The 42457-nt window shown below is 72.3% G+C and carries 41 protein-coding genes and 2 pseudogenes; 33 read left to right on the top strand and 10 right to left on the bottom strand.

What is annotated here, in order from left to right:
• The 14 genes and pseudogenes from BZY54_RS52170 to BZY54_RS11095 form a co-directional block, all read left to right on the top strand.
• Window positions 1-198, top strand: a pseudogene (locus tag BZY54_RS52170) (hypothetical protein); the annotation flags it as partial.
• A gap of 140 nt (window positions 199-338) precedes the next feature.
• Complete coding sequence (locus BZY54_RS11155) at window positions 339-782, top strand: SRPBCC family protein (protein ID WP_086725005.1); 444 nt, start codon at window positions 339-341, stop codon at window positions 780-782.
• Between the two features lie 160 nt (window positions 783-942).
• Window positions 943-3369, top strand: coding sequence for an MFS transporter (locus BZY54_RS11150; RefSeq protein ID WP_086725004.1), 2427 nt, complete (start codon window positions 943-945; stop codon window positions 3367-3369).
• 52 nt (window positions 3370-3421) lie between these two features.
• Window positions 3422-3803 (top strand): annotated as a pseudogene (locus BZY54_RS11145) (SAM-dependent methyltransferase); the annotation flags it as partial.
• A gap of 154 nt (window positions 3804-3957) precedes the next feature.
• Entirely contained in the window at window positions 3958-6834 is a 2877-nt protein-coding gene (locus BZY54_RS11140; protein WP_086725008.1) for a bifunctional glycosyltransferase/CDP-glycerol:glycerophosphate glycerophosphotransferase, read from the top strand.
• Window positions 6831-7961: a glycosyltransferase gene (locus BZY54_RS11135; protein WP_086725003.1), complete on the top strand. Its 1131-nt coding sequence runs from the start codon at window positions 6831-6833 to the stop codon at window positions 7959-7961. The genes BZY54_RS11140 and BZY54_RS11135 overlap by 4 nt, the downstream gene beginning before the upstream one ends.
• A gap of 111 nt (window positions 7962-8072) precedes the next feature.
• Window positions 8073-9503 carry a glutamate decarboxylase gene (gene gad / locus BZY54_RS11130; protein WP_086725002.1) on the top strand — a complete coding sequence of 477 codons (1431 nt, stop codon included), beginning with the start codon at window positions 8073-8075 and terminating at the stop codon, window positions 9501-9503.
• Between the two features lie 15 nt (window positions 9504-9518).
• Window positions 9519-10388, top strand: coding sequence for a class II glutamine amidotransferase (locus BZY54_RS11125; RefSeq protein WP_086725001.1), 870 nt, complete (start codon window positions 9519-9521; stop codon window positions 10386-10388).
• A 90-nt stretch (window positions 10389-10478) separates the two neighbouring features.
• On the top strand, window positions 10479-11312 hold the full coding sequence (locus BZY54_RS11120) for a M55 family metallopeptidase (RefSeq protein WP_086725000.1): 834 nt from the start codon (window positions 10479-10481) through the stop codon (window positions 11310-11312).
• Window positions 11305-12609, top strand: a complete 1305-nt coding sequence (locus BZY54_RS11115) for a M20/M25/M40 family metallo-hydrolase (RefSeq protein ID WP_086724999.1) — start codon at window positions 11305-11307, stop codon at window positions 12607-12609. Before BZY54_RS11120 ends, BZY54_RS11115 begins: the two co-directional genes overlap by 8 nt.
• Before the next feature lie 5 nt (window positions 12610-12614).
• On the top strand, window positions 12615-14597 hold the full coding sequence (locus BZY54_RS11110; RefSeq protein WP_086724998.1) for a S9 family peptidase: 1983 nt from the start codon (window positions 12615-12617) through the stop codon (window positions 14595-14597).
• On the top strand, window positions 14594-15517 hold the full coding sequence (locus BZY54_RS11105; RefSeq protein ID WP_086724997.1) for a S66 peptidase family protein: 924 nt from the start codon (window positions 14594-14596) through the stop codon (window positions 15515-15517). Before BZY54_RS11110 ends, BZY54_RS11105 begins: the two co-directional genes overlap by 4 nt.
• A gap of 189 nt (window positions 15518-15706) precedes the next feature.
• Window positions 15707-17488, top strand: coding sequence for a CocE/NonD family hydrolase (locus BZY54_RS11100; RefSeq protein WP_086724996.1), 1782 nt, complete (start codon window positions 15707-15709; stop codon window positions 17486-17488).
• Between the two features lie 34 nt (window positions 17489-17522).
• Window positions 17523-18074, top strand: coding sequence for a GNAT family N-acetyltransferase (locus tag BZY54_RS11095; protein ID WP_086724995.1), 552 nt, complete (start codon window positions 17523-17525; stop codon window positions 18072-18074).
• On the opposite strand, the gene BZY54_RS11090 is transcribed toward BZY54_RS11095, so the two are convergent.
• Window positions 18046-18393, bottom strand: coding sequence for a DUF6204 family protein (locus BZY54_RS11090; RefSeq protein WP_086724994.1), 348 nt, complete (start codon window positions 18391-18393; stop codon window positions 18046-18048). The genes BZY54_RS11095 and BZY54_RS11090 overlap by 29 nt on opposite strands.
• Before the next feature lie 153 nt (window positions 18394-18546).
• Here BZY54_RS11090 and BZY54_RS11085 point away from each other — a divergent pair, with 153 nt between their 5' ends.
• The gene (locus BZY54_RS11085; protein WP_086724993.1) at window positions 18547-20511 is read left to right on the top strand and encodes a DUF5107 domain-containing protein; all 1965 of its coding nucleotides are present in this window, start codon (window positions 18547-18549) and stop codon (window positions 20509-20511) included.
• Window positions 20512-20529: 18 nt separating this feature from the next.
• Here BZY54_RS11085 and BZY54_RS11080 read toward each other — a convergent pair whose 3' ends face one another.
• A complete protein-coding gene (locus tag BZY54_RS11080; RefSeq protein ID WP_086724992.1) occupies window positions 20530-20877 on the bottom strand; it encodes a VOC family protein in 348 nt (115 codons plus the stop codon).
• Window positions 20878-20989: 112 nt separating this feature from the next.
• On the opposite strand from BZY54_RS11080, the gene BZY54_RS11075 reads away from it, so the two are divergent.
• Window positions 20990-21508 (top strand): phage holin family protein, encoded by a 519-nt coding sequence (locus tag BZY54_RS11075; protein ID WP_244217094.1) that lies wholly within the window; start codon window positions 20990-20992, stop codon window positions 21506-21508.
• Here BZY54_RS11075 and BZY54_RS11070 read toward each other — a convergent pair.
• Window positions 21472-22428, bottom strand: coding sequence for an LLM class F420-dependent oxidoreductase (locus BZY54_RS11070; RefSeq protein ID WP_086724991.1), 957 nt, complete (start codon window positions 22426-22428; stop codon window positions 21472-21474). The two genes, BZY54_RS11075 and BZY54_RS11070, sit on opposite strands and share 37 nt — an antisense overlap.
• A 383-nt stretch (window positions 22429-22811) precedes the next feature.
• Between BZY54_RS11070 and BZY54_RS11065 the strand changes: the two genes are divergently transcribed.
• From BZY54_RS11065 to BZY54_RS11005, 13 genes are all read left to right on the top strand, one after another.
• Window positions 22812-24419, top strand: a complete 1608-nt coding sequence (locus BZY54_RS11065) for an NAD(P)/FAD-dependent oxidoreductase (protein ID WP_086724990.1) — start codon at window positions 22812-22814, stop codon at window positions 24417-24419.
• Window positions 24416-26263: a transketolase gene (locus BZY54_RS11060; RefSeq protein WP_086724989.1), complete on the top strand. Its 1848-nt coding sequence runs from the start codon at window positions 24416-24418 to the stop codon at window positions 26261-26263. The genes BZY54_RS11065 and BZY54_RS11060 overlap by 4 nt, the downstream gene beginning before the upstream one ends.
• Window positions 26260-27219, top strand: a complete 960-nt coding sequence (ligD, locus tag BZY54_RS11055; protein ID WP_244217093.1) for a non-homologous end-joining DNA ligase — start codon at window positions 26260-26262, stop codon at window positions 27217-27219. Before BZY54_RS11060 ends, ligD begins: the two co-directional genes overlap by 4 nt.
• A 110-nt stretch (window positions 27220-27329) precedes the next feature.
• Window positions 27330-27704, top strand: coding sequence for a gas vesicle protein GvpO (locus BZY54_RS11050; RefSeq protein ID WP_086724988.1), 375 nt, complete (start codon window positions 27330-27332; stop codon window positions 27702-27704).
• A 102-nt stretch (window positions 27705-27806) separates the two neighbouring features.
• Window positions 27807-28235 carry a gas vesicle structural protein GvpA gene (locus BZY54_RS11045; protein ID WP_086724987.1) on the top strand — a complete coding sequence of 143 codons (429 nt, stop codon included), beginning with the start codon at window positions 27807-27809 and terminating at the stop codon, window positions 28233-28235.
• Window positions 28232-29002 carry a GvpL/GvpF family gas vesicle protein gene (locus BZY54_RS11040; RefSeq protein WP_086724986.1) on the top strand — a complete coding sequence of 257 codons (771 nt, stop codon included), beginning with the start codon at window positions 28232-28234 and terminating at the stop codon, window positions 29000-29002. Before BZY54_RS11045 ends, BZY54_RS11040 begins: the two co-directional genes overlap by 4 nt.
• A 3-nt stretch (window positions 29003-29005) precedes the next feature.
• Window positions 29006-29269, top strand: a complete 264-nt coding sequence (locus BZY54_RS11035) for a gas vesicle protein GvpG (protein WP_086724985.1) — start codon at window positions 29006-29008, stop codon at window positions 29267-29269.
• On the top strand, window positions 29266-30033 hold the full coding sequence (locus BZY54_RS11030; protein WP_086724984.1) for a PE-PGRS family protein: 768 nt from the start codon (window positions 29266-29268) through the stop codon (window positions 30031-30033). The genes BZY54_RS11035 and BZY54_RS11030 overlap by 4 nt, the downstream gene beginning before the upstream one ends.
• Complete coding sequence (locus BZY54_RS11025; protein ID WP_086724983.1) at window positions 30030-31187, top strand: SRPBCC family protein; 1158 nt, start codon at window positions 30030-30032, stop codon at window positions 31185-31187. Before BZY54_RS11030 ends, BZY54_RS11025 begins: the two co-directional genes overlap by 4 nt.
• Window positions 31184-31534 (top strand): gas vesicle protein, encoded by a 351-nt coding sequence (locus tag BZY54_RS11020; RefSeq protein ID WP_086724982.1) that lies wholly within the window; start codon window positions 31184-31186, stop codon window positions 31532-31534. Before BZY54_RS11025 ends, BZY54_RS11020 begins: the two co-directional genes overlap by 4 nt.
• Window positions 31531-32316: a GvpL/GvpF family gas vesicle protein gene (locus tag BZY54_RS11015; RefSeq protein WP_086724981.1), complete on the top strand. Its 786-nt coding sequence runs from the start codon at window positions 31531-31533 to the stop codon at window positions 32314-32316. The genes BZY54_RS11020 and BZY54_RS11015 overlap by 4 nt, the downstream gene beginning before the upstream one ends.
• Complete coding sequence (locus BZY54_RS11010; RefSeq protein WP_086724980.1) at window positions 32313-32510, top strand: gas vesicle protein; 198 nt, start codon at window positions 32313-32315, stop codon at window positions 32508-32510. The genes BZY54_RS11015 and BZY54_RS11010 overlap by 4 nt, the downstream gene beginning before the upstream one ends.
• Window positions 32507-32788 carry a gas vesicle protein K gene (locus BZY54_RS11005; RefSeq protein WP_086724979.1) on the top strand — a complete coding sequence of 94 codons (282 nt, stop codon included), beginning with the start codon at window positions 32507-32509 and terminating at the stop codon, window positions 32786-32788. Before BZY54_RS11010 ends, BZY54_RS11005 begins: the two co-directional genes overlap by 4 nt.
• A gap of 179 nt (window positions 32789-32967) precedes the next feature.
• Here the strand turns inward: BZY54_RS11005 and BZY54_RS11000 are convergent, their stop codons facing one another.
• The 3 genes from BZY54_RS11000 to BZY54_RS10990 form a co-directional block, all read right to left on the bottom strand.
• Window positions 32968-33138: a hydrophobic protein gene (locus tag BZY54_RS11000; RefSeq protein ID WP_086724978.1), complete on the bottom strand. Its 171-nt coding sequence runs from the start codon at window positions 33136-33138 to the stop codon at window positions 32968-32970.
• A gap of 59 nt (window positions 33139-33197) precedes the next feature.
• Window positions 33198-34025: a class I SAM-dependent methyltransferase gene (locus BZY54_RS10995; protein WP_086724977.1), complete on the bottom strand. Its 828-nt coding sequence runs from the start codon at window positions 34023-34025 to the stop codon at window positions 33198-33200.
• Window positions 34026-34156: 131 nt separating this feature from the next.
• On the bottom strand, window positions 34157-35650 hold the full coding sequence (locus tag BZY54_RS10990) for a bifunctional phosphatase PAP2/diacylglycerol kinase family protein (RefSeq protein WP_086724976.1): 1494 nt from the start codon (window positions 35648-35650) through the stop codon (window positions 34157-34159).
• Between the two features lie 83 nt (window positions 35651-35733).
• Between BZY54_RS10990 and BZY54_RS10985 the strand changes: the two genes are divergently transcribed.
• Together BZY54_RS10985 and BZY54_RS10980 are read left to right on the top strand one after the other, a co-directional pair.
• Window positions 35734-36480 carry a histidine phosphatase family protein gene (locus BZY54_RS10985; protein WP_086724975.1) on the top strand — a complete coding sequence of 249 codons (747 nt, stop codon included), beginning with the start codon at window positions 35734-35736 and terminating at the stop codon, window positions 36478-36480.
• Window positions 36481-36547: 67 nt separating this feature from the next.
• A complete protein-coding gene (locus BZY54_RS10980; RefSeq protein WP_086724974.1) occupies window positions 36548-38167 on the top strand; it encodes an ABC-F family ATP-binding cassette domain-containing protein in 1620 nt (539 codons plus the stop codon).
• A gap of 87 nt (window positions 38168-38254) precedes the next feature.
• Here BZY54_RS10980 and BZY54_RS10975 read toward each other — a convergent pair whose 3' ends face one another.
• On the bottom strand, window positions 38255-39373 hold the full coding sequence (locus BZY54_RS10975) for a baeRF2 domain-containing protein (RefSeq protein WP_086724973.1): 1119 nt from the start codon (window positions 39371-39373) through the stop codon (window positions 38255-38257).
• Window positions 39374-39430: 57 nt separating this feature from the next.
• Between BZY54_RS10975 and BZY54_RS10970 the strand changes: the two genes are divergently transcribed.
• On the top strand, window positions 39431-39709 hold the full coding sequence (locus BZY54_RS10970) for a DUF6158 family protein (protein WP_086724972.1): 279 nt from the start codon (window positions 39431-39433) through the stop codon (window positions 39707-39709).
• 97 nt (window positions 39710-39806) lie between these two features.
• On the opposite strand, the gene BZY54_RS10965 is transcribed toward BZY54_RS10970, so the two are convergent.
• From BZY54_RS10965 to BZY54_RS10955, 3 genes are read right to left on the bottom strand one after another with little or no spacing between them, the layout of a single operon-like run.
• Window positions 39807-40349 carry a type 1 glutamine amidotransferase domain-containing protein gene (locus BZY54_RS10965; RefSeq protein WP_086724971.1) on the bottom strand — a complete coding sequence of 181 codons (543 nt, stop codon included), beginning with the start codon at window positions 40347-40349 and terminating at the stop codon, window positions 39807-39809.
• 38 nt (window positions 40350-40387) lie between these two features.
• Complete coding sequence (locus BZY54_RS10960; RefSeq protein WP_244217092.1) at window positions 40388-40861, bottom strand: CBS domain-containing protein; 474 nt, start codon at window positions 40859-40861, stop codon at window positions 40388-40390.
• Window positions 40862-40896: 35 nt separating this feature from the next.
• Window positions 40897-41298 carry a DUF2795 domain-containing protein gene (locus BZY54_RS10955; RefSeq protein ID WP_086724969.1) on the bottom strand — a complete coding sequence of 134 codons (402 nt, stop codon included), beginning with the start codon at window positions 41296-41298 and terminating at the stop codon, window positions 40897-40899.
• 287 nt (window positions 41299-41585) lie between these two features.
• On the opposite strand from BZY54_RS10955, the gene BZY54_RS10950 reads away from it, so the two are divergent.
• A complete protein-coding gene (locus BZY54_RS10950; protein WP_208640618.1) occupies window positions 41586-42383 on the top strand; it encodes an RNA polymerase sigma factor SigF in 798 nt (265 codons plus the stop codon).
• Window positions 42384-42457: the final 74 nt, after the last annotated feature.

Below are 42457 nucleotides of genomic sequence, written 5' to 3'. Positions count from 1 at the left end.
CGCGAGCCGCGCCGTCATCCCCGCCGCCGGATGTCGTCCGACGCGCCGCCGCGAGGCACGCCGTCATCCCCCTCGTCCGATGCCGTCGGCAGCACCGCCGTCAGCCGCGACTCGTCCGCCCGGCCCGGCGGCTCGGGCGCGCCCGGCGCCACGGCAGGCGCCGGCCGTGATCGACGGCAGGTGCTCCACGTGCCGTGATTACGCGGGCGACCGCTCGGCCGCCGTTCCTGATCGCCGGATGGGCCGGATCCGATCACTTGCCGCACCCCGATTTGGGGGGCCGGGGAGCGGGGTGGTTGGCTTGCCCCAACCCCGAGTACGGATGTCCTGGAGGAACCATGGCGCAGGTCGAGGCCACTACGGAGCGGGTCGTCGAGGCGGACGCGGAGAAGGTGTTCGATGCCCTCGCCGACTACAGCGGCACCCGCGAGAGGCTGCTGCCCGAGCACTTCAGCGAGTACGAGGTGCGCGAGGGCGGGGACGGCGAGGGCACCCTCGTCCACTGGAAGCTCCAGGCCACCAGCAAGCGCATCCGCGACTGCCTCATGGAGGTCAGCGAGCCCACCGACGGCGAGCTCGTCGAGAAGGACCGCAACTCCTCCATGGTCACCACCTGGCGGGTCACCCCGGCCGGTGAGGGCCGCTCCCGGGTCGTCGTCACCACCACCTGGAAGGGCGCCGGCGGCATCGGCGGCTTCTTCGAGAAGACGTTCGCCCCCAAGGGCCTCGCCCGGATCTACGACGCCATGCTCGCCAAGCTCGCCACCGAGGTCGAGAAGTAGATCGGGGGCCGCAACTCACCCCCTTACGCCCCTGGTTGCCCCCTCACCGGTTCGAGTGATCTCCCCACGGCCTTGCCCAACGCCGTAACTCCTCGCGCTCGCGCGTAGTTGTCGCGTTACGCGTGGACGACGCGCGGCGGCAGCGACGAGGGAGAGGCGCGTGGGCGGGATCACTCTGGTGCAGGACGAACCGGTCGGGGCGCCGCCGGACACCCCTGCCGCCACGGCCGCCGCGGAGAACCGGGCCGCGCCCCCGGATCCCGTCCCGCAGCTCAGCCCGCGCCGGGTGCGGCTGGTGTTCCTCGGGCTGATGCTCGCGCTGCTCCTCGCCGCGCTCGACCAGATGATCGTGGCCACCGCGCTGCCGAAGATCGTCGGCGAGCTGCACGGCCTGGACAAGATGTCCTGGGCGATCACCGCCTACCTGCTCACGTCCACCGTCGGGCTGCCCGTCTACGGCAAACTCGGCGACCTCATCGGCCGCAAGGGCGTGTTCCAGTTCGCCATCGGCGTCTTCATCGTCGGCTCGGCGCTGGCCGGCCGGGCCCAGACCATGGACCAGATGATCGCCTTCCGCGCCGTCCAGGGCGTCGGCGCGGGCGGGCTGATGATCGGCGTGCAGGCCATCATCGCGGACATCGTGCCGCCCAGGCAGCGCGGCCGGTTCATGGGACTCATCGGCGCCGCCTTCGGCCTCGCCTCCGTCGCCGGACCGCTGCTCGGCGGGTACTTCACCGACCACCTCTCCTGGCGCTGGTGCTTCTACATCAACATCCCCTTCGGCCTGGTCACCCTGGCCGTCGTCACCGTCGTGCTCAAACTGCCCAGGACCCGGGTCAAGGCCCGCTTCGACGTGCCGGGCACGCTGCTGCTCGCCACCGCCTCCACCTGCGTGGTGCTGCTGACCAGCTGGGGCGGCACCGAGTACGCCTGGGGCTCGCGTGTCATCCTCGGCCTCGGCGCGGGGGCCGTCGCGGCGGCCGCCCTCTTCCTCGTCGCCGAGCGCCACGCCGCCGAACCCCTCATCCCGCTGCGGCTGTTCCGCGACTGCGTCTTCAACATCAGCGCTCTGGTCGGACTGGTCGTCGGCGTGGCGCTGTTCGGCGCGGCCAGCTATCTGCCGACCTTCCTGCAGATGGTCGACGGTGCCTCGGCCACCGAGTCCGGACTCCTGATGCTGCCCATGATGGGCGGCGTGGTGGGCGCGTCGATCATCTCCGGGCAGCTCATCAGCCACACCGGCCGCTACCGGGTCTACCCGGTCCTCGGCTGCGCCCTGTCCGCCGTCGGCATGTGGCTGCTGTCCCGTCTGGAGATCGACACCTCCCGGCTGGAGTACAGCGTCTGGATGGCGGTGCTCGGCGCCGGCATCGGCCTGGTCATGCCGGTCCTGGTGCTCGCCGTGCAGAACTCCGTGCGCCCCGCCGACCTCGGCACCGCGACCAGCGCCAACAACTACTTCCGGCAGATCGGCGGCAGCGTCGGCGCCGCCGTCTTCGGCACCCTGTTCGCCGACCGGCTCGCCGACGCACTGCACGACCGCATCCCCGCGCGCGCGGGAGCCGGCCTGCCCGACCCCGAGTCGATCACCCCGCAGGTGGTGCGCGCACTGCCGCCGGCCCTGCGGGACGCCTACATCCAGGCGTACGCCGACGCCATGCCGCGGATCTTCCTCTACCTGGTCCCGGTCCTGGTGCTCGGCCTGATCATCGCCTTCTTCCTCAAGGAGAAACCTCTGGTGTCCCACAACACCCCCGCCGCACCCGCCTACGAGACGGAGTCCGCTGCGCCGGCCCCCGGCGTGCCGCAGGCGCGTTCGCCGTATCCGGCCGGAGTCCCCGTCTGCGGCACCGTGCAGCACGCGGACGGCACCGTCGTGCCCCGCGCGGCGCTCACCCTCATCGACGTCGGCGGACAGCAGATCGGGCGGGGTGCGAGCGGCGAGGACGGCCGCTATGCGCTGTCGACGCCGGGCACCGGGTCGTACGTCCTGATCGCCGCCGCGGGCGGGCACCAGCCGCAGGCGGTCTCCGTGACCGTCGGCGAGCGGCCCGTCGAACTCGACGTCGTCCTCGGCGGCGCCGGACGCCTCGCGGGCACCGTGTGCACCGCGGACGGCAGCCCCGTCCGGGACGCCACCGTCACCCTGACCAACGTGCACGGCGAGGTCGTCGCCAGCACCCGCAGCGGACGCGAGGGCGGCTACGTCATCACCGAGCTGGTCGCCGGGGAGTACACCCTGGCCGCCAGCGCGCCCGCCTTCCGACCGGCCGCGCTCCCCATCAGCGTGCAGGCCTCCCGGGAGACCCGCCAGGACGTGGAGCTGGCGGGCGGCGCCGTGCTGCGCGGCACCGTGCGGGCCGGTGGCGGGCGGCCCGTGGAGGACGCCCGCGTCACCCTGCTCGACGCGGCCGGCAACGTCGTCGACACGCTCACCACCGGACCCGACGGAACGTTCCGTTTCGTGGACCTCTCCTCCGGCGAGTACACCGTGATCGCGGCCGGCTACCCGCCGGTCGCCACCGTTCTGCAGGTGGCGGGCGGGGGACGTACGGAACGGGATCTCCAGCTCGGCCACGAGGACTGATCCGGCCACCGGCGGGGCGCGTACCGGAGACGGTGCGTGCCCCGCCGTGGTCGTGGGCGACGCCAACGTCTACATGCGCGGCGTCCTGCACCAGTGCGAACCGGACGACCGGCAGTCGCTCGTGGACTCCCTCGCCGCCCTCGTGGGCGAGCGCGGCCGGGGTCTTCCTCGTCGAGCTGTCCGAGGCGGCCCGGCCGATCCTGGGCGGGCTGGCACAGGCCCCCGCCGGGCCCCCGCCCAAGCTCGCCCCGGTCCTGCGGCATGGCATCGCCCCCGGCGAGGTGTCCGACGACGCGGTGCCCGAACATCTGCGCACGGCCGGCCTCACCGTGCTGGACTGCGGTGAACTCCCCTTGGCCACGGCCGAGTTCGCGCCGGACGACCACCGGATCGAGCTGCCGTCGACGTGGTTCGTGGCGGGCCGCACCCGGTGACGGGAGCCCGGCGCCGGCGGTCTGCGTGTCAGTGGAGCGGCGTATTGTCGCATTGACGTAGTTTGGAGGGGGCGGGGACCGGCGCGCCCCCTACAGCCTGTAGGGTTACGTCCACTCCCACCGCAGCTGAACGGAACAGAGACGAGAGGTGGCCGTGTCGACCGTCGCGCCCGAGCCGGACGTCAGTGTTGTCGTCATCGTCTACAACGACGAAGAGAGACTTCCGACGGCCGTTGGTTCCGTCCTTGAGCAAACACTGTGCAATGTCGAGGTGATCATCGCCGACGACTGCTCGACGGACGGCTCCCACGAGGTCGCGCAGGCGCTCGCCGCGGCCCACCCCGACAGGGTCCGCGCCATCCGGCTGCCCGAGAACAGCGGCGGCTGCGGAGAGCCCCGCAACCAGGGCGTGAAGGTGGCCCGCGGCCGGTACGTGATGTTCCTGGACAGCGACGACACGCTGGAACGCAACGCGTGCCGCAACATGGTCGAGGCCGGCGACCGCACCGACGCCGACCTCGTCTCCGCCCTGTGTGTCCGAGTTCACACGGACAGCCGGCACGACAAGCGGGTCCAGTGGTACCCCTGGCTGTACCGCACCACCCGCACCCTCGACTCCGTCGCCGAGCTGCCGGACCTGTTCGTCTTCGACACCCTGTCGACGAACAAGTGCTACCGGCGCGACTTCCTCCTCGACAACGACCTCGTCTTCCCCCGCGGCATCCACTACGAGGACCTGCTCTTCTCGGCCCAGGCCTACCTGGCCGCGCGGCGGATCACGCTCATTCCCAACACGGTCTACTTCTGGAACGTGGTCCAGAAGACGACCGTCAAGTCGATCAGCAACCGGCGCAACGAGATCAGCAACTTCGCCGACCGGGTCGAGATCCACCGCCGTATCGACGCCATCCTGGACCGCCAGGGCCAGGACGAGCTGAAGCTGCGCAAGGACATCAAGTTCCTCAAGCACGACCTGGTGCTCTACCTGCGGGAACTGCCGTTCCTCGACGACGACTACCGGCACCGCTTCGCCGAGCTGGCCCGCGGCTACGTCCAGGACTTCCCCGAGGCCGCCTACGCCGAGCTCGACCGCGTCCACGCCATCTGCGCCCAGCTGCTGCTGCGCGAGGACTGGACCGACCTGATGCCGGCCATCGACACGCTGCTCAACCGGAACAAGATCTCCGCACCGCTGACCGAGCGGGACGGCCGGATCTACTGGACCGACCGCTACCTCGACGACGCCGACATGCGCTCCGTCCTGGACGTCACCACGCTCGGCTACCACGCCAAGCAGCTGAACCAGATGTACCTGCGCAACCGGCTCACCGAGTACACCGCGCACGGCGGCGACGTGGTGCTCGCCGGGGAGGTCGTCAACCCGCTGCACACCATCGCCCGGGACGCGAGGCTCACCGCCGAGCTGGAGTTCCGCGCCCGCCGCCGCAGCCTGCAGACGTTCACCTTCCCGGTGCCCGCCCCGCGCCACCAGGGCGACACGATCGCCTGGCGGGCCGAGGTGCCGCTGGCCCGGCGGCTGCGCCCGCTCGGCATCGTCGACGACGTCTGGGACGTCCGGCTGCACCTCACCGCGGACGGCAAGCGGACCACCAGCCGGCTCACCGTCGGCGCCGTCGACCTGGAACACGCCGAGCACGTCCCCGTCCGGCCGCGCCTCACGCGCCTCATGGCGGACCGGCTCGAGGCCCAGGTGTCGGCCAAGGGCCACCTGGCCTTCCGGCTCACCCAGCAGGGCCGGCTCGCCCGCTCCGGGCGCGCCGCCGTGGAGCGCAACCTGCACGGCCGTCCCGCCCGCGCCGCCAAGGGCACCTACCGCAGGCTGCGGGCCCTGCGCCGGGAGCTGAACTCCGGCGCCCGCAAGCTCCAGGTCTACGAGCGCATGCTGACCAGGCTGCCCGTCCGCAAGGGCACGGTCGTCTTCGAGAGCCACCTCGGCAAGCAGTACAGCGACAGCCCGCGCGCGATCTACGAGGAGCTGCGGCGCCGCGGCGCGCCGATCACCCCGATCTGGTCGTACGCCGGTGAGCGCCCCGAGGGTTTCCCGAAGGACGCGGAGCTGGTGCGCCGCTGGTCGTGGGGCTACCTCAGGGCGCTCGCCCAGGCCGAGTACTGGATCGACAACCAGGGCTACCCGCTGCGCCTGGCCAAGCGCCCGGAGACGACGTACATCCAGACCTGGCACGGCTCCGCGCTCAAGCGGATGGGCTTCGACGAGCCCGGCCTGAGAATGCTGTCCGAGCCGGAACAGCGCGCCTACCAGCAGGCACTGGACCGCTTCGACCACTTCGTGGTCCGCAGCGAGCACGATGTGCGCACCCTGGCCCGTGCCTACCGCATCCCCGAGGACAAGCTGCTGCGCACCGGCTATCCGCGCAACGACGCCCTCGTGCGGGCCCGGCAGGGCGCCGCGCCCGACCCCGAGGTGCAGAAGCTCGCCGAACGCCTCGGTATCGCCCCCGACCGGCGGGTGCTGCTGTACGCGCCCACGTTCCGCGCCGGACCCGACGGCCGCGTCCGGGACTTCGAGTTCCCCTTCGACGTGGAGGACTTCGCGGCACGCTTCGGCGACGAGTACACCCTGCTCGTCCGGGCGCACTACCTCAACCGCCTCACCCTGCCCCCGTCGGTGGCCGGACGCGTGATCGACGTCAGCGGCGAGCCGGACATCACCCCGCTGATGCTGCTCGCCGACGCCCTGATCACGGACTACTCCTCCGTGATGTTCGACTACGCCCTGCTCCAGCGCCCCATCGTGTTCTACGTCCACGACTGGGAGGAGTACGCCCAGGACACCCGGGGCACCTACTTCGACCTGCTCACCGAGGCGCCGGGCCCCGTCCCGCGCACCGCCGGGGAACTCTTCGCCGCGCTCGGCGACCTGAGCACCGTGCGCACCTCGTACGAGGCGCGGCTGAAGGAGTTCGTGGACAAGTACGGTGAGTACGACCGCGGGGACGCCGCGGCGCAGATCGTGGACCGTTTCTTCGGCCCCGCGGGAGAGGCCCGATGACCCAGCGCGACATCTTCTTCGTGGCCAACGAGGTCAACGAACTCGGCGGCGTGGGCCGCTGGCAGACCCAGATGGCCGGGCTGCTGGCCGACCGCGGCCACCGGGTCACCATCGTCGGCATCGCCCCCGCCAACCATCCGATGGACCTCGGCGAGCCCCCGTTCCGGACGGAGACGCTGTACGCCCGCCGGCCGCCCGGCCGTCCCCGGGCGCGCCGCCTGCTGGGCGCCGCCGACCCGGCCGTCCGCCGCCACGAGACCCATATGCGCAGCGCGGCGACCCGGCTCACGACGCTGTTCCGCGCCGCCCGGCCCGGCGCCGTGATCATCGTCCCCCAGGTGTGGGCGATGGAGTGGGTGGTGCTCGCGGACACCGCCGGACACACGGTGATCGGCATGACCCACGAGTCCTTCGAGACCGCCCGCAAGAGCTCCCGGTTCGAACGGGTGAAGAAGTACTACAAGGACGTCGACCGGCTGCTGGCCCTCACCCAGGAGGACGCCGACCGCTGGGTCGGCGAGGGACTGAACAACCTCGGCTTCATGCCGAACCCGCTGCCGATCGTGCCCGACACCCCCTCGCCGCGCACCGAGAAGGTGGTGGCGAGCATCGGCCGGCTCTCCCACGAGAAGGGCGTCGACCTGCTCCTGGACGCCTGGGCCGAGGCCGCGCCGCAGCAGCCGGGCTGGACCCTGCGCATCTACGGCCGGGGAGAGTCCGAGGCGGAGCTGCGGCAGCGGTGCGCGGACCTGGGGCTGGAGGGGTCGGTGGACTTCGCCGGGCAGACCGACGACGTACCCGGTGCGCTGCGCGCCTCGTCCGTCTTCGTGCAGTCCTCCCGCGGCGAGGGCTTCCCGCTGGTGCTCCTCGAGGCGATGGCCTGCGGCGTGCCCTGCGTGGCGTTCGACTGCGCACCCGGTGTGCGGGAGATCGTCAGCCACGACGAGGACGGCCTGCTGGCCCGCCCCGGCAACACCTTCGAACTCGCCCGGCATCTGGTGCGGTTGATGTCCGACGAGCACCTGCGCGACTCCATGGGCGAGCAGGCGCTGCGCAGCGTACGGCGCTTCGACCCGGACTCGATCACCGACCGCTGGGAAGAGCTCTTCGACTTCCTGGAGCGCTGAGCCCCGCGCCGCCGGCCGGGTACCGGCGGCGTGGACCGCCTGGTGACGGGCACTCGCAGACACGCGAAGATCCATCGGTGACACCGACGACGGATGGAGGACGGGGCGGGTATGACGGTGAGGCATTCTCGTGACCGGCGTGGTGAGAGCCGGGACCTGGCGGTCAATCCGCTCTTCAGCCGGGAGCCGCTGCAGGTGCCGCGGTATGCGTTGCCGGAGGGGGAGATGGAGCCGGACACCGCCTACCAGGTGGTGCACGACGAGCTGATGCTCGACGGCAACGCGCGGCAGAACCTGGCGACGTTCGTCTCCACCTGGGCCGAGCCGCAGGCTCTGCGGCTGATGGACGAGTGCGCCCAGAAGAACATGATCGACAAGGACGAGTATCCGCAGACCGCGGAACTCGAGCTGCGGTGCGTCCACATGCTCGCCCGGCTGTGGCACGCCGAGGACCCGCGGCACGCGATCGGCTGCTCGACGACCGGATCGAGCGAGGCGGCGATGCTGGGCGGCCTGGCGCTCAAGCGGCGCTGGCAGCACCGGCGCCGTGCCGAGGGCAAGTCCACCGAGCGGCCCAACCTCGTCATGGGCATCAACGTCCAGATCTGCTGGGACAAGTTCGCCGACTACTTCGAGGTCGAGCCGCGCTATGTCCCGATGGAGGGCAACCGGTTCCACCTCACGCCCGAGAAGGCGGTCGAGCTGTGCGACGAGAACACCATCGGGGTCGTCGCCGTCCTCGGCTCCACCTTCGACGGCAGCTACGAGCCGGTCGCCGACATCGCCGCGGCCCTGGACGACCTGCAGTCCCGTACCGGCCTGGACATCCCCATCCACGTCGACGGCGCGTCCGGCGGGATGATCGCCCCCTTCCTCGACCCGGAGCTGGTGTGGGACTTCCGGCTGCCGCGGGTCGCCTCCATCAACACCTCCGGCCACAAGTACGGGCTGGTCATGCCCGGAGTCGGCTGGGCCCTGTGGCGCGACCAGGAGGCCCTCCCCGACGACCTGGTCTTCCACGTCAACTACCTCGGCGGCGACATGCCGACCTTCGCGCTGAACTTCTCCCGGCCGGGCGCGCAGGTCGTCGCCCAGTACTACAACTTCCTGCGGCTGGGCTTCGACGGCTACCGGAAGGTGCAGCAGACCTGCCGTGACGTCGCCACCCGGCTGGCCGACGAGATCGCCGGGCTCGGCCCGTTCGAGCTGATCACCCGCGGCGACGACATCCCCGTCTTCGCCTTCCGGGTGCGCGAGGACGTCGGCAACTTCAGCGTCTTCGACGTCTCCGCCGCGCTGCGGGAGGGCGGCTGGCTCGTACCCGCGTACACCTTCCCGAAGGACCGGACCGACCTCGCCGTGCTGCGCATCGTGGTCCGCAACGGCTTCAGCCACGACCTGGCCGATCTGCTCCTGGAGGATCTGCGCCGCGTCCTGACCCGGCTGGAGAAGCAGCCGGAGCCGCATCGCGGCGCCGACGACGCCGGAACCTTCGCCCATGGCGCGGAGACGAAGAACGTACGTCGCCCCGGGCGCCACTGACCGAGGAGGTACCCGATGTGCCGTCTGTTCGGCCTCAGCAGCTCCCCGCGGCGCACCCACGCCACGTTCTGGCTGCTGGACGCCCCCGACAGCCTCGACCGGCAGAGCCGCCGCGACCCCGACGGCACCGGTCTCGGCTACTTCGCCGCGGACGGCACCCCGCACGTCGACAAGGCCCCGATCGCCGCGTACGAGGACCGCGCCTTCGCCGAGGACGCCCGCCGGGTGGAGTCCGCCACCTTCCTCGCCCATGTGCGCTTCGCCTCCACCGGCAGCCTGGACGCCCGCAACACCCACCCCTTCGAGCAGGACGGACGGCTGTTCGCGCACAACGGGGTCATCGAGGGCCTGGACCGGCTCGACGGCCATCTGGGCGAGGACCGGTCCCTGGTCCGGGGCGACACCGACTCCGAGCGGTTCTTCGCCCTCATCACCCGGGAGACCCGGCGCCACGGCGGTGACGTCGCCGCCGGCATCGAGCACGCGGCCGGCTGGATCGCACGGAACCTGCCGGTCTACGCCCTCAATCTCGTCCTGGTCACCGCCGACCGGCTGTGGGCGCTGCGCTACCCCGCCACCCACGAGCTGTACGTCCTCGAGCGCCCGGCGGGCGGTCCGCACGGCACGCGGCAGCTGGACCACAGCGGCAGCCACGGGCGCATGCGGATCCAGTCCGCCCATCTCGCCGACCACCCCGCCGTGGTCGTCGCCAGCGAACGCATGGACGACAACCCCGGCTGGCGCCTGATGGAGGCGGGCGAGCTGCTCCAGGTCGGCCCCGACCTGGGCACCACCCGCCGCGTCGTCCTGCCCGAACCCCCGGCCCACCCGCTCACCCTGGACGACCTGCGCCCCGCCGCGGCCGCGTCGCAGAAGGCCGCCTGACCGGGCCGGACCGGCTCGTCCAGTGATCCGGGAAGGATCGATCGCCGTCCTCGTAGCCGGTTCGCCGCTCGGCGCGTAACGTGACGCTCCATGAAGATCCTCATCAGCGCCGACATGGAAGGCGCCACCGGGGTGACCTGGCCCGCCGACGTGCTGCCGGGAACACCGCAGTGGGAGCGGTGCCGGTCGATGTTCACCTCCGATGTCAACGCCGCCGTGCTGGGCTTCTTCGACGGCGGCGCAGACGAGGTCCTCATCAACGAGGCCCACTGGAGCATGCGCAACCTGCTGCTCGAACGGCTCGACGAGCGGGCCCAGATGCTCACCGGGCGGCACAAGTCGCTGTCGATGGTGGAGGGCGTGCAGCACGGCGACGTCGACGGGATCGCCTTCGTCGGCTACCACGCGGGCGCCGGCATGGAGGGCGTTCTCGCCCACACCTACCTCGCCAACTCCATCACCGGGGTGTGGCTGAACGACGTACGGGCCAGCGAGGGCCTGCTCAACGCGCACGTGGTCGCCGAGTACGGTGTGCCGGTCGTCCTGGTCACCGGCGACGACGTGGCCTGCGAGGACGCGCTCGGGTACGCGCCCGAGGCGCTGAAGGTCGCGGTGAAGGACCATGTGTCGCGGTACGCCGCCGTGTGCCGCACGCCGGGCCGTACCGCCGCCGACATCCGCGCCGCGGCCAAGGAGGCCGCCTCCCTGGCTGTCCGTCAGAAGCCGGTGAGCGGCGGGCCCTTCACCATCGCCCTGGAGTTCGACGCCGAGCACCTGGCCATGGCCGCCACCGTCGTCCCCGGCGTGTCCCGGGTCGGCGAGCGCAAGGTGGCGTACACCAGCGCCACCATGTACGAGGGAATCCGGACCTTCAAGGCGGTCACCACGATCGCCTCGTCCGCGGTGGAGGAGCAGTATGGCTGATGCGCTGGCGCTGGACGAGGTCGTCCGGTTCACGTCCGACCTGATCCGCATCGACACCACCAACCGGGGCGGCGGCGACTGCCGCGAGCGCCCGGCCGCCGAATACGCCGCCGAACAGCTGTCCGGCGCCGGCCTGGAGCCCCTGCTGTTGGAGCGCACCCCGGGCCGGACCAACGTCGTCACCCGCATCGAGGGCAGCGACCCGGCGGCGCCCGCGCTGCTCCTCCACGGCCACCTGGACGTGGTGCCGGCGCGCGCGGAGGACTGGAGCGTGCACCCGTTCTCCGGCGAGATCCGCGACGGCGTCGTGTGGGGCCGGGGCGCGGTGGACATGAAGAACATGGACGCGATGATCCTCGCCGTGGTCCGCTCCTGGGTCCGCGAGGGCGTCCGGCCGCGCCGGGACGTGGTGGTCGCCTTCACCGCCGACGAGGAGGCCAGCGCCGAGGACGGCGCGGGGTTCCTGGCCGAGGAGCACGCGGAGTTGTTCGAGGGCTGCTCCGAGGGTGTCAGCGAGTCCGGCGCGTTCACCTTCCACGACGGCGCCGGCCGGCAGATCTACCCCATCGCGGCCGGTGAGCGCGGCACCGCCTGGCTGAAGCTGACCGCGCGGGGCCGGGCGGGCCACGGCTCCCGGGTCAACAAGGAGAACGCGGTGACCCGGCTCGCCGCCGCCGTCGCCCGGATCGGCGCCCACGAGTGGCCCCTGCGCCTCACCCCGACCGTCCGCGCGGCCCTCACCGAACTCGCCGCCCTGTACGGCGTGGACACCGACCTGCGCAACGTGGACGCGCTCCTGGACAAGCTGGGCCCGGCAGCGGGGCTCGTCGACGCCACGCTGCGCAACAGCGCCAACCCGACCATGTTCGACGCCGGTTACAAGATCAACGTGATTCCCGGGGAGGCCGTCGCGCATGTCGACGGGCGGTACCTGCCCGGTGGCGAGGAGGAGTTCCGCACCACCCTGGACCAGCTGACCGGCCCGGACGTGGACTGGGAGTTCCATCACCGGGAGGTGGCCCTCCAGGCGCCGGTCGACTCGCCGACGTTCGCGGCGATGCGGGCCGCGGTCGAGGAGTTCGCGCCCGAGGGACACGTGGTGCCGTACTGCATGGCGGGCGGCACCGACGCCAAGCAGTTCTCGCGGCTCGGCATCACCGGCTACGGCTTCTCGCCGCTGAAGCTGCCCGAGGGCTTCGACTACCACCACATGTTCCACGGCGTCGACGAGCGGGTCCCGGTCGAGGCGCTGCACTTCGGCGTCCGTGTCCTCGACCGCTTCCTGCGGACGTCCTGAGCGAGTTGGGAGAGACAGCAGTGCAGACCCTGCCGTACGGTTCCTGGCCGTCGCCGATCGACGCGGCCCTCGCCGCCGCACACGACGGCAAGCCGGAGTTCGTGGGCTTCGTCGGCGACGAGGTGTGGTGGACCGAGCCGCGGCCCGCCGAGGGCGGCCGGCGGACGCTGGTGCGGCGGAGCGCCGGGAGCACGGAGGAGTCGGTCCTGCCGGCGCCGTGGAACGTGCGCAGCCGGGTCATCGAGTACGGCGGCCGCCCGTGGGCGGGGGCGGTCCAAGGCGGCGCGGCGCTCGTGGTGTTCGTGAACTTCGCCGACCAGCGGCTGTATCTCCTGCGGCCCGGCGGTGAGCCGCGCCCGCTCACGCCGGTCTCACCGGTGGGCGGCGGACTGCGCTGGGCCGACCCGCAGGTGCTCGCAGAGCGCGGCGAGGTCTGGTGCGTGCTGGAGGAGTTCACCGGCGACGGGCCCACCGACGTACGGCGTGTCCTGGCCGCCGTACCGCTGGACGGCTCGGCGGCCGAGGACCGCGGCGCGGTGCGCGAACTCACCGACGACCGGCACCGGTTCGTGACCGGCGCCCGTCTCTCGCCCGACGGACGGCGGGCGGTGTGGCTGGCCTGGGACCACCCCCGGATGCCGTGGGACGGTACGGAACTGATGATGGCGGAGGTCACCGGGGACGGCACTTTCGGCGAGCCCCGGACTTGCGCCGGCGGCCCGGAGGAATCCATTCCCCAGGCCGAATGGGCCGCCGACGGTTCGCTGCTGTACGTCAGCGACCGCAGCGGCTGGTGGAACCTCTACCGGGCCGATCTCCAAGGCGGCTCCCGTCCGCTGTGCCCCCGCCAGGAGGAGTTCGGCGGGCCGCTGTGGAAGCTCGGTCAGCGCTGGTTCGCACCGCTGGACAGCGGACTGATCGCCGTCGTGCACGGCCGGGGCGCCGCCGTCCTCGGCATACTCGACCCGGAGACCGGCGAGGTCGTCGACGCGGCGGGCCCCTGGAGCGAGTTCGACGCCACGCTCGCGGCGCACGGCGAGCGGGTGGTGGCCGTCGGCGCCGGCCCGCACAGCTCCTACGAGGTCGTGGAGCTGAACACCCGCACGGGCCACGCCCGGGTGATCGGCGCCGCCCACAAGGACGCGGTCGATCCCGCGTACCACCCCGAGCCGCGGATCCGCACCTTCACCGGGCCCGGCGGCCGCGACGTCCACGCCCACGTCTATGCGCCCCGCAACCCCGGCTGCCGGGCGTCCGACGGGGAGCTGCCGCCCTACGTCGTGTGGGCGCACGGCGGACCCACCAGCCGGGCCCCGCTCGTGCTGGACCTGGAGATCGCCTACTTCACCTCGCGGGGCATCGGCGTTGCGGAGGTCAACTACGGCGGCTCGACCGGGCACGGCCGGGAGTACCGCAACCGCCTGCGCGAGCAGTGGGGCGTCGTCGACGTCGAGGACTGTGCGGCCGTCGCGCTCGCCCTGGCCGAGGAGGGCACCGCCGACCGCGCCCGGCTGGCGGTCCGGGGCGGCAGCGCCGGCGGGTGGACCAGCGCCGCCTCCCTGGCCACCACCGACGTGTACGCCTGCGGCACGATCATCTACCCGATCCTCGACCTGACCGGCTGGGGCACGGGGGAGACCCATGACTTCGAGTCGCAGTACCTGGAGAGCCTGGTCGGGCCGCTCGCCGAGGTGCCGGAGCGGTACGCCGAGCGGTCGCCCGCCGAGCGCGCCGACCGGATCACGGCGCCCTTCCTGCTGCTTCAGGGCCTGGACGACGTGATCTGCCCGCCGGTGCAGTGCGAGCGGTTCCTGGCCCGGCTCAAGGGGCGGCAAGTGCCGCACGCGTACCTCACGTTCGAGGGCGAGGGGCACGGGTTCCGGCGGGCCGAGACGATGGTGCGGGCCCTGGAGGCGGAGCTGTCGCTGTACGCTCAGGTGTTCGACCTCGACCCGGCAGGCATCCCGACCCTGGAGCTCGGCACGTGAAGGAACTCCTGCGCCCCGCGCGGCTCGCCCCCGGCGCCCGCGTGGCCGTCGTCGCACCCAGCGGGCCGGTGCCCGAGGAACGGCTGCAGGCCGGTCTCGACGTGCTGCGCGGCTGGGACCTGGACCCCGTGGTGGCCCCGCACGTGCTGGACCGGCACGGCACGTTCGACTACCTGGCCGGGGCCGACGCCGACCGCGCCGCCGATCTGCAGAGCGCGTGGTGCGATCCGGCGGTCGACGCGGTGCTGTGCGCCCGGGGCGGATACGGGGTTCAGCGGATGGTCGACCTGCTCGACTGGGAGGCGATGCGGTCGGCGGGACCGAAGGTCTTCGTCGGCTTCAGCGACATCACCGCGCTGCACGAGGCCTTCGCCACCCGCCTGGGTCTGGTCACCCTGCACGGGCCGATGGCCGCCGGTGCCGACTTCGTCAAGAGCGCCCGGGCGCAGGACCACCTGAAGGCGACCCTCTTCGAGCCCGAGACGGTCCGCACCATCGCCTCCGGCGGTACGGCCCTGGTCCCCGGGCGGGCCCGGGGCGTCACCCTCGGCGGTTGCCTGGCCCTGCTCGCCGCCGACCTCGGGACCCCGTGTGCGCGGCCCTCGGCGGCCGGTGGCCTGCTGTGCCTGGAGGACGTGGGCGAGGAGACGTACCGCCTGGACCGTTATCTCACCCAGCTGCTGCGCGCCGGATGGCTCGACGACGTGCGTGGGGTGCTGCTCGGTTCGTGGGTGGACTGCGAGGGCGGCGACCGGGTGCGGGCCCTGTTCGCCGACCGGCTCGGCGGGCTCCCGGTCCCCGTCGCCGAGGAGTTCGGTTTCGGTCACTGCGAAGGGGCGTTGACGATTCCCTTCGGAGTCGCGGCCGAACTGGACGCCGAAGCGGGCATGTTGACGCTGGACGAGCCTGCCCTGCGCTGACCCGCGGCGCCGGGTGCACCGCCGGTGCGCCCACCGCGTCCTCGCCACGGAATCCGGCCACGAGCTCTGCTGAATCTCCGTCAAGAAACCTCTGTTTGAGTGATTGACGCCGTCTGACACGTGTCACAGCATGAATCCGGCCGGTACTTACCGGTCGGTAAGTCGGGTTGCCCTCAGTGTGGAGGTCTCGTGTCCCGTCGTGTGCCCAGATCCCGCGCCGCCGTCGTCCTGGCCCTCGGCGCCGCGCTCACCGCACCCCTCGCGCTCACCACCCCCTCGTCCGCCGCCGGCCAGTACGACGTCACACCGCTGAAGTTCACGGTCCGCGCGGGCGAGCGCACGTGCACCGTCGACGCCGACCTGTACCGGCCCGCCGGCGTGGACCGCGCCCACCCCGCGCCCGCCGTCCTCGCCACCAACGGATTCGGCGGCAGCAAGGACGACGGCTCGACCGGCGCCATCGGCAAGGCCTTCGCCCAGCGGGGATACGTCTCCCTCGTCTACTCCGGCCTCGGCTTCGGCAAGTCCGGTTGCCTGATCTCCCTCGACGACCCGGACATCGACGGCCGGGCCGCCTCCGGACTGATCGACTTCCTCGCCGGAAAGCGCGGCGCCGACGACGGCACCCGGGCCGACTACGTCACCCTCGACGGCACCGGCGACCCGCGCGTCGGCATGATCGGCGGTTCCTACGGCGGCGCCGTCCAACTGGCCACGGCCGCCGTCGACCACCGCGTCGACGCCCTGATCCCGATGATCACCTGGAACGACCTCGCCTACTCCCTCGACCCGAACAACGCCGTCGGCGCCGCCGCGGTGCCCGGCGCCTTCAAATGGCAGTGGACCAACGGCTTCTACCTCATGGGAGAGACCCAGCCGCTGACGCAGCCCGCCCTCGACCCCTCCCGTATCAACTCCCTCGCCTGCCTGCACTTCGTGACCAGGGCCTGCGACACCGTGCGCACCCTCAACTCGGGCGGCTACCCGCCCGACCGCACGCGGCAACTGCTCGCCTACGCCCGCAGCGTCTCCCCGGTGTCCTACCTCGACCGGGTGAAGGCCCCCACCCTGCTGATCCAGGGCCAGGCCGACAGCCTGTTCAACCTCAACGAGGCCACCGCCACCTACCGCACGCTCAAAGCCCAGGGCACCGAGGCCAAGATGATCTGGCAGTCCTGGGGCCACAGCGGAGGCCTGACCGACCCCGCCGCCGGCGAACTCGACCTGTCCAAGGGAAACCTGGAGACGAGCTACGTGGGCAGACGCGTCCTCGCCTGGTTCGACCGCTACCTGCACCGGCGCCGGAACACCGACACCGGGCCCGACTTCGCCTACTACCGGGACTGGATCACCGACCCCGGCCACACCTACGCCACCGCCGGCCAGGTCCCCGCGCTCAGCCGGACGCTCTACCTCTCCGGCGACGGAAGTCTCGTCGACGACCGCCGCAAGGTCGCGCGCGGCAGCCGCACCTACAGCAACTGGCTGGTCCCCACCAGCCATTCGGAGAGCTCGCTCGCCGGGGTCGTCGGGCTGCCCGACCCCGCGCCGTACGACACCGAGGGCACCTACCTCGCCTGGACCAGCGCGCCGCTGACACACGCCGTCGACGTCGTCGGCGCACCCCGGGCCACGCTGAAGGTGATCTCGCCGAAGGCGGAGCGCACGCAGCGCTCGTCAGACGCCGCCGACAGACTCGTGCTGTTCGCCAAGCTGTACGACGTGGCCCCCGACGGCACCCGGACGCTGGTCCACCGGCTGGTCGCGCCGGTGCGCGTGCCCGACGTGACCCGGAGCTTCACGGTGACCCTCCCGGGCATCGTGCACCGGTACGAGCGAGGGCACCGGCTGCGGTTCGTGATCGCGGCGAGCGACGACGCCTACTTCGGGAACCGGGGCGTCAAGCCGGTCACCGTGACCGCCTCACCGGCGGACACCGGAGTGCTCCGGCTGCCGGTGGTGGCCGACTGAGCCGTCGGCGCACGCGCCCGCGTAGGGTGGCGGGATGCCGCACACCGCATCCCGCTACCTCGCCGAGGGCCCCCGCGTCGGTATCCGGAGCTTCACGCAGGACGACGGCGCGGAGTTCACCACCCGCGTGCGGGAGAGCCGGGAACTGCACCACCCGTGGCTCTACCCGCCGTCCACGGCCGACACCTACGCCACCTACGCGGGACGGCTGATCGACGACCCGGCCCGGGCCGGCTTCCTGGTCTGCGAGAAGGACGACGGCGCCATCGCCGGATACATCAACATCAACAACATCGTCCAGGGCGCCTTCCGCTCCGGCGCCCTCGGCTACGGCGCCTTCGCACACGCCGCCGGGCGCGGGCTGATGAAGGAGGCCCTGAACCTCGTCGTCGGCTACGCCTTGGGGCCCATGGGCCTGCACCGGCTGGAGATCAACGTCCAGCCGGGCAACACCGCCTCCATCGCCCTCGCCCGGTCCTGCGGCTTCCGCCTGGAGGGCTACTCGCCCGACATGCTCTACATCGACGGCGCCTGGCGGGACCACGAACGGTGGGCCATCACCGCCGAGATGCGGACTTGCGGTTGATCTTCATGGTGTCGAGATCCGTGACGGTCGACCTCAGGCCACAAAAGCCGTAGCCGAGAGCGCGCAGCGCGGTCTCGGCGCGGTCCTCCGCGATCGCGGCCGCCATCTCCTCACCGTCCTGCGCGTCGCAGACCACGACGTAGCGCATCGAGAAGTGCTTCAGCGGCGACGGCTCGTACGACAGCGAGCCCTCCTGCGTGAACCGCATGCTCGTCATCCCGTGGTCGGCCGCCTCGGCGAGCAGCCGCGCCCGCGCCTCCTCGGTCAGCCCGTCCCAGGTGCCCCGGACGATCACCCGGTAGGTGTGCTGCTCGCTCATCGCCTCTCCGTACTCCTCGACATCCATCGCCTGCGGCGCCGAAGGACCGACTGTACGTCGCCGGACGGGGGGCCGCCCACCGGGTTTCGCCGGGCGCCTTTGCGCAATCCTGACCGGCGCCGCCCCTGGTCAGCTCACGGGCGAGCGGCTTCCATGGTCGTTGTGACGACGATCCGACGTGAGGTACTGACGCTGCCCGCCGCAGCACTCGGGCCGGACAACCCGCTGCCCGCGCTGCGCCCGCTCGACGAGGTCCACCACATCGAGGACCGGGACAGGACCGACCTGCCGCACGACATGGCCCGGCAGGTCGGCTACGCCCCGTTGCACAGCCTGCTGCCGGTGCGGGTCCGCGACGGCTACGGCAGAACGCGCGAGCCGCGCCGGATCGACACCCTCGTCCTCGAGAACGACCGGCTGCGCGCCACCGTGCTCCCCGGCCTCGGCGGCCGCGTCGCATCCCTCGTGCACAAGCCCAGCGGCCGGGAACTCCTCTACCGCAACCCGGTGTTCCAGCCCGCCAACTTCGCCCTCAACGGCGCCTGGTTCTCCGGCGGCATCGAGTGGAACATCGGCGCCACCGGCCACACCACCCTCTCCTGCTCGCCCCTGCACGCCGCCCTCGTCCCCGCCCCCGACGGCGGCTCGATGCTGCGCCTGTGGGAGTGGGAACGGCTGCGCGACCTGCCCTTCCAGGTCGACCTGTGGCTGCCGGACGGCTCCGACTTCCTGCACGTCGGCGTCCGCATCCGCAACCCTCACGAGAGGCCGGTGCCGACCTACTGGTGGTCCAACATCGCCGTGCCCGAGGAACGCCGGGTGGTCGTCCCCGCCGAGGAGGCCTGGTACTTCGGCCACGAGCGCCGGCTGCGCCGGGTGCCGGTCCCGGCGTACGACGGCGTCGACCGGACGTACCCGCAGGCCGGCGCCTACGCGGCCGACTACTTCTACGAGGTGCCCGACGGACGGCGCCGCTGGATCGCCGCCCTCGACGAGTCCGGCGACGGGCTGGTGCAGACCTCCACCGACGTGCTCCGTGGCCGCAAGCTGTTCGTCTGGGGCGCGGGTCCCGGCGGGCGCCGCTGGCAGCAGTGGCTGACCGAACCGGGCACCGGCGGCTACTGCGAGATCCAGGCCGGTCTCGCCCGTACCCAGCTGGAACACGTACGGCTGGAGGCGGAGAGCGAGGTGGCGTGGCTGGAGTCCTACGGCCCCCTCGACGCACCGAAGCCGACGGGGGAGTGGGACACCGTCGTCCGGCAGACCGAGGCACGGCTGGAGGCCGCGCTGCCCCGTGCCGACGTGGAGGCCGCATACGCGGCCTGGAAGCCGTACGCCGACGCCGAGCCGGGCGAGATCCTCGGCACCGGATCCGGCTGGGGCGCGCTCGAAGTGCTGCGCGCCGGCTGGAAGCTGCCGGGCACGCCGTTCCCCGAGTCCACCCTCGGCGAGGCGCAGGAGCCCTGGCGGGAGCTGCTGAGCTCGGGCTCCTTCCCCGAGCCGCGCCGGGTCCGGCCGCCGGGCGAGACACTGGTCGCCCCGCACTGGCGGGACCTGCTGGAGACGGCCCCGGCCGCCCCGCTCACCGAGTACCACCTCGGTGTGGCCCAGTGGCACGCAGGTGACCGGGCTCAGGCGGTGCGCAGCTGGGAGCGGGCGCTGGAACTGGCGCCGTCCGTCTGGCCGTTGCTGCGCTGCCTCGCCGTCGCCGACCAGGAGGCCGGCCACGAGGAGCGGGCCGCCGACCGGTACGCCGAGGCCTTCGACGACCTGTGCCACGAACGGCGCGACAACGGCGAGGCGTGGACCGCGGCCACCGCCGCGCTCGGACGTGAGGCCATCGAGGCGCTGCTACGGGTACGGCGCCCGGCGGACGCGCGCTCGGTGTGGCAGCGGCTGCACCCGGCGACCCGGGAGCGTGGCCGGTTCCGGCTGCTTCAGGCCGAGTTGCTGCTCGCCGAGGGACGGCGTGCCGAGGCGCGGGCCGTCTTCGACGAGGGCTTCGAGGTCGCCGACCTGCGCGAGGGCGACGAGCGACTCGGCCGGGTGTGGGACCGGATCGGCGGCGAGGAACTTCCGGCGCGCTACGACTTCCGGATGCGCCCGCCCTCGTCCTGAGCCGTCGCGGGCCGCCGCTCAGCCGCGGCGGTCCACGTACTCGTACACCGCACCGTCCGGGTGCATGGCGATCAGATTGCGGCCCACCGGGGTCGGGACCGGGCCCGCGACGATGCGGGCGCCGAGTTCGGTCAGGACCCGGTGGGCCTCGTCGACGTCCTCGACGGCGATGGTCGCCGTCACCTTGCGCAGCACCTCCAGCTGCGACTCGGGGCCGCTCATCAGCAGGAAGCAGCCGACGGCGGCCACCTGGACGCCACCGCGTTCGAACCGGAGGGCTCTGCCGCCCGCAAGACGTTCGTAGAAGGGGACGGCGGTCTCCAGGTCGTCGACGCAGACGCGCAGGCTGGCTCCCAGAATCTCCATGCGGGCGAGCCTAGTTGGCACCGGAGAAAGGAGAGATCCATTCGGCGCGCAACCGGGAGCCGGTGGCCGCGGGGCGGCGTTACCCGCATGGACGGGCGGGTACCCGCAGGGAATGAATGGCTTGGATCATCTGGACAAGCAACTGGTCGACGAACTGGCGCAGGTGGCGCGTGAGACGGTGCGCGACGAGCTGCGCGAGCAGACGCGCAGGCAGCGCCGCACGGCCATGCTGTACGCCGCGTCCGGCGCCGTCGCCCTCTACGCGGGCGCGGCCGTGGCCCTGGCCGTGGGGCTGGCTCTCGCGATCGGGCTGCCCGGCTGGGCCGCCGCGCTGATCACCGCGGCGATTCTGGGCGCGGTGGCGTACGCGCTGCGCGAGGCGGCGCGGCCCGCAGCGGCGCGATCCCTGCCCGCGGGGACCGGTGGGCCCGCGGGCGGGCACGACCGCGGGCGGGCACGACCGCGGGCGCGGCGATGCGGCTCCTGGGACGGTGCCGCCGATGCCCACCACCCCTCCGGAGGCGCCGGCCGCCGTTCCGCGACCGACACGCCCCGAGGACACCGAGTCCTGAGCGACGGACACCAAACCACCCGTCACCGCGGCAGCTGCGGCAGCACCTTCGTGCGGTAGAAGTCGAAGAAGCCGCGCTGGTCGGAGCCGATCTGGTTGACGTAGACCCGGTCGAAGCCCGCGTCGGCGAACTCCTTGAGCGCGGCCACGTGCTGGTCGGCGTCGTCGCCGCACACCACGTTCTCACGGACCATGTCCTCGGTGACCAGCGGCTTGAGCTGCTCGAAGTGACGGGGCGTCGGCAGCACCTGGCCCATCTCGCCGGGGAGTTGCTCGTTGTACCACAGGTCGTGCACGGTACGGACGCACTCGTCGCGGTCGTGTCCGAAGCACACCTTCGTGCCGCCGCTGACCGGCTTGGCGCCACCGCCGCCCTTGCGGTACTGGGTGACCATCTCCTCGTCCGGCATCATCGTGATGTAGCCGTCGGCCACGCGCGCCGCGAGCGACGTCGCCTTTGGGCCGAAACCGGAGATGTCGATCGGGACGGGTTCGTCGGGGACGGTGTACAGACGGGCGTTCTCCACCGTGTAGTGCGTGCCGTGGTGGCTGACCTCCTCACCGGTCAGCAGCCGGCGCATCACCTGGACGGCTTCCTCCAGCATCTCCAGCCGGATGTGCGCGGGCGGCCACCGGTCGCCGAGGATGTGCTCGTTGAGCGCCTCGCCGGTGCCGACGCCCAGCCGGAACCGGCCCTCGGTCATCACCGCGCTGGTCGCGGCGGCCTGCGCCAGCACAGCCGGGTGGATCCGCACGGTCGGGCAGGTCACGGCCGTCTCCACGGGCAGGGACACCGCCTCGGACAGCGCCCCGATCACCGACCAGACGAAGGGGCTCTGGCCCTGCGCGTCGTTCCACGGGTGGTAATGGTCCGAGATCCACAGCGCCTGGAAGCCGGCCTGCTCGGCCATGCGCGCCTGCTCCACGAGTTCCGCCGGGCCGTACTGCTCGCACGACAGGTGGTAACCGTACTCGGGCATGTGGCGATACCTCCACGACATGGGCGGGTTCGGGTCGCGCTCCCGAGTACCCGGCGGCGCGGACGGAAACCGACGGGCCCCGCACCGTGTCCGGCCGGAGCGGGCCCGGTGCCCCGACGTTTGGGTGCCCCGGCCGGGGGGACGCGGTTAGGGTCTTTCGTTTGGATCAGGCCGGATCAGGGAGCCGGGCCTGGTGCGTGCGGCTGCAAGGCGGAGGAGGGAGTCGACGCGGAGCGTCGGCGACCGACGACAACGCCGCTGGGGGCACCGCCCACACCCTTGAGGCAGTGGGGGAGGGCGTGCCAGGCCCCGCGAGCCCGGCATGGTCCGAACGTAAAGACTCCAGTTCCGTACGAGGTACGCGACAGTGCCGGAGGCGAACCGTGAGTCGACCCCGCATCGTGATCGTCGGTGCCGGCTTCGCCGGATACCGTGCGGCCCAGACCCTGTCCCGGATGTCCCGGAACAAAGCCGACATCACCCTGCTGAACCCGACCGACTACTTTCTGTACGTGCCGCTGCTTCCGCAGGTGGCCGCGGGCATCCTGGAGCCGCGCCGGGTCGCCGTCTCGCTCTCCGGCGCCCTGCCCGGCGTGCGCCTGGTCCTCGGCGAGGCCGACGGCATCGACATGGACGCGCGCACCGTGCGCTACACCGACCCCGAGGGCGGCGTGGGGACGCTGGACTACGACCGGCTGGTGCTGGCGGTGGGCAGCGTCAACAAGCTGCTGCCGATCCCGGGTGTCGCCGAGCACGCGCACGGCTTCCGGGGGCTGCCCGAGGCGCTGTACCTGCGCGACCACGTGACCCGGCAGATCGAGCTCGCGGCCGCCGCCGAGGACCGCGACAGCTGCGCCGCCCGCTGCACCTTCGTCGTGGTCGGGGCGGGCTACACCGGCACCGAGGTCGCCGCGCACGGCAAGATGTACACCGACGCCCAGGTGCGCCGGCACCCGCTGCGGCAGGGGATGCGTCCGCGCTGGATGCTCCTGGACGTCGCGGACCGCGTGCTGCCGGAGCTGGACGAGCGGCTCTCGCGCACCGCGGACCGGGTGCTGCGGGAACGGGGCGTCGACGTCCGCATGGGCACCTCGGTCAAGGAGGCCACGCACGAGGGCGTGCTCCTGACCGACGGCGAGTTCGTACCGACCCGCACGCTGGTGTGGTGCGTGGGCGTACGGCCCGACCCGCTCGTGAAGAGCACCGGCCGGCCGCTCGAGCGCGGGCGGCTCGTCGTCGACCCCTATCTCCAGGTGCCGGGGCATCCCGAGGTGTTCGCGTGCGGCGACGCCGCGGCCGTACCCGACGCGAACAAGCCCGGCGCGTACACGCCGATGACCGCCCAGCACGCCTGGCGGCAGGGCAGGGTGGCCGCCATCAACGTCGCCGCCTCGCTCGGTGTCTGTGCGCCGCGCCCCTACCGCCATCGGGACCTGGGCTTCGTCGTGGACCTCGGCGGCGCCCACGCCGCCGCCAATCCGCTCGGCGTCCCGCTTTCCGGTGCGGTGGCCGGCGCCATCACCCGCGGCTACCACCTCGCGGCGATGCCGGCCAACCGGGTACGGGTGGCGGCGGACTGGCTGCTGAACGCCGTACTGCCGCGCCAAGCCGTCCAGTTGGGACTCGTACGGTCCTGGTCGGTGCCGCTGGACACCTCCTCCCCCGAGCTGGCCCGGGTGGGGGGCCGGACGGAGGAACCCCGGGCGGGAGCGCCGGTGGGAGCCACTGAGAGCACCGAGGACGAGAAGAACGAGAAGAACGAGAAGAACGTGCACGACGAGAACACGAAGAACGCGCGGCGACCGGGCGCCGAGGCCGCGAAGAAACAGCCGGGCGGGGAGCCCGCGAAGAACCAGCCCGGTGGTGAGCCCGCGAAGAACCAGCCCGGTGGTGAGCCCGCCAAGAACCAGCCCGGTCCCGGACACCACGAACACCACCCCGCCCCCGGCCCGGTCAAGCGTGACGACATCCCCGCGGAAGGAGACTCATGAACACCGCCGAACTCGTCGACCTCGGACAGCAGTTGCGTGTCGACAGCGTGCGGGCCTCGGCGGCGGCGGGCTCGGGGCATCCCACGTCCTCCATGTCCGCCGCCGATCTGATGGCCGTGCTCCTGGCCAACCACCTCCGCTACGACTTCGACCGGCCGGAGCACCCCGGCAACGACCGCTTCGTGCTGTCCAAGGGGCACGCCTCCCCGCTGCTGTACTCCGCCTTCAAGGCGGCCGGCCCCATCGACGACGCCGAACTGCTCACCTTCCGCGAGCTGGGCAGCCGCCTGGAGGGGCACCCCACGCCGCAGCGGCTGCCGTGGGTGGAGACGGCCACCGGGTCCCTGGGGCAGGGCCTGCCGATCGGGGTCGGCATCGCGCTCGCCGGCAAGCGGCTCGACCACGCCGACTACCGGGTGTGGGTGCTGTGCGGGGACAGCGAGATGGCCGAGGGATCGATCTGGGAGGCCGCCGAGGCCGCCGGGTACGAGCACCTCGACAACCTGACCGTGATCCTCGACGTCAACCGGCTCGGACAGCGCGGCCCCACCCGGCACGGCCACGACCTGGACGCCTACGCCCGTCGCTTCCGCGCCTTCGACTGGCACACCGTCGAGATCGACGGCCACGACGTGGACGCGATCGACCGCGCCTACGGCGAGGCGATCTCCACGAAGGGGCAGCCCACGGCGATCATCGCCCGCACCCTCAAGGGCAAGGGTGCCAAGGAGTCCGAGGACCGCGAGGGGCTGCACGGCAAGCCGCTGAAGAACCCCGACGAGGCGATCGAGGAACTCGGCGGTGTCCGCGACGTCCGGGTCCGTGTGCACGAGCCGCCGTCCGCCCGCTCGCTGCACGCCGTCGGGAACGGCAGCCTCGAACTGCCCCGCTGGGACAAGGGCGAGGAGGTCGCCACCCGCGACGCCTACGGTCAGGCGCTGGCCGCGCTCGGCACCGCGCGCGGCGACGTCGTGGCCCTCGACGGCGAGGTCGGCGACTCCACCCGCTCGGAGTTCTTCGCCAAGGAGCACCCCGACCGCTACTTCGAGTGCTACATCGCCGAACAGCAGATGATCGCGACGGCGGTCGGCGTCGCCCGGCGCGGTTGGCTGCCCTACGCCTCCACGTTCGCGGCCTTCCTCAGCCGCGCCTACGACTTCGTGCGGATGGCCTCCGTCAGTGGATCCGGCATCAACCTCAACGGCTCCCACGCGGGCGTCGCCATCGGGCAGGACGGGCCCAGTCAGATGGGCCTGGAGGACCTGGCGATGATGCGGGCCGTGCACGGCTCCACCGTGCTGTACCCGAGCGACGCCAACCAGGCCGCGAAGCTCGTCGCGGAGATGGCCGACCTGGTCGGCATCCGCTACCTGCGCACCTCGCGCGGGGCGAGCCCGGTGCTCTACGGGCCCGACGAGGAGTTCCCCGTCGGCGGCAGCAAGGTGCTGCGGTCCTCCGCCGGGGACCGGCTGACGATCGTCGCCGCGGGCGTCACCCTGCACGAGGCGCTGGCCGCCGCCGACAGCCTCGAGCGGGAGGGCATCCCGGTCCGGGTGATCGACCTGTACTCCGTCAAGCCCGTCGACCGCGCCACGCTGCGGCAGGCCGCCGAGGACACCGGCTGCCTGCTCACGGTCGAGGACCACCACGAGGAGGGCGGCATCGGCGACGCGGTCCTCGAGGCCTTCCTCGACGGACGCCCGGTGCCGCGCCTGGTCCGGCTCGCCGTCCGTGCGATGCCCGGTTCGGCCTCGCCCGCCGAGCAGCTGCACGCGGCCGGCATCGACGCCGAGTCGATCGCGGCCTCCGCCCGGCTGCTGGTGGAGGAGGCGGTGGTGCCGTGAGCGGCGATACGCGCACGGTGCGGGCCGGCCGGCGCACCGTGGAGGTGCACCGGCCGGACAAGGTCCTCTTCCCCGCCGGCGAAGGAGAGGAGGACGACGGAAGCGGAAGGGACGGGGGGCACGCGGAGGAGTACACGAAAGGCGACCTGGTCGACTACTACCGGTCCGTCGCGCGGTACCTGCTGCCGCACCTGCGCGGCCGTCCGCTGATGCTGGAGCGGCATCCGGACGGACTGGACGGGCCGGTGTTCATGCAGAAGAACACCCCGGAGCACTACCCGGACTGGATCACCCGGGCCGAGGTCGCCAAGGAAGGCGGCACGGTCACGCACGCCGTCTGCGACGACACCGCCGGCCTCGTGTACCTGGCGGACCAGGCCTGTCTGACGCTGCACCGCTGGCTGTCGCGCACCGGGCACACCGATCGGCCGGACCGGCTGGTCTTCGACCTCGACCCTTTCGACGACGACTTCGGGCGCGTCCGCGAGGCGGCCCGGCTGCTGGGCGAGCTGCTCGACGGGCTGAAGCTGCCCTCGGGGCTGATGACGACCGGCTCGCGCGGACTGCACGTGGTCGTGCCCCTCGACGCGGGCCACGGCTTCGACGAGGTACGGGAATTCGCCCGGGACGCCGCCGAACTGCTGGCCGCCGGACATCCCGACCGGCTCACCACGGCCGCCCGCAAGAAGGACCGCGGCGACCGCCTCTACCTCGACGTGCAGCGCAACGCCTACGCCCAGACCGCGGTCGCCCCCTACACCGTTCGCGCCAGGCCCGGCGCACCGGTCGCCGTGCCCATCTCCTGGGACCAGCTCGACGACCCCGACCTGGGTGCGCGGCGCTGGACGATCGCCGACGCCCTCGATCAGGCCCGGACCCGCCCCTGGGCCGGCCTGCCCGCCCGCGGCCGTGCCCTGGGACCGGCACGGCGGCGCCTCGACGCACTGCGCGGGTGATTCGGTCACACGCATCCCTGTGCGCAGGCCGGACACCCGGCAGCCAGGACGCCTGCCGTTGTGAAGGTTTGGCCAAGGAAGCTGCGGCCACACGGAGTGGAGAGGTGGCCATGGCGAATACAGACAACACAGCCAAATCGCAGCGTTCACAGAACGCACAAGAACCACAGGAGTCTCACACCGGCACCGACGACGACAACCGTGCGAACGACCAGGGCGCTGCCGCGCCCCGGCCCAAGCCCATGGAGGTGCTGCGCGAGGCGCGCGCCCAGTTCGCCGAGCTGACCGGTCTGACGGCGGAGTCCGTCACGACCTTCGAGCAGACGGAGGACGGCTGGGCGCTGGAGGTCGAAGTCCTCGAACTGGCCCGGGTGCCCGACACCATGAGCCTGATGGCGAGCTACCTGGTCGAACTCGACAGCGAGGGGCAGCTCACCGGCTACCAGCGCCGGAGCCGCTACGAACGCGGACGAGCCGACAAATAGAGGCTCGGCGGCCGCCGGGCCGCCCGCACGCAAAGGAACACGCACGCAAGACCACACAAGGACATTTGTCATCTCACTCACAGACAAGGAGGCACGGTCGGCATGACCGTTGTCCCGGCACAGACGTCCGGCGGTGGAGGCGGCACCAGCGGCCTCTACGACGTATTGGAACTCGTCCTCGACAGGGGCCTGGTGATCGACGCGTTCGTGAGGGTTTCCCTGGTCGGTATCGAGATCCTGAAGATCGACGTGCGCGTAGTCGTCGCCAGCGTGGACACGTATCTGCGCTTCGCCGAGGCGTGCAACCGGCTCGATCTGGAAGCGGGCCCCCACAAGGCCCCGGGCCTGCCCGACCTGGTCGGCGAGGTCACCGAGTCCGGTGCGCGCGGCAAGTCAAAGGGGGCGCTGTCCGGCGCCGCCGAGACGATCTCCGACGCCTTCAAGCAGGCGCGGACGGAGCACTCGGGCGAGACCGAGTCCCGGCCGCGGCCTCGTAAGGCGACCACGCGCAGGAGGGAGGAGCAGGAGTGAGCACCTACGTCTACGGGATCACAGCCGCCTCGCACCCCGCGCCGCCGGAGGGTATGGCCGGCGTCGGCGACCCGCCGCTGCCGGTCCGCGTGCTGAAGGCGGGCGAACTGGCGGCCGTGGTCAGCGACGCGCCCGAAGAGCTGCGTCCCAAGCGCAGGGACCTGCTGGCCCACCAGAACGTGCTCAGCGAGATCGGCGCGGCCGGTTGTGTGCTGCCGATGCGGTTCGGCAGCGTCGCCCCGGACGACGACACGGTCACGAGCGTTCTCGGTGAACGCGCGGAGCACTACCTGGAACGTCTGCGGGCGCTGGACGGCAAGGTCGAGTACAACGTCAAGGGCAGCCATGTCGAGGAGGCCGTGCTGCACCGGGTGATGGCGGAGAACCCCGACATCCGGGCCCAGGCGGAAGCCAACCGGCAGGCCGGCGGCGGAAGTTACGACGACAAGCTCCGGCTCGGCGAGATGGTCGCGAACGCGGTCAAGGCCCGCGAGGCCGAGGACGGCGCCCAGGTGATCCGCGCGCTGCAGCCCGGGGCGGCCGCGATCAGCGAGGGCCCCCAGTCGACCGGCTGGCTGGTCAATGCCTCGTTCCTGGTGGACCGGGACGCGTCGGCGCAGTTCGTGGACGCCGTCGAGAAGGCCCGCCAGGAGATGCCCCACCTGGAACTTCGCGTCAACGGACCGTTGCCTCCCTACAGCTTCGTCGAGCCCGGCCCGTCCGAGCCGGCGGGCACCACGGCCGGGGCCGACGCGGGAACGGGATGAGTCATGGGACTGCTCTCGGAAGTGGTGCTGCTGCCGCTCGCTCCGGCGCGCGCCAGCGGCTGGGTGATCAAGCAGGTGCTGCGTGAGGCGGAGCGGGTCTACTACGACCCGGCCGCCGTCCGGGCCGAACTCGCACAGCTGGAAGAGCGGCTGGAGGCGGGAGAGATCACCGAGGAGGAGTTCGACCGCCAGGAGGACGAACTTCTGGACCGGCTGGAGATCGGCCTGCGCGGTGGCGCGGGGACGGGTGAGGGGACGGCACGATGAACCGGATGGGACTCGGCCTCGCGGTAGGGGCCGGATACCTGTTGGGACGGACGAGGAAACTGAAGATGGCCGTCGCCGTGGGCAGCCTGGTGGCGGGCAAGAAGATGAATCTCGGTCCGCGCGCGGTGGCGGACCTGGTCAACCAGCAGCTGAAGGAGAACCCACAGTTCAAGGAGATCGGGGACCAGCTGCGCCAGGACCTGAGGGGCGTCGGCAAGGCGGCCTCCGGGGCGATGGTCGAACGGCAGATGGGCGCGCTCGCCGACCGGCTGCACGGCCGCACCTCGCAGGTCCGCGACCAGCTGGCGGGCGTCGTGCCCGACATCGGCGGCGAGCAGGAGACCGGGGACGGCGGACGCGAGGGCCGCGACGAGGATGAGTACGACGACGACTACGACGACCGGGAGGGCCGTGAGGCCGACGGGGATTCCGATGCCGGCGACGATTCGGAGCAGGAGTCCACGGACGAGTCGGCGGAGACGTCCGGACGGCGCGAGAGGCGGGACCGGGAGGGGGCCGGCACGAAGGCACCCCCGAGGAAGGAAGGCGCGAAGAAGGCTCCTGCGCAGAAGACCGCGAAGAAGGCACAGGCCGGCGCGCCGGGCAGGGAAGCGGCGAAGAAGCCGGGCAAGAAGGCCCCCGCCAAGAAGGCGGCGGCGCAGAGGACTCAGGGCCGCAGGACGGCCGAGAAGACCACGGCCGCGGCCGGTGGCGCGAGTCGCGCTGTCCGGTCCCGGCTGCCGAAGGGTGGCGGTGAGCGATGACCGAGGCCCTACGATCCGCGAAGTCCGCCGCCGGCCGGGCGGCGGGCGCGGCGTCGAAGGAGAGCCCGCTGGCCGTGCTGGCCCACAGCGAGGCCGCCGACCGGCTCAAGGCGGAGGCGCAGGAGTACGCCGTCGCACAGGCCGAGCGACTGCTGGCCGGCTTCGGCCGCAAGCTCGGTGAGACCACCGGCAAGCTCAGCGACATCGCCGAGGGCAACAGCCCGGGGTTCGCCAAGCTGGCCCTCGATGCCGGCCGCAAGCTCGCCGAGGGCAAGGGTCCGGTGCGCTCCGCGCTGGAGATCGGCGGCTCGCGCGCCAAGGACAAGGTGAAGGACACGCTGTCGAATCTGGGTGGGGGCAAGGGCAAGCGCAAGGGCCGCGGAGGCAACAAGCCCACCGTCATCATGGAGTTCATCGACGTGGGCGTGCCGGTACGCACCGCCTACGACCAGTGGACCCAGTACCAGGACTTCAGCACCTTTGCCAAGGGCGTGAAGAGCGCCAGCAAGGCCGACGACACCCACTCGGACTGGCAGGCGAAGGTCTTCTGGTCCAACCGCAGCTGGAAGGCCACCACCACCGAGCAGATCCCCGACTACCGCATCCAGTGGACGTCGGAGGGCGCCAAGGGCACTACCAAGGGTGTCGTCTCCTTCCACCCGCTCGGGGACAACCTCACCCGCGTCCTCCTGGTCATGGAGTACTACCCGAGCGGCCTTTTCGAGAAGACCGGCAACATCTGGCGCGCCCAGGGCCGCCGCGCACGGCTCGACCTGAAGAACTTCGCCCGCTTCATCACCATGAAGGGAGAGGCGGAGGACAGCTGGCGCGGAGAGATCCGTGACAGCGAGGTCGTCCGCAGCCACGAGGACGCGGTCGCGGAGGAGGAGCGCGAGGCTTCCGAAGAGCCGGACGAGGAGGAGGCCTCCTACGAGGACGAGGAGGAAGAGGAGGAGCCCTACGAGGAGGACGGCGAGGGCGAGTACGAGGAAGAAGAGGAAGGCGAGGACGAGGACGGAGAGGAAGAGGGGGAAGAAGAAGGGGAGGAGGCGGAAGGCCGCGGCAGGTCCTCGGAGGACGAGTATCCCGAGGATGAGGCCGAAGGAGAGCACGACGACGAGTACGAGTACGCGCAGGGCGGGAGCCGCCGATGACGACGCCGAGCCGGCTGCCCGAACCGTACGGTCCGGGCAGCGGTGCCAACCTCGCCGACATCCTCGAGAGGGTGCTCGACAAGGGGATCGTCATCGCGGGCGACATCCGGATCAACCTGCTCGACATCGAACTGCTGACCGTCAAGCTCCGGCTGGTCGTCGCCTCCGTCGACAAGGCCAAGGAGATGGGCATCGACTGGTGGGAGAGCGACCCGGCGCTGTCCTCACGGGCCCGGCGTGACGAGCTCGCGAAGGAGAACGCCGAGTTGCGCGAGCGCCTGGCCCGGCTGGAGGAACTGGAGCAGGGCACCGGTCGCGCCCACACCCACCCGAAGGAGGCCCCATGACCGGACTGCGGTACGTGTACGCCGTCTGCCGCCCCCTCGGCGCGCCCCTCCAGGCGCAGCTGACCGGAGTGGCGGGGGCCCCGGCCAAGATGCTCACCCATCACGGCCTGGTCGCCGTCGTCAGCGAGGTACCGGAGCGGGACTTCTCGGAGGAGCCGCTGCGCACCCATCTGGAGGACCTGGACTGGCTCGCCGCCACCGCCCGCGCCCACCAGGGCGTGATCGACGCGCTCACCGTCGTCACCACCCCGCTGCCGCTGCGGATGGCCACCGTGTTCCGGGACGACAGCGGGGTGCGCAGCATGATCGAGTCCCGTGAGGAGCACATCCGCGCCACCCTGGAACGGCTCCAGGGGCGCGTGGAGTGGGGGGTGAAGGTCTATCTGGAGACCGAGCAGCCTCAGGAGGCGGAGGCTTCGCCCGCGGAGACCGGGCCGAAGGCCGCGTCCGGCCGGGACTATCTGCGCCGGCGGCGGCAGCAGACCATGGCCCGCGAGGACGTGTGGCAGAAGGCCGAGACGTTCGCGACCCGGCTGCACGAGAAACTCTCCGCGTTCGCCGAGGACTCCCGGCTGCACGCCCCGCAGAACGCCACCCTCTCCGGCGCCGCCGGACGGAACGTGCTCAATGCCGCCTATCTCGTGCCGCGCGGCCATTCCGAGGAGTTCGTGGAACTCGTGGACCGGACGAAGGACGACGCCCCGGGGCTGCGTGTGGAGCTCACCGGTCCCTGGGCCGCTTACTCCTTCGCGGGCGAGCTGCCGCAGCAGGAGGTGCCGTGACGGTCGTCGAACGCCGTGAGATCGCCCTGGTCGACCTGCTCGACCGGCTGCTGGCCGGCGGGGTCGTCATCACCGGGGACATCACCCTGCGCATCGCGGACGTCGACCTCGTGCGCATCGACCTGAACGCCTTGATCAGCTCGGTGAACGAACAGGTTCCGTCCCCCTTCGAGGTCTTGGAGGAATCGCCGTGACGCCCCGCAGGCATCTGGACCTCGAACCCGACACCGTGGAGCGGGACCTGGTCAAACTCGTCCTGACCGTCGTGGAACTGCTGCGCCAGCTCATGGAGCGCCAGGCGCTGCGCCGTTTCGACACAGGGGATCTGACCGAGGAGCAGGAGGAGCGGATCGGCCTCACGCTGATGCTCCTGGAGGACCGCATGGCCGAGTTGCGCGACCGCTACGGCCTGCGGCCCGAGGACCTGAATCTGGACCTCGGGCCGCTGGGACCGCTGCTTCCCCGGGAATGACGTCCCGGATCACTTCCTGCCCGGGGACGTCATTCCGGGGATCACTTTCCCCCGGGACGTCGTTCCCGGGATTGCTTTCTCCCCGGTTCGCCGTTCCCGGGATTTGTTTTGCCATTTGCCCCGGGACCGAGGTCCCGGGGCTCACTTTCCAGAAATCACCGGAATTGACGCACGGTCTGCTACCACCTGTACCAACGGCCCCTGCCTCCGCCTGCGGCCGTCCCGCGGACCAGGAAACCCAGCAGCCAGACGACGAGGACCGCCAACGCGATCCACCAGAGCACCTTCACCGCGAATCCGACCCCGAAGAGAATCAGCGCCAGAAGCAGTACGAGCAGGATGGGAACCATATCGACCTCCTGTCGTGCGGGTTTCCCGTAAACCCGTCATCATTCCCGTGAATCGGACATCAGGCGGCTTTGCGGCACAGGATTTCTCCATGCAGTACGGCGAACCAGCCGTCCTCCCGCTTCCCCCACTCGCGCCACGCCCGTGACACGTCCCGCAGTTGTTCCTCGGTCGCGTGGCCGCCCCCGGTGGCACGCTCGGCGTAGGCCGACGCCAGGGTGCGGTCGGCCCACAGGCCGCTCCACCACTTCCGCTCGGCCGGGGTCGCGTACGTCCAGGTGCTGGAGGTGGCCGTGACGGCGGTGTCCGTGAATCCCGCGGCCAGCGCCCAGGAGCGCAGCCGGCGTCCCGCGTCGGGCTCGCCGCCGTTGGCGCGGGCCACCCGCTCGTACAGGTCCAGCCAGTCCTCCAGACCGGGTGCTTCGGGATACCAGGTCATCGCCGCGTAGTCCGCGTCCCGGACGGCGACGAACCCGCCCGGCTTGGTCACCCGCCGCATCTCGCGCAGCGCCTGCACGGGGTCGCCCACGTGCTGCAGCACCTGGTGGGCGTGGACCACGCAGAACGTGTCGTCCGGGTAGTCCAGGGCGTGCACGTCCGCGACCGCGAAGTCGACGTTGTCCAGCCCCCGGCCGTCGGCCGCGGCGCGAGCCTGCTCCAGGATGCCGGGCGCCCGGTCGACGCCCGTGACGTGGCCGTCGGGAACCAGCTCCGCCAGGTCCGCGGTGATGGTGCCCGGTCCGCAGCCGATGTCCAGGATCTTCATGTGGGGCTTCAGCGAGCCGAGCAGGTAGGCCGCCGAGTTGGCGGCGGTGCGCCAGGTGTGCGAGCGCAGCACGGACTCGTGGTGCCCGTGCGTGTAGACGGCCGTCTCCTGCGGTTTCGGCATGGCGGTACCCCTTCTCGTCACCTGGCCCCGCGGGCCCGCGGCCCGGGGCGGTAGGGATCACGGTACGCGCGCATGTCGAATTATGAGATAGCCGTATCAGAATGTGGACCAAGAGCGCCGGCTGCCGGGGATCAGCTCCCCGGCAGCGGCCGGTACACCGTCAGCGCCTCGGGCAGCTTCTCCAGCCGCACCTCGCCCTCCACCTCCGTGACCTCCCCGTCGTAGGCGAGGAGGGTGCCGGGCGACAGGCCGGTCAGGCGCAGCCGGGCCACCTGGACCGCCGCGTGCGCGGGGGACCGGGTGAGCGGGCCCGCGAGGGCCGCCGACAGCAGCCGCAGAGCGGGCCTGCGGCCCCCGTGCACCACTCGCACGTCGAGCACTCCGTCCGCCAGGTCCAGGCGGCGGCCCGGCGCCAGCCCCATGCGGTGGTAGGTGCCGTTGCCGGCGAACAGCAGCCACAGCGGGCGGTGGCGCCCCTGGAACTCCGCCTCCAGCGGATGACGGTCCGCGCGCAGCACCCGCACCGCCGCCAGCACCCCGGCGGGCCAGCCGCCGATCCGGTCCGTCCAGCGCTCGCGCTCGCGCACCAGCTCCGGGTACACGCCCAGGCTGAACGTGTTGAGGAAGATGCCCCGCCTGCGTCCGGAGCTGAAGCGGCCCACGTCCACCCGCACGGCTTCGCCCCGCTCCAGGGCTCCGGCCAGGTCACGCGCGTCCTCCACACCCAGGTCGTACGCGAAGTGGTTGAGCGTGCCGCCGGGCAGCACCGCCAGCGGCAGGCCGTGGCGCAGCGCGGCCTGCGCGGCCGTGTTCACGGTGCCGTCGCCGCCGCACACCCCGAGCACCCGGGCGCGCCCCGCCGCCTTCTCCGTCTCGGCGGGGATGTCGTCCGGTTCGCACACGACGACCTCCGCCTTCGGCAGCGCGGCGCGCAGCGCCCGGGCCCGGTCGGCGGTGCCGGAGGCGTTGTTCGTGACGAGGACCAGGCCCTCGCCCTCGGGCAATGCCGGCACGGCGGCCCGCGGCCGGGCCGGGGGCGCGATCTGCGCACGCGTCGGCACCAGGCCCCGTACGGCGAACGCGGCCCCCGCGCCGAGCGCGGCGCCCGCCAGCACGTCGCTCGGGAAGTGGACGCCGGTGTAGACGCGGGAGACCGCCACCGAGAAGGCGACCGGGGCCACCGCCGCGCCCCAGCCCCGGGACTCCAGGGCGACGCCGGTCGCGAACGCGGCGGCCGAGGCCGAGTGACCCGAGGGGAAGGAGGTGGTGATCGGCTGCCGGTGGAGCCGGCGCACGATCGGCACCGGGTCCAGCTCGGGCCGGGGGCGGCGCACCGAGCGTTTGCCGAGCGTGTTGATGGTCAGCGAGGCCAGGCTGAGGGAGGCGAGGCCCCGGACCGCGGCCCGGCGGGCGCGCGGTGTCCGGCTCGCCGCTATCGCGGCGGCCGTGACGAACCACAGCACGCCGTGGTTCGCGCTCCGGCTCAGCCGGGGCAGCACGGGCTCGGCGCCGGGCCAGTGGCGCTCGGCCGCCACCCGGAACAGGCCGCAGTCCAGCGCGAGCAGCCGCTTCAGGGCGGCATGGGCACCGGTTCGCGGGACGGTGAGGTCGACGTCTGGGCTCATACAGGCACCGTTACCCTGAAGTGGCCGTTTCCTGTGCGCGAAGTGCGCGGGCCGGCACCGACCCCTCCGTTCCGGGAACCTGCATGCGCCTGCTCCTCGTACGCCACGGCGAGACTCCGTCCAATCTGGCCGCCCTGCTGGACACGGCCTTCCCGGGGCCGGGCCTGACCGAGCTCGGCCGGCGGCAGGCCGCCGCGCTGCCCGAGGCGCTCGCCGAGGAGGACATCGAGGCCGTCTACGCCTCCACCCTGGTCCGCACCCGCCTCACCGCCGAGCCGCTGGCCGCCGCCCGCGGACTCGACGTGATCGTCCGCGACGGCATCCGTGAGGTGTCCGCCGGCGCGCTGGAGGGGGAGCCCGGGGACTCCGAGCGCGGACAGGCCTACCTGCGGACGGTCCTGGCCTGGGCCGCCGGGGACCGGGAGCTGCGGATGCCCGGGCCGGGCGGCGAGACCGGGACCGGGACACTGGCGCGGTACGACGCCGTCGTCGCGGAGGCCGCCCGCAGCGGGGCCGGGACGGTCGCGATGGTCAGCCACGGCGCGGCCATCCGTCTGTGGACCGCGGTCCGCGCGCACAACCTCGACGCGGACTTCGCCGCCGTCCACCCGCTGCGGAACACCGGAGTGGTGGTCCTGGAGGGCTCGCCCGCCGACGGCTGGAAGGCACTGTCCTGGGCGGGGGCGGTCGTGACGCCCGCACGGGAGGGCGGCCCTGCGGGGCAGCCCCTGGACGCCGCACACCGCGGCCCCCACCGGGACACTCGACCGGGCACCTGGCAGGACGGCCGATCGGACGCCCGGGACCAGGCCCCGTACGAGACCGAATAGACCACGTCCCGTACGACGCCGAATAAGCGTTTGCGGGGTTGGGGGGACCCCACCAGAATGCCCGACCATGGGACATCTGGAAGCCGCGCACCTGGAGTACTACCTGCCCGACGGGAGGGCGCTGCTCGGCGACGTGTCCTTCCGGGTGGGCGAAGGAGCCGCGGTGGCCCTCGTCGGCCCCAACGGCGCGGGCAAGACCACCCTGCTCCGCCTGATCTCGGGTGAACTGAAGCCGCACGGCGGCACCGTCGCCGTCAGCGGCGGCCTCGGCGTGATGCGGCAGTTCGTGGGGTCGGTGCGGGACGAGACGACCGTGCGCGACCTGCTCGTCTCCGTCGCCCCGCCGCGGATCCGGCAGGCCGCGCGGGCCGTCGACGCGGCCGAGCACCTCATCATGACCGCCGACGACGAGGCCGCCCAGCTGGGCTACGCCCAGGCGCTCGCCGACTGGGCCGAGGCGCGCGGCTACGAGGCCGAGACGCTGTGGGACATGTGCACCACGGCCGCGCTCGGCGTGCCCTACGACAGGGCGCAGTGGCGGCAGGTGCGGACCCTGTCCGGCGGCGAGCAGAAGCGGCTGGTCCTGGAGGCGCTGCTGCGCGGCACCGACCAGGTGCTGCTGCTCGACGAGCCGGACAACTACCTCGACGTGCCCGGCAAGCGCTGGCTCGAGGAGCGCCTGAAGGAGACCCGCAAGACGGTCCTGTTCGTCTCCCACGACCGGGAACTCCTCGCCCGCGCCGCCGAGAAGATCGTGTCCGTCGAACCCGGCCCGGCCGGCGCCGACGCCTGGGTGCACGGCGGCGGCTTCGCGACCTACCACGAGGCCCGGCGGGAACGCTTCGCCCGTTTCGAGGAGTTGCGCAGACGCTGGGACGAGAAGCACGCCCAGCTGAAGAAGCTCGTGCGGGACCTCCAGCAGTACGCGGCCCGCAGCGACGTCATGGCCTCCCGCTACCAGGCCGCCCAGACCCGGCTGCGCAAGTTCGAGGAGGCCGGCCCGCCGCCCGAGCCGCCGCGCGAGCAGGACATCCGGATGCGGCTGAAGGGCGGCCGCACCGGCGTGCGGGCCGTCACCTGCCAGAACCTGGAACTGACCGGCCTGATGAAACCCTTCGACCTGGAGGTCTTCTACGGCGAACGGGTGGCCGTCCTGGGCTCCAACGGCTCCGGCAAGTCGCACTTCCTGCGGCTGCTGGCCGGCGACGACGTGGCGCACACCGGCGCGTGGAAGCTCGGGGCGCGCGTGGTGCCGGGCCACTTCGCCCAGACCCACGCGCACCCCGAGCTCCAGGGCCGTACCCTCCTGGACATCCTGTGGAAGGAGCACTCCCAGGACCGGGGCGCCGCCATGTCCCGGCTGCGCCGCTACGAGCTGACCGCTCAGGCCGAGCAGGTCTTCGATCGGCTCTCCGGCGGTCAGCAGGCCCGTTTCCAGATCCTGCTGCTGGAACTGGAGGGTGCCACGGCCCTGCTCCTGGACGAGCCCACCGACAACCTCGATCTGGAGTCCGCCGAGGCACTCCAGGAGGGTCTGGAGGCGTTCGAGGGCACGGTCCTCGCGGTCACCCACGACCGCTGGTTCGCCCGCTCCTTCGACCGCTACCTCGTCTTCGGCAGCGACGGCAGGGTCCGCGAGACCTCCGAGCCGGTGTGGGACGAACGGCGGGTGGAGCGGGCACGGTAGGACCTGTCGTCACACTCCCGTCTGCCTCGCCCTCCGGGCGGACGACGGGAGTTCGACGACAGGTCCCAGCGCCGGACCGCCCGCCGGTCACCTCCAGCGGAGGATGGCGCCCAGGCCGCCCGACGGCGCGTCGTCCCCCGCCGTGGCGGTCACCGGCTCCAGCGACAGGGCCACGGCGTCCGTGGTCACCGCGCAGCGGATCAGGGCGTCGTCCGCGCGGGCCGCCCAGGACTGCTGCTCGCCGAGGGTCCGCAGGTCCGTACGGCGCACCGCCACCTGGTCCGGTTGCTCACCGATCCACACCTCGCGGTGGGCGTCGGCCCCGTCCGGGCGGATCAGCAGCTCCTCCAGACGGTGCTCGCGGGCCGCCTCGACCAGCGCGGGCACGCCCTCCGCGGCTCCCGCCCGGCCCTCGTCGTCGGGGGCGCGGGCCGCCCGGAACCGGTCCAGCTCGTCCTCGAGGCGACGGTGCACGTGCTCGGTGCGGATCCGCTCCACGTCCTCGTCCAGGAGCCGGCTGCCGGCGCCGCGGGTGGCCTCCACCACGCGGTCGTGCAGCCGCTTGGGCAGCCGCCGGCGCACCTCGCGCCGCTCCCGCTCGTCACCGACGAGGATCAGCAGATCGGCCTGCGTCTCCTCCTGGCAGACGCTGAGCGCGTCCGCGATCTCGGCCGCGTTGTGCTCCCAGGTGTTCTCCACCTTCAGCTGGAAGTGCCGTTCGGACCAGTCCACGCTGCTCGTCCGGTGGATCGGCCACTGCTGCCCGACCACCGTGCCCGCCTCCTTGCTGCCCAGGGCACTGCGCAGCTCGAAGTCCGCGCCCCTGCGGTCGACGTACGCCACGATCGAGACCGGATCCTCGCCCGCGAGCTCCAGCAGCGGCCCCACACGCGGCAGCGGCGCCCACTCCGCCCAGCTGTCGCCCCGGGGCGGACGGGCCAGGGGAGGGTCGAGGACCACCCTGCCGGCGCGGGCGAACAAGGCCCGCCCGTGCGGGTCGGGGGAGTGGCGCATCTCGTCGATCGCGTGCTCCACGGCCCGGCAGGTGGCCTCGTCCGCGCCCTGCCGTCCCAGCTCACGGGCCATCGCCTGGGCCGTCAGGCGTATCTCGTGCGCCGTGCCCTCCGCCTGCCGGGAGGTGTCGACGTACACCGAGGCCCAGGGGCCCGGCTGTTCGTACAGTGGATGCAGGAAAGCGAGATCCATGGCTCCCTCCCGGATGCCCTTCGGTGGTAGTGCACGCCGGGCGGGTACCCGTACCGCATGAACGAACACGACGAGCGGGGCATCACCATGACCGGAGTCGACCCGGACAGGCTGGACGACCAGCAGCTCATGAAGGAGCTGGAGACCATCCACCGCACGCGCCACGACACGCTGCTGTACGGCTCGAACGACGCACTGCGGGCCCACAACGAGCGCATGGCGCAGCTCGAAGGCGAGTACCTGCGCCGCAATCCCCGCCGCCCGGTCGCCGCGGGCCGCACCCGCGAGGGGGCCCGGGAACGCGGATGCGGGGAGTCGGCGTCTCCCCGCATATGAGGCCCAGCCGTCACTGGCCGCACCCGGGCCCCGAACCCCAGTCGTGCCCGTCGGCGCGCTTCCTGCGGCGCGTCGACGGGCACTCCACGGCCTGGGATCAGCCGGCCTGCTGCGCGAACACGTCCAGGAACGCCTCGCAGAACGCCTTCAGATCGTCCGGCTTGCGGCTGGTGACCAGCTTGTTCGGGCCGTTCTCGCAGATCTTCACCTGCTCGTCGACCCAGGTGCCGCCCGCGTTGCGGATGTCCGTCCGCAGACTCGGCCACGAGGTCAGCACGCGTTCGCGCAGGACATCCGCCTCGATCAGCGTCCACGGCGCGTGGCAGATAGCGGCCACCGGACGGCCCTGCTCGAAGAAGTCCCGCACGAAGGAGACGGCCTTCTCGTCCATCCGCAGGAAGTCCGGGTTCGCCACACCGCCCGGCAGGACCAGCGCGTCGAAGGTGTCGGCGGAGGTGTCCCCGACCACCTCGTCGACGGGGAACGTGCCCGCCTTGTCCAGGTGATCGAACGCCTGGATCTCACCGGACTTGGTGGACACCAGCACGGTCTCGTGGCCGGCGTCCTGCGCCGCCTTCCGGGGCTCGGTGAGCTCGACCTGCTCCACGCCCTCGGGTGCGGCCAGAAATGCGATGCGCATGATGCCTCGACGTCCTTTCGTCGTCCTTCGTCCCTGTGTCACAACCCCGCCCCGGTGGCCGGACCGCCCGGAGCGGACGGATCGGACGGCCCTCCGTCCGGCTCGGCCCGGCTGATGTCGGCGAGCGCCGAACGCGGGTCCCGGGCCTCGGCGAGGTCGCCCAGGCTGACCATGCCGACCGGCAGGCCGTCCTCGACCACGGGCAGCCGCCGTACGGCGTGCTCGCGCATGAGCGCGACGGCGGCGGACACGTCGTCGTGGGGGCCCACGACGAGCGGATCGCCCGTGCACACGGTCCCCGCGCTCACCGCCTGCGGATCGAGGCCCTCCGCCACCGCCCGCACCGCGATGTCGCGGTCGGTGAGCATGCCGACGATCTCCTGCCCGTCGGCCACCACCACGTCGCCGATGTCCTGGGCACGCATCAGCCGGGCGGCCTCGACCAGCGAGGCGTCGGGGCGGACGGCGACCACGCCCGGTGTCATGACATCCCTGACGTACTCAGCGCTCACTGACGCCCCACCTGCCTTTCCGTCCCGCGCCGGGCCTACGCACGGTCCTCCCGGGCGGGCCGCTCGGTGTGGGTCAGTTCCTTCGCCAGTTCCTGCACGTTGGCGTAGTTCGCCTTGCGCGGCAGCCGCTCCAGTGCCTCGATCAGCGCGTCGGGCGCGTTCTTGCGGCGCAGTACGCGGACCAGGTCGCCGGGGCCCGCGGGAAAGGCGCTGCGGCCCAGGATCCTGGCCAGTTCCAGGCGCACGGTCTCCAGTGATGCCCGGGACCCGCCCGGGGCCACCGGTCCGCCCCAGACCTCCGGGTCGTCCTCGGCGGTCGGCTCCGGGTCGTGCCACTCCTCGCTCCGCGTGGGGTGGCCGGACCTGAGCAGGCCCTGCAGTTCGTGCTTCATCTCGTCGTCACGGTGGACACTCAGCCGGTCACTGCCTCGCTGCATGTCTCCCTCCACATCGTCCGGGGGTGGCCACCGCGTACCCGTGCACGCGGAGCCGACACGGCCTTTCCCGGCCGGAGGTCGCCCTGCCCCTCCTCAGCCCGGTGCGCCGCCGCCCCGCGTTTGACGCCGGTGGCCCAGGGCAGGCGCACACCCAGTGCTTCGGACCGGAGGCACGTCCGTGGAGGCGGCGCGCGAGGCCGCGTGCGTGCGGGGGCCGCTCCGGATCCGCGTCCGCGCTCCCACGGTGACCGTCCACCCAGAGCACCCTTAGGGAGCTGCGAGCCACCATGCTGCATACGCGCACGAACGCGAGGCATCACCCGCACGACGACGCCCCCGAGACGGCCGAGGCGTTCCGCCGGCTGGCCGAACTCCCCCCGGGGCCCGAGCGTGACGCCCTTCGCGACGAGATCGTCGAGGCCTGGCTCCCCATGGCCGAGCGGCTCGCCGGCCGTTTCCGCAGCCGCGGCGAGAGCATGGACGACCTGCGCCAGGTCGCGGCCCTCGGCCTGGTCAAGGCGGTCGACCGCTACGACCCCGGACGCGGCAACGCCTTCGAGAGCTACGCCGTGCCCACCATCACCGGCGAGATCAAGCGGCACTTCCGCGACCACATGTGGACGCTGCACGTGCCGCGCCGGGTGCAGGACCTGCGCAACCGCGTGCGGTTCGCCCAGCAGGAGCTGTCCCGGACGATCCCGGGCCGCGGGCCCACGGTCGCCGAGATCGCCGAGCACGCGCACCTGAGCGAGGACGAGGCCCGTGCCGGCCTGGAGGCGCTGGAGAGCTTCGCCACCCTCTCGCTCGACGCGGAGCTGCCCGGCAGCGAGGACGGCTACTCCCTCGGCGACTCCCTCGGCTCGCCCGACCCCGCGCTGGACACCGTCGTGGACCGCGAGGCCGTCAAGCCGGGCCTGGCGGCGCTGCCCGAGCGCGAGCGGGCCATCCTGTACATGCGGTTCTTCGGCGACATGACGCAGAGCCGGATCGCCGAGCACATGGGCATCTCCCAGATGCACGTCTCCCGGCTCATCAGCCGCTGCTGCGACCGGCTCCGCGACCAGGTGATGCGGGACGTGCGGTAAGCCGCGGCGGCGCGCCGCGGCGTCACCCGATAGGCCGTCGGCGTCCCGCGAATGGGGCTCGGCCGCGCGCGGCC

The organism is Streptomyces carpinensis, from assembly GCF_002154505.1.
Classification (GTDB): Bacteria; Actinomycetota; Actinomycetes; order Streptomycetales; family Streptomycetaceae; genus Streptomyces; species Streptomyces carpinensis.
This window is presented reverse-complemented; position numbering and strand designations above follow the sequence as displayed.

Bases quoted from the DNA above. Each gene is read 5' to 3' on its own strand.
- BZY54_RS11155 (WP_086725005.1), top strand. From the start codon at position 339: ATGGCGCAGGTCGAGGCCACTACGGAGCGGGTCGTCGAGGCGGACGCG.
- BZY54_RS11135 (WP_086725003.1), top strand. From the start codon at position 6,831: ATGACCCAGCGCGACATCTTCTTCGTGGCCAACGAGGTCAACGAACTC.
- gad (WP_086725002.1), top strand. From the start codon at position 8,073: ATGACGGTGAGGCATTCTCGTGACCGGCGTGGTGAGAGCCGGGACCTG.
- BZY54_RS11125 (WP_086725001.1), top strand. From the start codon at position 9,519: ATGTGCCGTCTGTTCGGCCTCAGCAGCTCCCCGCGGCGCACCCACGCC.
- BZY54_RS11120 (WP_086725000.1), top strand. From the start codon at position 10,479: ATGAAGATCCTCATCAGCGCCGACATGGAAGGCGCCACCGGGGTGACC.
- BZY54_RS11115 (WP_086724999.1), top strand. From the start codon at position 11,305: ATGGCTGATGCGCTGGCGCTGGACGAGGTCGTCCGGTTCACGTCCGAC.
- BZY54_RS11095 (WP_086724995.1), top strand. From the start codon at position 17,523: ATGCCGCACACCGCATCCCGCTACCTCGCCGAGGGCCCCCGCGTCGGT.
- BZY54_RS11090 (WP_086724994.1), bottom strand. From the start codon at position 18,393: ATGAGCGAGCAGCACACCTACCGGGTGATCGTCCGGGGCACCTGGGAC.
- BZY54_RS11085 (WP_086724993.1), top strand. From the start codon at position 18,547: ATGGTCGTTGTGACGACGATCCGACGTGAGGTACTGACGCTGCCCGCC.
- BZY54_RS11080 (WP_086724992.1), bottom strand. From the start codon at position 20,877: ATGGAGATTCTGGGAGCCAGCCTGCGCGTCTGCGTCGACGACCTGGAG.
- BZY54_RS11075 (WP_244217094.1), top strand. From the start codon at position 20,990: ATGAATGGCTTGGATCATCTGGACAAGCAACTGGTCGACGAACTGGCG.
- BZY54_RS11070 (WP_086724991.1), bottom strand. From the start codon at position 22,428: ATGCCCGAGTACGGTTACCACCTGTCGTGCGAGCAGTACGGCCCGGCG.
- BZY54_RS11060 (WP_086724989.1), top strand. From the start codon at position 24,416: ATGAACACCGCCGAACTCGTCGACCTCGGACAGCAGTTGCGTGTCGAC.
- BZY54_RS11050 (WP_086724988.1), top strand. From the start codon at position 27,330: ATGGCGAATACAGACAACACAGCCAAATCGCAGCGTTCACAGAACGCA.
- BZY54_RS11045 (WP_086724987.1), top strand. From the start codon at position 27,807: ATGACCGTTGTCCCGGCACAGACGTCCGGCGGTGGAGGCGGCACCAGC.
- BZY54_RS11035 (WP_086724985.1), top strand. From the start codon at position 29,006: ATGGGACTGCTCTCGGAAGTGGTGCTGCTGCCGCTCGCTCCGGCGCGC.
- BZY54_RS11030 (WP_086724984.1), top strand. From the start codon at position 29,266: ATGAACCGGATGGGACTCGGCCTCGCGGTAGGGGCCGGATACCTGTTG.
- BZY54_RS11025 (WP_086724983.1), top strand. From the start codon at position 30,030: ATGACCGAGGCCCTACGATCCGCGAAGTCCGCCGCCGGCCGGGCGGCG.
- BZY54_RS11020 (WP_086724982.1), top strand. From the start codon at position 31,184: ATGACGACGCCGAGCCGGCTGCCCGAACCGTACGGTCCGGGCAGCGGT.
- BZY54_RS11015 (WP_086724981.1), top strand. From the start codon at position 31,531: ATGACCGGACTGCGGTACGTGTACGCCGTCTGCCGCCCCCTCGGCGCG.
- BZY54_RS11000 (WP_086724978.1), bottom strand. From the start codon at position 33,138: ATGGTTCCCATCCTGCTCGTACTGCTTCTGGCGCTGATTCTCTTCGGG.
- BZY54_RS10995 (WP_086724977.1), bottom strand. From the start codon at position 34,025: ATGCCGAAACCGCAGGAGACGGCCGTCTACACGCACGGGCACCACGAG.
- BZY54_RS10990 (WP_086724976.1), bottom strand. From the start codon at position 35,650: ATGAGCCCAGACGTCGACCTCACCGTCCCGCGAACCGGTGCCCATGCC.
- BZY54_RS10985 (WP_086724975.1), top strand. From the start codon at position 35,734: ATGCGCCTGCTCCTCGTACGCCACGGCGAGACTCCGTCCAATCTGGCC.
- BZY54_RS10980 (WP_086724974.1), top strand. From the start codon at position 36,548: ATGGGACATCTGGAAGCCGCGCACCTGGAGTACTACCTGCCCGACGGG.
- BZY54_RS10975 (WP_086724973.1), bottom strand. From the start codon at position 39,373: ATGGATCTCGCTTTCCTGCATCCACTGTACGAACAGCCGGGCCCCTGG.
- BZY54_RS10970 (WP_086724972.1), top strand. From the start codon at position 39,431: ATGAACGAACACGACGAGCGGGGCATCACCATGACCGGAGTCGACCCG.
- BZY54_RS10965 (WP_086724971.1), bottom strand. From the start codon at position 40,349: ATGCGCATCGCATTTCTGGCCGCACCCGAGGGCGTGGAGCAGGTCGAG.
- BZY54_RS10955 (WP_086724969.1), bottom strand. From the start codon at position 41,298: ATGCAGCGAGGCAGTGACCGGCTGAGTGTCCACCGTGACGACGAGATG.
- BZY54_RS10950 (WP_208640618.1), top strand. From the start codon at position 41,586: ATGCTGCATACGCGCACGAACGCGAGGCATCACCCGCACGACGACGCC.